The organism is Corynebacterium sp. HMSC06D04 (assembly GCF_001807315.1).
GTDB classification, from domain to species: Bacteria; Actinomycetota; Actinomycetes; order Mycobacteriales; family Mycobacteriaceae; genus Corynebacterium; species Corynebacterium simulans.
Window position 1 is genome coordinate 169,946 of record NZ_KV788547.1, and the last position, 57,671, is coordinate 227,616.

At 59.7% G+C, this 57,671-nt stretch carries 55 protein-coding genes (2 of these 55 running past the window's edge); 40 read left to right on the top strand and 15 right to left on the bottom strand.

What is annotated here, in order from left to right:
* A protein-coding gene (coaD, locus tag HMPREF3155_RS06625; RefSeq protein ID WP_061922236.1) for a pantetheine-phosphate adenylyltransferase crosses the window boundary here: on the top strand, positions 1–42 show its end. The gene continues 435 nt to the left of window position 1, outside the view; the window shows 42 of its 477 coding nt (coding positions 436–477); its start codon lies off the left edge, out of view; it ends in the stop codon at positions 40–42.
* Positions 39–782: a sulfite exporter TauE/SafE family protein gene (locus HMPREF3155_RS06630; RefSeq protein WP_061922239.1), complete on the top strand. Its 744-nt coding sequence runs from the start codon at positions 39–41 to the stop codon at positions 780–782. The genes coaD and HMPREF3155_RS06630 overlap by 4 nt, the downstream gene beginning before the upstream one ends.
* Positions 783–810: 28 nt before the next feature.
* Here the strand turns inward: HMPREF3155_RS06630 and HMPREF3155_RS06635 are convergent, their stop codons facing one another.
* The 5 genes from HMPREF3155_RS06635 to HMPREF3155_RS06655 form a co-directional block, all read right to left on the bottom strand.
* Positions 811–1,305 (bottom strand): hypothetical protein, encoded by a 495-nt coding sequence (locus HMPREF3155_RS06635; RefSeq protein ID WP_061922242.1) that lies wholly within the window; start codon positions 1,303–1,305, stop codon positions 811–813.
* Between the two features lie 2 nt (positions 1,306–1,307).
* Positions 1,308–1,847: a type III secretion system chaperone family protein gene (locus HMPREF3155_RS06640; protein ID WP_061922245.1), complete on the bottom strand. Its 540-nt coding sequence runs from the start codon at positions 1,845–1,847 to the stop codon at positions 1,308–1,310.
* A gap of 42 nt (positions 1,848–1,889) precedes the next feature.
* The gene (locus tag HMPREF3155_RS06645; protein WP_061922248.1) at positions 1,890–2,378 is read right to left on the bottom strand and encodes a YbjN domain-containing protein; all 489 of its coding nucleotides are present in this window, start codon (positions 2,376–2,378) and stop codon (positions 1,890–1,892) included.
* A complete protein-coding gene (locus HMPREF3155_RS06650) occupies positions 2,371–2,874 on the bottom strand; it encodes a YbjN domain-containing protein (protein WP_061922251.1) in 504 nt (167 codons plus the stop codon). Before HMPREF3155_RS06650 ends, HMPREF3155_RS06645 begins: the two co-directional genes overlap by 8 nt.
* A gap of 80 nt (positions 2,875–2,954) precedes the next feature.
* A complete protein-coding gene (locus HMPREF3155_RS06655; RefSeq protein WP_070432902.1) occupies positions 2,955–4,376 on the bottom strand; it encodes a TIGR01777 family oxidoreductase in 1,422 nt (473 codons plus the stop codon).
* 469 nt (positions 4,377–4,845) lie between these two features.
* Between HMPREF3155_RS06655 and pyrR the strand changes: the two genes are divergently transcribed.
* The 29 genes from pyrR (at position 4,846) to secG (ending at position 36,735) form a co-directional block, all read left to right on the top strand.
* Positions 4,846–5,424: a bifunctional pyr operon transcriptional regulator/uracil phosphoribosyltransferase PyrR gene (pyrR, locus tag HMPREF3155_RS06660; protein WP_061922257.1), complete on the top strand. Its 579-nt coding sequence runs from the start codon at positions 4,846–4,848 to the stop codon at positions 5,422–5,424.
* Position 5,425: 1 nt separating this feature from the next.
* A complete protein-coding gene (locus HMPREF3155_RS06665; protein WP_062035143.1) occupies positions 5,426–6,379 on the top strand; it encodes an aspartate carbamoyltransferase catalytic subunit in 954 nt (317 codons plus the stop codon).
* Between the two features lie 39 nt (positions 6,380–6,418).
* Positions 6,419–7,768 carry a dihydroorotase gene (locus tag HMPREF3155_RS06670; protein WP_070432903.1) on the top strand — a complete coding sequence of 450 codons (1,350 nt, stop codon included), beginning with the start codon at positions 6,419–6,421 and terminating at the stop codon, positions 7,766–7,768.
* 40 nt (positions 7,769–7,808) lie between these two features.
* Positions 7,809–8,981: a glutamine-hydrolyzing carbamoyl-phosphate synthase small subunit gene (gene carA / locus HMPREF3155_RS06675; protein ID WP_070432904.1), complete on the top strand. Its 1,173-nt coding sequence runs from the start codon at positions 7,809–7,811 to the stop codon at positions 8,979–8,981.
* A gap of 25 nt (positions 8,982–9,006) precedes the next feature.
* A complete protein-coding gene (carB, locus tag HMPREF3155_RS06680; RefSeq protein WP_070432905.1) occupies positions 9,007–12,348 on the top strand; it encodes a carbamoyl-phosphate synthase large subunit in 3,342 nt (1,113 codons plus the stop codon).
* The gene (gene pyrF, locus HMPREF3155_RS06685; protein ID WP_070432906.1) at positions 12,332–13,183 is read left to right on the top strand and encodes an orotidine-5'-phosphate decarboxylase; all 852 of its coding nucleotides are present in this window, start codon (positions 12,332–12,334) and stop codon (positions 13,181–13,183) included. Before carB ends, pyrF begins: the two co-directional genes overlap by 17 nt.
* Before the next feature lie 279 nt (positions 13,184–13,462).
* The gene (gene mihF, locus HMPREF3155_RS06690) at positions 13,463–13,783 is read left to right on the top strand and encodes an integration host factor, actinobacterial type (RefSeq protein ID WP_005531652.1); all 321 of its coding nucleotides are present in this window, start codon (positions 13,463–13,465) and stop codon (positions 13,781–13,783) included.
* Positions 13,784–13,791: 8 nt separating this feature from the next.
* Entirely contained in the window at positions 13,792–14,361 is a 570-nt protein-coding gene (gene gmk, locus HMPREF3155_RS06695) for a guanylate kinase (RefSeq protein ID WP_062040943.1), read from the top strand.
* Between the two features lie 40 nt (positions 14,362–14,401).
* Entirely contained in the window at positions 14,402–14,704 is a 303-nt protein-coding gene (gene rpoZ, locus HMPREF3155_RS06700; RefSeq protein ID WP_061922276.1) for a DNA-directed RNA polymerase subunit omega, read from the top strand.
* A gap of 198 nt (positions 14,705–14,902) precedes the next feature.
* Positions 14,903–16,120 (top strand): bifunctional phosphopantothenoylcysteine decarboxylase/phosphopantothenate--cysteine ligase CoaBC, encoded by a 1,218-nt coding sequence (coaBC, locus tag HMPREF3155_RS06705; protein ID WP_070432958.1) that lies wholly within the window; start codon positions 14,903–14,905, stop codon positions 16,118–16,120.
* A 134-nt stretch (positions 16,121–16,254) separates the two neighbouring features.
* Entirely contained in the window at positions 16,255–17,487 is a 1,233-nt protein-coding gene (gene metK, locus HMPREF3155_RS06710; protein ID WP_061922279.1) for a methionine adenosyltransferase, read from the top strand.
* Positions 17,488–17,498: 11 nt separating this feature from the next.
* Positions 17,499–19,535, top strand: coding sequence for a primosomal protein N' (locus tag HMPREF3155_RS06715; RefSeq protein WP_061922281.1), 2,037 nt, complete (start codon positions 17,499–17,501; stop codon positions 19,533–19,535).
* Positions 19,536–19,641: 106 nt separating this feature from the next.
* Positions 19,642–20,151, top strand: coding sequence for a peptide deformylase (gene def, locus HMPREF3155_RS06720; protein WP_061922284.1), 510 nt, complete (start codon positions 19,642–19,644; stop codon positions 20,149–20,151).
* A gap of 50 nt (positions 20,152–20,201) precedes the next feature.
* The gene (gene fmt / locus HMPREF3155_RS06725) at positions 20,202–21,164 is read left to right on the top strand and encodes a methionyl-tRNA formyltransferase (RefSeq protein WP_061922287.1); all 963 of its coding nucleotides are present in this window, start codon (positions 20,202–20,204) and stop codon (positions 21,162–21,164) included.
* On the top strand, positions 21,161–22,660 hold the full coding sequence (locus HMPREF3155_RS06730) for an RsmB/NOP family class I SAM-dependent RNA methyltransferase (protein WP_070432907.1): 1,500 nt from the start codon (positions 21,161–21,163) through the stop codon (positions 22,658–22,660). The genes fmt and HMPREF3155_RS06730 overlap by 4 nt, the downstream gene beginning before the upstream one ends.
* 54 nt (positions 22,661–22,714) lie before the next feature.
* Positions 22,715–23,380 (top strand): ribulose-phosphate 3-epimerase, encoded by a 666-nt coding sequence (gene rpe / locus HMPREF3155_RS06735; protein ID WP_070432908.1) that lies wholly within the window; start codon positions 22,715–22,717, stop codon positions 23,378–23,380.
* Between the two features lie 54 nt (positions 23,381–23,434).
* Positions 23,435–24,460: a bifunctional diaminohydroxyphosphoribosylaminopyrimidine deaminase/5-amino-6-(5-phosphoribosylamino)uracil reductase RibD gene (ribD, locus tag HMPREF3155_RS06740; protein WP_062040926.1), complete on the top strand. Its 1,026-nt coding sequence runs from the start codon at positions 23,435–23,437 to the stop codon at positions 24,458–24,460.
* A gap of 53 nt (positions 24,461–24,513) precedes the next feature.
* Positions 24,514–25,128, top strand: a complete 615-nt coding sequence (locus HMPREF3155_RS06745; protein ID WP_062040923.1) for a riboflavin synthase — start codon at positions 24,514–24,516, stop codon at positions 25,126–25,128.
* A gap of 11 nt (positions 25,129–25,139) precedes the next feature.
* A complete protein-coding gene (locus HMPREF3155_RS06750) occupies positions 25,140–26,444 on the top strand; it encodes a bifunctional 3,4-dihydroxy-2-butanone-4-phosphate synthase/GTP cyclohydrolase II (protein WP_061922301.1) in 1,305 nt (434 codons plus the stop codon).
* A gap of 19 nt (positions 26,445–26,463) precedes the next feature.
* The gene (gene ribH, locus HMPREF3155_RS06755) at positions 26,464–26,943 is read left to right on the top strand and encodes a 6,7-dimethyl-8-ribityllumazine synthase (protein WP_061922304.1); all 480 of its coding nucleotides are present in this window, start codon (positions 26,464–26,466) and stop codon (positions 26,941–26,943) included.
* Between the two features lie 30 nt (positions 26,944–26,973).
* On the top strand, positions 26,974–27,528 hold the full coding sequence (locus HMPREF3155_RS06760) for a PH domain-containing protein (protein ID WP_070432909.1): 555 nt from the start codon (positions 26,974–26,976) through the stop codon (positions 27,526–27,528).
* A gap of 3 nt (positions 27,529–27,531) precedes the next feature.
* Positions 27,532–29,583, top strand: coding sequence for an excinuclease ABC subunit UvrC (gene uvrC, locus HMPREF3155_RS06765; protein WP_061922310.1), 2,052 nt, complete (start codon positions 27,532–27,534; stop codon positions 29,581–29,583).
* Positions 29,584–29,628: 45 nt separating this feature from the next.
* Positions 29,629–30,501, top strand: coding sequence for an RNase adapter RapZ (rapZ, locus tag HMPREF3155_RS06770; protein WP_141744794.1), 873 nt, complete (start codon positions 29,629–29,631; stop codon positions 30,499–30,501).
* 49 nt (positions 30,502–30,550) lie between these two features.
* Positions 30,551–31,519: a gluconeogenesis factor YvcK family protein gene (gene yvcK, locus HMPREF3155_RS06775; RefSeq protein WP_061922313.1), complete on the top strand. Its 969-nt coding sequence runs from the start codon at positions 30,551–30,553 to the stop codon at positions 31,517–31,519.
* Between the two features lie 158 nt (positions 31,520–31,677).
* Positions 31,678–32,667: a DNA-binding protein WhiA gene (gene whiA, locus HMPREF3155_RS06780; RefSeq protein WP_061922316.1), complete on the top strand. Its 990-nt coding sequence runs from the start codon at positions 31,678–31,680 to the stop codon at positions 32,665–32,667.
* A 498-nt stretch (positions 32,668–33,165) separates the two neighbouring features.
* Positions 33,166–34,173: a type I glyceraldehyde-3-phosphate dehydrogenase gene (gene gap, locus HMPREF3155_RS06785; RefSeq protein ID WP_061922319.1), complete on the top strand. Its 1,008-nt coding sequence runs from the start codon at positions 33,166–33,168 to the stop codon at positions 34,171–34,173.
* 138 nt (positions 34,174–34,311) lie between these two features.
* A complete protein-coding gene (pgk, locus tag HMPREF3155_RS06790; protein ID WP_061922322.1) occupies positions 34,312–35,529 on the top strand; it encodes a phosphoglycerate kinase in 1,218 nt (405 codons plus the stop codon).
* A 53-nt stretch (positions 35,530–35,582) separates the two neighbouring features.
* Positions 35,583–36,362 (top strand): triose-phosphate isomerase, encoded by a 780-nt coding sequence (gene tpiA, locus HMPREF3155_RS06795; protein WP_061922325.1) that lies wholly within the window; start codon positions 35,583–35,585, stop codon positions 36,360–36,362.
* A gap of 136 nt (positions 36,363–36,498) precedes the next feature.
* Positions 36,499–36,735 carry a preprotein translocase subunit SecG gene (gene secG, locus HMPREF3155_RS06800; RefSeq protein WP_061922327.1) on the top strand — a complete coding sequence of 79 codons (237 nt, stop codon included), beginning with the start codon at positions 36,499–36,501 and terminating at the stop codon, positions 36,733–36,735.
* Between the two features lie 71 nt (positions 36,736–36,806).
* Here the strand turns inward: secG and pgl are convergent, their stop codons facing one another.
* The 5 genes from pgl to tkt all read right to left on the bottom strand — a co-directional run bounded on the left by pgl (position 36,807) and on the right by tkt (position 43,359).
* Complete coding sequence (gene pgl / locus HMPREF3155_RS06805; protein ID WP_061922330.1) at positions 36,807–37,574, bottom strand: 6-phosphogluconolactonase; 768 nt, start codon at positions 37,572–37,574, stop codon at positions 36,807–36,809.
* A gap of 44 nt (positions 37,575–37,618) precedes the next feature.
* Entirely contained in the window at positions 37,619–38,551 is a 933-nt protein-coding gene (locus HMPREF3155_RS06810) for a glucose-6-phosphate dehydrogenase assembly protein OpcA (protein WP_061922333.1), read from the bottom strand.
* A 13-nt stretch (positions 38,552–38,564) separates the two neighbouring features.
* Positions 38,565–40,097, bottom strand: coding sequence for a glucose-6-phosphate dehydrogenase (zwf, locus tag HMPREF3155_RS06815; protein WP_141748358.1), 1,533 nt, complete (start codon positions 40,095–40,097; stop codon positions 38,565–38,567).
* A gap of 102 nt (positions 40,098–40,199) precedes the next feature.
* Positions 40,200–41,282: a transaldolase gene (gene tal, locus HMPREF3155_RS06820; RefSeq protein WP_062040902.1), complete on the bottom strand. Its 1,083-nt coding sequence runs from the start codon at positions 41,280–41,282 to the stop codon at positions 40,200–40,202.
* Between the two features lie 7 nt (positions 41,283–41,289).
* Positions 41,290–43,359 (bottom strand): transketolase, encoded by a 2,070-nt coding sequence (gene tkt, locus HMPREF3155_RS06825; protein ID WP_179294377.1) that lies wholly within the window; start codon positions 43,357–43,359, stop codon positions 41,290–41,292.
* Positions 43,360–43,635: 276 nt separating this feature from the next.
* On the opposite strand from tkt, the gene HMPREF3155_RS06830 reads away from it, so the two are divergent.
* A complete protein-coding gene (locus HMPREF3155_RS06830) occupies positions 43,636–44,595 on the top strand; it encodes a heme o synthase (protein ID WP_275437049.1) in 960 nt (319 codons plus the stop codon).
* A gap of 59 nt (positions 44,596–44,654) precedes the next feature.
* On the opposite strand, the gene HMPREF3155_RS06835 is transcribed toward HMPREF3155_RS06830, so the two are convergent.
* The 5 genes from HMPREF3155_RS06835 to mptB all read right to left on the bottom strand — a co-directional run bounded on the left by HMPREF3155_RS06835 (position 44,655) and on the right by mptB (position 50,472).
* The gene (locus tag HMPREF3155_RS06835; protein ID WP_061922346.1) at positions 44,655–45,626 is read right to left on the bottom strand and encodes a quinone oxidoreductase family protein; all 972 of its coding nucleotides are present in this window, start codon (positions 45,624–45,626) and stop codon (positions 44,655–44,657) included.
* A gap of 135 nt (positions 45,627–45,761) precedes the next feature.
* Positions 45,762–46,766, bottom strand: coding sequence for a COX15/CtaA family protein (locus HMPREF3155_RS06840; protein WP_061922350.1), 1,005 nt, complete (start codon positions 46,764–46,766; stop codon positions 45,762–45,764).
* 271 nt (positions 46,767–47,037) lie between these two features.
* Positions 47,038–47,799, bottom strand: a complete 762-nt coding sequence (locus tag HMPREF3155_RS06845; RefSeq protein WP_061922353.1) for an ABC transporter permease — start codon at positions 47,797–47,799, stop codon at positions 47,038–47,040.
* A gap of 9 nt (positions 47,800–47,808) precedes the next feature.
* Entirely contained in the window at positions 47,809–48,738 is a 930-nt protein-coding gene (locus HMPREF3155_RS06850) for an ABC transporter ATP-binding protein (RefSeq protein WP_061922357.1), read from the bottom strand.
* A gap of 6 nt (positions 48,739–48,744) precedes the next feature.
* Complete coding sequence (gene mptB, locus HMPREF3155_RS06855) at positions 48,745–50,472, bottom strand: polyprenol phosphomannose-dependent alpha 1,6 mannosyltransferase MptB (protein ID WP_070432911.1); 1,728 nt, start codon at positions 50,470–50,472, stop codon at positions 48,745–48,747.
* A 148-nt stretch (positions 50,473–50,620) separates the two neighbouring features.
* Here mptB and HMPREF3155_RS06860 point away from each other — a divergent pair, with 148 nt between their 5' ends.
* The 8 genes from HMPREF3155_RS06860 to HMPREF3155_RS06895 form a co-directional block, all read left to right on the top strand.
* Entirely contained in the window at positions 50,621–51,304 is a 684-nt protein-coding gene (locus HMPREF3155_RS06860; protein ID WP_061922363.1) for a helix-turn-helix transcriptional regulator, read from the top strand.
* 16 nt (positions 51,305–51,320) lie between these two features.
* Positions 51,321–52,766: a Fe-S cluster assembly protein SufB gene (gene sufB / locus HMPREF3155_RS06865; RefSeq protein WP_061922366.1), complete on the top strand. Its 1,446-nt coding sequence runs from the start codon at positions 51,321–51,323 to the stop codon at positions 52,764–52,766.
* Positions 52,767–53,948: a Fe-S cluster assembly protein SufD gene (sufD, locus tag HMPREF3155_RS06870; protein WP_070432912.1), complete on the top strand. Its 1,182-nt coding sequence runs from the start codon at positions 52,767–52,769 to the stop codon at positions 53,946–53,948.
* A 29-nt stretch (positions 53,949–53,977) separates the two neighbouring features.
* On the top strand, positions 53,978–54,736 hold the full coding sequence (sufC, locus tag HMPREF3155_RS06875) for a Fe-S cluster assembly ATPase SufC (protein WP_061922373.1): 759 nt from the start codon (positions 53,978–53,980) through the stop codon (positions 54,734–54,736).
* Positions 54,737–54,744: 8 nt separating this feature from the next.
* On the top strand, positions 54,745–55,989 hold the full coding sequence (locus tag HMPREF3155_RS06880) for an aminotransferase class V-fold PLP-dependent enzyme (RefSeq protein ID WP_061922377.1): 1,245 nt from the start codon (positions 54,745–54,747) through the stop codon (positions 55,987–55,989).
* The gene (gene sufU, locus HMPREF3155_RS06885; protein WP_061922380.1) at positions 55,989–56,438 is read left to right on the top strand and encodes a Fe-S cluster assembly sulfur transfer protein SufU; all 450 of its coding nucleotides are present in this window, start codon (positions 55,989–55,991) and stop codon (positions 56,436–56,438) included. The genes HMPREF3155_RS06880 and sufU overlap by 1 nt, the downstream gene beginning before the upstream one ends.
* Positions 56,439–56,846 (top strand): metal-sulfur cluster assembly factor, encoded by a 408-nt coding sequence (locus HMPREF3155_RS06890; protein WP_061922383.1) that lies wholly within the window; start codon positions 56,439–56,441, stop codon positions 56,844–56,846.
* A gap of 122 nt (positions 56,847–56,968) precedes the next feature.
* A protein-coding gene (locus HMPREF3155_RS06895) for an ABC-F family ATP-binding cassette domain-containing protein (protein WP_061922386.1) crosses the window boundary here: on the top strand, positions 56,969–57,671 show its 5' portion. It continues 929 nt past the right edge of the window; 703 of the gene's 1,632 nt are visible here — the first part of the coding sequence; the start codon lies at positions 56,969–56,971; the stop codon falls past the right edge of the window.

Genomic DNA, 57,671 nt, shown 5'->3' on the forward strand with positions numbered 1-57,671 from the left:
GCGCACGTGGGCCGCGCAGTGGTGGAGAAGTACGCCCAATGATTGCAATCCCACTCGCGATCCTACTGACCGTGACGTTGGGCTCTTGCCTGCAACGAGTCTCCGGCATGGGGCTTGGACTCGTCGGCGGACCTACTTTGACGCTGCTTCTAGGCCCAGTCCAGGGCATCATGGTCATCAACGTGCTGGCGGTGGTCAACGCGATGCTGACCACGTATTCGATGCGTGCCAACGTGGACTGGGGCAAGTTCTTGCGTATTGCGCCGGTGATGGTGCTGGGCGCAATCCCGGCGGCCTTGCTGGTGGCTAATATCGACTCGGCCGCCTTGCTGGTCTTGGTGGGCGCGGCCCTGCTCATCGCACTGGGCGTGGTGACCTTTGGCAAGCGCTTCGTGCCGGAAATGCACGGCCTTGGCCCCTCCCTGTCAGCGGGTGTGCTCGGCGGTTTCACAAACACGCTAGCTGGTGTAGCCGGCCCCGTTATTACCGTTTATGCGCAGGCGGCGCGCTGGCCGCAGGCGGTCTACGCCGCTACGTTGCAGCCTTGTTTCATCGTGGGCGGTCTATTCTCAGTGAGCACCAAGTTGGCCGTGGGTGCGGGCGGATTCGGTGATGTGACGTGGCTAATTTGGCCAGCCGGCGTCATTGGCATGTTCCTCGGCATCGCCACGGGCACACGTATTGCGCGCCACGTGCCGCGCGAGAAGGCACGCATTCTTTCTTTGACCGTGGCTTCCCTGGGCGCAGTCAGCGCTTTGATTCGTGGCCTGATTAGTCTCTAAACGGGGACGGAGGCCTCTCAGTCTCCCCTTAGCTTTCTGATTCCTCGACCGCGTGAGCGAACTCGTTGAAGCGGTCCAGGGTGCTAAGAAGCGCGTCTTGGGCGGCGATGACCGCGAGGTTCAACGCGTGGAAAAGCTGCTCGTCGTTCATGCCCGCGGTGGTGACGAAGGTGGCGTCGCCACGCAGTTCCACGGTGTTTTCTTCGCTCCGGCCCACGAGTGCGCGGCCGTCGAAAGCAGAAGCGTTGTGCTCGTTGGCGATGACGTGGAAGACGGGGGAGACATCCTCGTAGGAAAGGGTGGTGGGCAGGAGGCACTCCAGCTTCACCAAATCTTCCGCCGCGCTGATGACCCACTTCAAGTTATTAAGGTGAGCACTCAAGGAATCCGGATAGTCCGGGTTATCCTCCGGAGACATGTTCATCTCTGGGGTGCTGAGTTGCTCGCGCACGCGCTTTAGCGTTACTGCAGGAAAATCAGGCTGGCTAAACAAATCAAAAGGCAATGCGTTCGGGGTAGACATTGTTAGCTGCGACCTTTCTTGTTTGCTGCCTTATTGTTCCACTTAGCTGCCTGCGGGAAAGCTTCGCCCACGGCGTCGAAAGCCATGGCGAAGCTGTCCAGGGCGCTTAAAACAAAGCTTCCCAACTGGTTTAGGCTAAGACCCATACCGATACCCATCGCGCGGTTGGCGCAGATGGCGATCTCTTCTTCCTCCTGCTTGGCGCCCGTGCCAGTGCCTTTCGGACGGAAGTCATAGCTTAAGGTTGGCGCGGACATGTTCCAATTGAATTCCGCAAGGAATGCGCCAACCTTTTCTTCCGCGCTTGCCGGGAGGCGACCTTCCCACACCGCGAAGGCACTTAAGGTGTCATCCTCGATGTCGAAGTGGATGGTGATGTGTGGCAAACCAGTCTGCAGTACCAAGCCTTCGCCGCCGTCAGCGGCAGCGTCCTCCCGGGCGGGGTCTTCGATTTTGTCGAGTAGGACGTAATCGGCCTCGAGCTGCTCGAAGAGCTCTGCGAGCCGGTGAATGTTGACTTCAGAGATGGACTGGTTGGTCACAACGCACGCTTTCTAGAGGTGTTTCGCGGAGTTAAAGGAGCGCTATTCGCTGGCGGGGCTGGCCTCGCCGGCCTGGGCTGCGGTTTCGGAACCGAGCTTGGCCATCTCCTCTGCGGAGGCAACCATTGCGTCTTGGGCACCAATGACACCGTCGACTGCGCCCTTTAAAGCAGCGGTCAACTGATCATCGGAGAGGCCAGCGGCGCAAGGAATATCGCGCTCGGTACGTACGACAAGCAGGTTCTCGTGCTCGGAGATAACGGCACGTGCGCCGAAGGCGACGGAGTTGATCTGGTTCGCGGCTAGGAACAGGCCAGCATCGGCCTGGGTGTAGACGGCGTCGGTTGGCACATCGCAGCGCACGATGGCGACGGAATCCAGAACTGCGAACAGGCAAGGCAGACCGTTCAAGTTAGCGGTAGCGGCATCGTCGCGGCCTTCGACCTTGGTCAACTCGATGTCGAAGGTCTGCATTGCGCTAATGATGCGGTCGAGCGTGACCTGCGGCTGAGCATAAGCTTGATTAGTCATTTTCGTGTTCCTCCCAGGTGACGAGTTGCGGGTACTGCTGCTCAATCCATGCGAAGGACTGCAGGATGGCGTCCAAGGTGGACATAACGAAAGCGCCCAGCTGGTTGCGGGAAGCGCCGTGGGTGGTGTCCAGCTCGCGCACGCCGGAGACCGCCAGGGTGTTTTCTGGGCCTTCGAAGAATCGGAAGGTCGGCGCAAAGTGGTTCTGGTTCCACTGGTTAATGTGCATCAGAAGGTTCGGGCCCTCAGATGCTGGAATGGTGCCGCGCCACACGGAATCAGCGGTGATGGCGTTTTCGCGCAGCTGGAATGCGATGGCTGCGTTCGAGAAACCAGTGCGCAGCATCTTGACGGTCTTTTCTTCAGAAACTGGCTGTTCTTCGATGCGGTACTCCAACTTCTCAGAGTCGAAGATTTCCGCAATGCGCTCGAGCGTCACTGGCTCGATAGGGGTATCGGGCAAGATGGTTGGTTGACCATCGGCTTGATCAGTCACTGAAAATAATCCTCACGTTGTTTACATGGTGAATAAATCGGAATCTTGATCAAGGCTACCGGAGCCGGGATGCGTGCCTGCTAGTTGGCCGCCCGCGTGGCGGGAGTCCACAACTCCTCGCCGCCTAGTTCGTGTGCAAGCGCGGCTGCGACTGTGGAGTAACGGAAAGTGTGTCCGAGCTCGTTCAGGCGGGCCGGGATGACCTTCTGGTTAGCCAGGGCGAGCTCGCTTGCGCCCTCCTTGCCCAAGAGCAGCGCCGGGCCGAAGGTTGGAATAGGCACGATCGCTGGGCGCTTGAGCTCCTCACCTAGTGCATGGACAAAATCCTTGTTAAGGACCGGGGTAGGCGAGGTGGCGTTGACTGGGCCATCAAGTTGCGAATCGATTGCTGCGCGGAAGTAGATATCAGTCAGGTCATCCATGGCGACCCAGCTGTACCAGAATTCGCCCTTGCCAAACGCGCCGCCGAGTCCTGTAGAAAACAGCGCGCGCAAAAGCGGCAGCAAGCCGGAGTTGCCGGAGAGGGCGATTCCGGTGCGAACATTGACCACACGCTTTCCGGCCTCGCGGGCAGGTGTGCAGGCGGCCTCCCAATCGCTGACCACGTCAGCCAGGAAGCCGTCACCGCGGCTGGACTCTTCAGTCAGCTCGGTATCGCCCCGGTCGGCGCCATAGATGCCGATTGCCGATGCACAGACCATTGCCTTGAGCTCAGGCGTTGCGGTGGCAACCTCAGCCAGTAGCTGTGTCGGGTTCACGCGGGACTCCCGTATGTCTGCCTTGTGGGCGGCGTTGAAGCGGCCGAAGATTGGTTCGCCGGCTAGATGGATAAGGACGTCGACGCCCTCCAAGAGATCCGGCGCCGGCAGGTTCGGGCGCCATTGACGCTGGCCCGGTTTGGGGCTATTGCGCACAAGCTGGATAACTTGATGTCCTGCGGTAGTCAGCTGCGCGGTGAGCTTTCGACCCACGCCACCGCGGGAACCACTGATGGCGAAAACCAACGGGCGAACGGTGCCCGAAGGGTCGACAGCCGGTGCCGTGGCGTGGGTGTCAAGGTCGCGCAGACGGTTCAAAAACTGGAAGTCCTCGATGAGCTGGTGTTGGCGATAGGCGAAGACGGAGTTAACAGCCCATGACGGAATGCGGGTGTCGACGGTGTCGGTGATTTGGGTAGCGCCAGCATCGTTATCGGAACCGGTAGTGGCATCGGCAAAGAGATGGTGATGGCGCCATGTGGCCCAGGAGCGCATGGGAGCGTTGAGGCAAACGTCGCTGAAGCTGACGTTGGTTTGGAAGCGTGAAAGGTCGTGGCGGGCAACCCACTTGAGGCCGCCCGGCAGGCCCAGGATCGAGGTGCCATCAGCCAAGGATTCTGTCTGCTTTAACGGGGTCATGAAAGTAAAAGGAGGAGTAAGGCGCGCTAGTGCGCCGCGACGGGTATGCCATTGCCATACCTGCTCGCGTGGGGCTGGAACTTCGTGTTTGGCCGAAAAGCTCACGTGGTTTTGGTCTTCCTCTCCTTATATCTATGCCGATCGCGCAGGATATTGATGCCGACTGTACGGGACAAGAATTCAGCGGATTTAGGTGCCAGTACGGCGGACTCATGGGGAGCCCAAATACTTTTTATTCCCTAAACATTAACAATTGGGCGAGAACCGCCGCAGTTCAACCGGAACTAGTGCGCAGGCTCACACCTGCGAGCGGGGTTGGGTAGGCTGCGCTGACCGCCGCGATACGTGAAAAGGTCGGCGAAATTGAGATCGTTGCTACTTGTGGGGGTAGTAGCTGAATGAAACGACTTCGAGGAACTATAGGTTGATGCTAAAATCATCGTTGTCCATGTGAGCAACCACGTTGCTCGGACGCTTGAGGCAATTTTCCGCCCACGGTGGGCGCAAAGTTACTTCATTCCCATTTACCGGCATCCTTTAAAGACCGCACTGTGAGGCGGGGAAGGAGGTCACGATGAGTGGAATTGACACCAACGCGGAGTCTAACGAGCTGTTGAGCTCTGATGACGTCGCGCGCACTGTCGCACGCATCGCGCACCAGATCATTGAAAAGACGGCGCTCGACTCTGAGAACGCAACTCGGGTCGTACTCCTTGGCATTCCCTCTGGTGGCGTGCCATTGGCTCAGCGTCTTGCACAAAAAATTGCGGAATTTTCCGGCGTAGAAATCCTATGGGGATCCCTAGACATCACGCTCTATCGCGACGATCTCCACAACAAGCCGCACCGCGCATTGCAGCCCACCAAAATTCCGAACGGTGGTATCAACGGCGCGACCGTCATCCTGGTCGATGACGTCCTATATTCCGGCCGCTCCATTCGCGCTGCACTTGATGCGCTGGCCGACGTTGGCCGTCCGGAAATCATTCAGCTCGCAGTCCTCGTGGACCGCGGCCATCGCCAGCTGCCGATTCGCGCAGACTACGTCGGCAAAAACATTCCAACGGCACGCGACGAAGATGTCATCGTCTACAACGCCGAAATTGATGGCCGGGACGCGGTAGTCCTGACCCGCAAGACCGCGGAGGCTTAGAATGAAGCACCTACTTTCCATTGCTGATCTCAACAAAGACGAAATCGTTGGTCTGCTCGATGAGGCAGACCGTTTCCACGAAGCGCTCGAGGGCCGGGAAGTGAAGAAGCTTCCGACCCTTCGCGGACGTACCGTCTTTACACTGTTCTATGAAAACTCCACTCGTACCCGCTCCTCTTTTGAGACGGCGGGTAAGTGGATGTCCGCAGACGTCATCAACCTGTCGACCTCGACGTCGTCAGTGAAAAAGGGCGAGTCCTTGAGGGACACCGGCCTCACGCTTAGCGCTGTCGGTGCGGATGCCATCATCATTCGCCATGCATCGTCTGGCGCGCCGCAGCAGTTGGCGGGTTGGGTAGCGCCTAACGGCGATGGCCCTTCCGTTATTAACGCCGGCGATGGTGCACATCAGCACCCAACGCAGGCGCTTCTCGACGCCGTGACCATGCGCCAGCGACTTGGCATCAAGGGCGGCAACTTCTCCGGGCTCAAGGTCAAGATTGTGGGTGACTGCCTGCACTCCCGCGTGGTTCGCTCGAACGTTGACCTTCTTAACACCCTCGGTGCGGAAGTCACCCTTGTGGCTCCGCCTACTCTTCTCCCATTCGGCGTCGATACCTGGCCGGTCAAGGTCTCCTATGACTTTGATTCCGAGCTGGCCGACGCAGACATCGTCATGATGCTGCGCGTTCAGGCAGAACGCATGAACGGCGGCTTCTTCCCATCGCACCGCGAGTACGCGAACCTTTATGGCCTGTCCAAGGCGCGCGCCGCAGCCATGAAGAAGGACGCAATCGTAATGCACCCGGGCCCAATGCTGCGCGGTATGGAAATCAACTATGCCGTTGCTGACTACGACAAGGCGGCAGTCTTGCAGCAGGTAAACAACGGTGTATACGCCCGCATGGCGGTGCTGTTCACGCTGTTGACCAACGGAGAACACGCCGGAATCTAATTCAGCCGGAATCAAGAAAAGGGAAGAGAGTAAGAGACCATGACTAACTATCCAGAAACCGGCCGTCTTTCTGCCGCTGCGGAAAAGCGATTGCTGATTAAGAACGTGCGCCCCTACGGCGAGGGAGAGCCAGTGCAGGTGCTCATCGCCGACGGTGTCATTGCGGATATGGGCGCTGACCTTGAGTCAAGCGCGCAGTTCGATGAGGCAATCGACGCCGAAGGCAACGTGCTGCTGCCGGGCTTGGTCGATATGCACGTGCACCTGCGCGAGCCAGGCCGCGAGGACACTGAGACCATCGAAACCGGTTCCCGCGCTGCTGCCAAGGGCGGCTTTACCGCCGTATTTACCATGGCCAACACCAACCCGGTGACCGATCAGCCGATTATCGCGGAGTCCGTTTGGGCTAAGGCACAGGCGCTCGGCCTGTGCGACGTTCACCCGGTGGGTTCTATTACCAAGGGTCTGGAGGGTAAGACCCTCACCGAGTTCGGCATGATGGCGCGCTCGGACGCGAAAGTGCGCATGTTCTCCGATGATGGCAAGTGCGTGCAGGACCCGCAGTTGATGCGCCGCGCGCTCGAATACGCCAAGGGCTTGGACGTCTTGCTCGCGCAGCACGCGGAAGACCACCGCATGACCGAGGGCGCATCTGCCCACGAGGGGGAGACGGCAGCCAAGCTGGGCCTGCGCGGCTGGCCGCGCGTGGCGGAAGAGTCCATCGTCGCCCGCGATGCACTGCTGGCGCGTGACTACGGCAACCGCATGCACATCTGCCATGCATCCACCGAGGGCACCGTCGAGCTGCTGAAGTGGGCAAAGGGCCAGGATATTCCACTGACTGCGGAGGTTACCCCGCATCACCTGCTGCTTACTGATGAAAAACTGGTGAGCTATGACGGCGTCTTTCGCGTGAATCCGCCGCTGCGCGAGGAGCGCGACACCTTGGTTCTGCGCCAGGCGCTGCTCGACGGCGTCATCGACGTCGTGGCAACCGACCACGCACCGCATGGTTCCGAAGACAAGTGCGTTGAGTTCGAAAACGCGAAGCCAGGCATGCTGGGCCTTGAGTCCTCGCTGGCGATTATCGCCAAGATTTTCGTGGCCTCCGGTCTCGCAGACTGGCGCTTCGTCGCCCGTGTGATGTCGGAGCGCCCGGCAGAGATCACCAAGCTGCCGGACCACGGCCGTCCGATCGCAGTGGGCGAGCCCGCCAACCTCACCATCGTGAACCCCGAGCACAAGTGGGTCTCCGATTCCGCCAAGCTGGCTTCGAAGTCTGAGAATAACCCTTATGAGGGCGAGGAGTTCAGCGCACGCGTCACCCACACTATTCTGCGCGGCACCGTGACCTACGAACTGGCCGCAGACGAAGCTGAAGGCAAGTAACCTTGCACCCTATAGACCCACCAAGCCACAGAAAGGCCACATTGTGACTGAGACTAAACCAGCAAGAATCCCGGCAATTCTCGTGCTGGCTGATGGCCGCACTTTCCGCGGATACGGCTTTGGCGCCACCGGCACCACCCTCGGTGAGGCAGTGTTCAGCACTGCAATGACTGGTTACCAGGAAACTTTGACTGACCCTTCCTACCACCGCCAGATCGTCGTTTCTGCAGCGCCGCACATTGGTAACACCGGCTGGAACGACGAAGACAACGAGTCTCATGGCAACCAGATTTGGGTTGCCGGCCTGGTTATTCGTGACCTCGCACAGCGCGTATCTAACTGGCGCGCGGAGCGTTCCCTTTCGGATGAGATGGAAGCCCAAGGCATCATCGGCATCCGCGGAATCGATACCCGCACCTTGGTTCGTCACCTGCGCAACTATGGCTCCATCGCCGCCGGTTTGTTCTCCGGTGAGGACGCGCAGCGCCCAGTAGAGGAGCTGCTTGAGGAGGTCAAGGGCCAGCCTTCGATGGAGGGCCTGGATCTATCTGAGCAGGTCGCTACCGAAAAGCCATATACCGTGGCGGCAGAAGGCGAAAAGAAGTTCACCGTCGTGGCCTACGACATGGGTGTTAAGACCGCTACGCCGGGCAACTTTGCCAAGCGCGGCATTGAGACCATCGTGGTACCGGCTAATACCCCTTATGCTGAGATTAAGCAGTACAACCCGGATGGCGTCTTTGTCTCGAATGGCCCTGGTGACCCAGCTACCGCCGACAAAATGGTGGCCATCGTCCGCGACATCCTGGATGCCCGCATTCCCTTCTTCGGAATCTGCTTTGGCAACCAGATTCTAGGCCGCGCGCTGGGCCTAGACACCTTCAAGATGAAGTTCGGGCACCGTGGCATCAACGTACCGGTACGCAACGTCTTGACCGGCAAGATCGACATCACCGCGCAAAACCATGGCTTTGCCATCGCCAGTCCGTCTGGCCAGGAGAACCCGGCTGGCGAGGAATTCGATACCGACTTCGGCCGCGGCATCGTCACCCATACCTGTCTCAACGACAACACGATTGAGGGCGTAGCGCTCAAGGACGGAATGGCTTTCTCCGTTCAGTATCACCCAGAGTCCGCTGCGGGCCCGCATGACGCAAACCCGCTGTTTGATCAGTTCGTTGAGCTGATGACCGAAAAGACCCCTAACAAGTAGGCACCAGGAAGAGGATTAGAAACTTATGCCAAAGCGTAACGATGTAAACCACGTCCTGGTTATCGGTTCTGGCCCAATTGTTATCGGCCAGGCCTGCGAGTTCGACTACTCCGGCACCCAGGCTTGCCGCGTGCTGAAGGAAGAAGGCCTGCGTGTCACGCTGGTCAACTCCAACCCGGCAACCATCATGACGGACCCAGAATTCGCAGACCACACCTACGTGGAGCCGATTGACCCTGAGTTCATCGAAAAGATCATTGTTAAGGAACAGCAAGAAGGCCACAAGATTGATGCGGTGCTTGCAACCCTGGGCGGACAAACCGCACTGAATGCTGCGGTGCAGTTGGACCGCGCAGGCATCTTGGACAAGTACGGCATCGAGCTCATCGGCGCCGACATTGAGGCGATTGAGCGTGGTGAGGACCGCCAGAAGTTCAAGGACATCGTCGAGTCCATCGGCGGCGAGTCCGCGCGTTCCCGCGTGTGCCACAACATGGACGAGGTGCACGAGACCGTCGCAGAGCTCGGCCTGCCGGTAGTCGTGCGTCCTTCTTTCACCATGGGCGGCTTGGGCTCTGGCCTGGCTTATAACCAGGAAGATCTCGACCGCATCGCAGGCGGCGGCCTAGCTGCTTCACCCGAGGCAAACGTGCTCATCGAGGAATCCATCCTCGGTTGGAAGGAATTCGAGCTGGAGCTCATGCGCGACGGCGACGATAACGTCGTGGTCATTGCCTCCATCGAAAACGTCGATGCCTTGGGCGTGCACACCGGTGATTCCGTCACCGTTGCTCCGGCTCTGACCTTGACCGACCGCGAGTACCAGAAGATGCGTGACCTCGGCATTGCGATTATTCGCGAGGTCGGCGTTGACACCGGCGGCTGCAACATCCAGTTCGCCGTCAACCCGGTTGATGGCCGCATCATCGTCATCGAGATGAACCCGCGCGTGTCTCGTTCCTCCGCGCTGGCTTCCAAGGCCACCGGCTTCCCAATCGCGAAGTTGGCCGCCAAGTTGGCAATCGGCTACACCCTTGACGAAGTACAAAACGACATCACCGGCGTTACCCCTGCGGCATTCGAGCCGACCTTGGACTACGTCATCGTCAAGGCACCACGCTTTGCCTTTGAGAAGTTCCCGGGCGCTGATGACACCCTGACCACCACGATGAAGTCCGTCGGCGAGGCCATGGGCATCGGCCGTAACTACATCGCCGGTCTCAACAAGGTCATGCGCTCCCTGGAGTCCAAGCAGCACGGCTTCTGGACCCGCCCGGATGAGTACTTCGCCGGCGATCGCGCGACGGACCTGGATGCAGTGCTCAAGGACCTAGAGCGTCCGACCGAGGGCCGCATGTACGACGTAGAACTGGCTTTCCGCCTCGGCGCTAGCGTCGAACAGCTCTACGAGCACTCCCAGATCGACCCATGGTTCCTTGCTGAGCTCAAGGCCTTGGTTGACTTCCGCGAGGAGCTGCTGCACGCGCCGGTCCTGGACGCGCAGCTATTGCGTGAGGCGAAGTTCTACGGGCTTTCCGACGCCCAGATTGCCGCCCTGCGTACCGAGTTCGCTGGCGAAGATGGCGTGCGATCCCTGCGCTGGTCGCTGGGCATTCGCCCGGTCTACAAGACGGTCGATACTTGTGCTGGCGAGTTCGAGGCGCAGACCCCGTACCATTACAGCTCCTACGAGCTGGACCCAGACGCAGAGTCCGAGGTCAAGCCGATGCCTGCCGATAAGTTGGGCAAGGTCATCATTTTGGGCTCTGGCCCGAACCGTATTGGCCAGGGCATCGAGTTCGACTACTCCTGCGTCCACGCAGCGTTGGAGCTGTCCGAGCGCGGCTACGAGACCGTCATGGTCAACTGCAACCCGGAGACGGTCTCAACTGACTATGACACCGCTGACCGCCTGTACTTCGAGCCGTTGACCTTCGAGGACGTTATGGAGGTCTACCACGCGGAGTTGCAGTCCGGCCCTGTTGCCGGCGTCATCGTTCAGCTCGGCGGCCAGACTCCGCTGGGCCTTGCAGAGCGCCTGACCGAGGCTGGTGTTCCAGTCGTCGGTACCTCCGCTGCGGCAATCGACTTGGCTGAGGACCGCGGCGAGTTCGGCAAGGTACTGGCAGAAGCAAAGCTTCCAGCGCCAGATTTCGGCACCGCAACCTCCTTCGAGGAGGCACGTTCTGTAGCCCGCGACATCGGCTACCCGGTCCTGGTTCGTCCTTCCTACGTGCTCGGCGGCCGTGGCATGGAGATTGTCTACGATGAGGACTCCCTGCGTGACTACATCGACCGCGCAACGGAAATCACCTCCGACCACCCTGTATTGGTGGACCGCTTCCTCGACAACGCAATCGAGATTGACGTGGATGCTCTCTGCGATGGCGAAGAGGTCTACTTGGCTGGCGTCATGGAGCATATCGAGGAGGCCGGCATTCACTCCGGTGACTCTTCCTGCGCGCTGCCACCGATGACCTTGGGACCTGAGGACATCGACAATGTTCGCCGCTCCACCCGCGCGCTAGCTAAGGGCATCGGTGTACAGGGCCTGATGAACGTGCAGTACGCGCTGAAGGATGACACGCTGTATGTCATCGAGGCGAACCCGCGCGCATCGCGCACCGTGCCGTTTGTCTCCAAGGCCACCGGCGTGCCGCTGGCTAAGGCCGCAGCTCGCGTCATGATGGGCGAGTCCATCGCTAATCTGCGTGCAGAAGGCATGCTGCCTACCGAGGTCGATGGTGGTTCCTTGCCGCTGGAGCACCCGATTGCGGTCAAGGAAGCTGTGCTGCCTTTCAACCGCTTCCGCCGCCCAGATGGTACGTTGCTTGATACTTTGCTCTCCCCAGAGATGAAGTCCACGGGCGAGGTCATGGGCCTAGCAAGTAACTTCGGCGCGGCTTTTGCCAAGGGCGAAATCGCTGCCTTCGGCCACTTGCCGACTGAGGGCACGGTCTTCGTCTCCGTGGCTAACCGCGACAAGCGCACCCTCATCTTCCCAATCCAGCGTCTGGCCTACATGGGCTACAACATCGTGGCTACCGCAGGCACCGCACAGATGCTGCGCCGCAACGGCGTGGAGTGCGAGGTAGCGGTCAAGGTCTCCGAGGCAGCAGACGGCCAGGAATCCATCGTTGACCAGATTCTTGCCGGCAAGGTCGACCTCATCCTCAACACCCCGGCTGGTTCAGACAACGCACGCCACGACGGCTACGACATCCGCGCGGCGGCTGTTTCCGTGGGCGTTCCGCTTGTTACCACCGTCCAGGGTGTTACCGCTGCGGTCCAGGGCATCGAGGCGCTGCGCATCGGCAACCTTGAGGTACGTGCACTGCAGGAGCTTGAGCATGACGCAAAGCACTAGCACCTTCGGCGAGCGGCTCGTCGCTGCCGGTGCCGAGCGCGGCAGGCTGTGCGTGGGCATCGACCCGCATGCGCATCTGCTGCGTGCTTGGGGCTTAAACGACGACGTCGATGGGCTACGGAGATTCGCGCGTACCTGCGTGGAGGCATTCGCCGAGACCGTCGCAATGGTTAAGCCGCAGGTGGCCTTCTTCGAGCGCTTTGGGTCTGCGGGCTTTGCGGTGTTGGAAGAGACCCTGCGGGACTTGCGTGAAGCAGGTTGCTTGACGCTTGCCGACGCCAAGCGTGGCGACATCGGCTCCACGATGGCCGGCTATGCTGCTGCATGGCTTAGCGATGATTCGCCGTTGTCCGCGGATGCAGTGACCGTCTCTCCATATCTAGGAGTCGGTTCGCTCCAGCCGGTGTTCGACCTGGCGGAAGAAAAGGGCAGGGGAGTCTTCGTTCTGGCTGCAACTTCCAACCCGGAGGCCGTGGCGTTTCAGTCCATCATGGACGAAGAAGGCGTGACGCTGGCGCAGGGCGTGGTCAACCAATGCGCCGCGCTCAATGCCGCGTACAAAGTCGCAGGACGTCCGGGCAACGTCGGCGTCGTAGTCGGCGCCACGCTTGCGCAGCCGCCTGTCCTAGACGAGCTGAACGGCCCGGTATTGCTGCCGGGCGTCGGTGCCCAAGGTGCTACTGCGCAGGACGTGAAAGTAATCACTGCGGCGGCCCCGCAGTTGGGTTTCGCCAACGTTTCCCGTTCGGTCCTTTCCGCTGGCCCGCAGGTTGTTGACCTGCGTGAAGCAGTGAAATCTTTCCTGGCAGAGGCCACCGAAGAGACCGCTTTTTAAGGTTATGGCGCGGCCGATTATAAGGCCCGCCATTTACCTGGTACTTTGAGAAACGCACCGCGATGACGTGCAGGAATTCCGTACAATACGGACCCAAATGATGTCATCGCGTAATCACCAGTGCTAGGATTGCCAGAAGTCGGTTCGCGCCGAGCCTGTGACTAGTGGTTTTAGTCGTTTTGCTCGGCACAGCGGGATTTTGATTCCCGTTTTCGCGACCGAATTCTGGTAAGACTTACTGGACGTAAATTATCAATCTAATGAAATCGGAGGAAACCCGTGGCCCTTCCAAAGTTGACTGATGAGCAGCGCAAGGAAGCTCTCGCAAAGGCCGCTGAGGCCCGCAAGGCTCGCGCCGAGCTCAAGGCTGCGCTGAAGCGCGGCGAAACCAACCTGAAGGACGTTCTGGACAAGGCTGAGACCGACGAGATCATCGGTAAGACCAAGGTCTCCGCTCTCCTCGAGGCTTTGCCGAAGGTTGGCAAGGTCAAGGCTAAGGAAATCATGGAAGATCTCGAGATTGCTCAGACCCGTCGTCTGCGCGGCCTCGGCGATCGTCAGCGCCGTGCCCTGCTCGAGCGCTTCGGCTACGGCGAATAAGATTCGCGATGTCTGACGCAACTGCACGCGGTAGCCTGGTCGTTCTGGCTGGGCCTTCCGCCGTGGGCAAGTCCACTGTGGTTTCGCGTCTGCGCGATGACGTCGACAAGCTGTACTTCAGCGTCTCAATGACGACGCGTCAACCCCGACCTGGTGAGCAGGACGGGGTTGACTATTTCTTCGTTACTCCTGAAGCTTTCCAGCAGCGCATTGACGCCGGTGAAATGCTCGAATGGGCGGATATTCATGGCGGGCTCCAGCGCTCCGGCACTCCTGCACAGCCTGTAAAGGAAGCAATGGAGGCAGGTCGCCCCGTACTCGTAGAGGTGGACCTGGAAGGCGCTCGCAACGTCAAGGCCGCACTGCCGGAAGCTAAGACCGTGTTCTTGGCGCCGCCGTCATGGGAGGTGCTCGTTGAGCGCCTGACCGGCCGTGGTACCGAGCCGCAGGACGTCATCGACCGTAGGCTTAAGACCGCACACGCTGAACTTGCCGCACAAGACGAGTTCGAGCACGTCGTTGTCAATGAGAATCTTGATGACGCCGTGGCAGCTATTAGTGCTATCCTGCAGGGATAGAACTAGATTTTGACCATTTCCAAGTGAAGTAAAGGTGCATGTGACTAACGTGACCACCCCTGCTAATGCTGAGGCCCCGAAGCCAGAGCCAGTGTTCGATCCGCCAGTGGGCATTACTGCTCCGCCGATCGACGAGCTCCTCGATAAGGTCTCGTCCAAGTACGCTCTGGTGATCTTCGCCGCTAAGCGCGCGCGTCAGATCAACAGCTACTACCAAGAGCAGGATGAGGGTGTCTTCGAGTTTGTCGGTCCTCTGGTAACCCCTGAGGCGGGCGAGAAGCCGCTTTCCATCGCTCTGCGTGAGATTGAAGCTGGTCTCCTCGATCACGAGGAAGGAAAGTAAAAGCTTTCAAATAAGCTTTGTCGGGCCCAGGTATCCTGCCGCCATCTTGGCGGGGGAGCCTGGGCCTTTTGGCGTCTTGCGGCCGAAAAGTTTCCGGGCTGTAGAATTGGCCGGGTGAATCAAGCGAACCTTCATTCTTCTGCATCTTCTTCCGCGCCTTCTACTGCATCAGAAGCATCCGCTCGGCCGCGCAATATCGTGGTGGGAGTAGCCGGTGGTATCGCCGCATACAAGGCTTGCCATTTAGTCCGCGACTTCAAAGAGCACGGAGATAGCGTCCGCGTTGTGCCAACTCAAGCGGCACTGCAGTTCGTGGGCGCGGCTACCTTTGAGGCGCTTTCAGGCAGCCCCGTGAGCACCTCGGTTTTCGATGATGTGGATTCAGTCCAGCACGTCAATATTGGTCAGCACGCAGACGCCGTTGTTGTAGCTCCCGCCACGGCCGATGTCATCGCCCGCATCGCCGCTGGCCGTGCCGATGACTTGCTGACGGCCACGGTGCTGGTGGCGACCTGCCCTGTCATCGTTGTCCCTGCAATGCACACCGAGATGTGGCAGAACCCGGCCACGGTGGATAACGTTGCCACCTTGCGGCGCCGAGGAATCACCGTGATGGAGCCAGCACATGGCCGCCTCACCGGCCGCGATTCGGGCCCGGGGCGTTTGCCCGAACCAGAGCAGATTGCCGAGCTCGTGCGCACCGAGTTGGCAGGCTACCGCATGGGCCAGGGGCTTGCAGGCAAAAAGATCGTCATTTCTGCAGGCGGTACGCAGGAGAACCTTGACCCGGTGCGTTACTTGGGTAACCGTTCCTCCGGCCGGCAAGGCTTCGCACTTGCCGAGATTGCCGCGCAACGGGGCGCGAACGTCACCCTCGTCGCCGGTAACACGGAGAAGCTGCCTGTTCCGTCTGGGGCAAAGGTTCGCAACGTTGTTTCGACGGCGGAGCTACAGGCGGCGATGGAGGAGGAAGCGCGCGATGCGGACGTGGTCATCATGGCCGCTGCCGTGGCCGATTACCGCCCGGCACACATTGCAGAGTCAAAGATGAAGAAAGGCCAGGCAGATGCCGAGCTTTCTAGCATTCAGCTAGTGGAGAACCCTGATGTGCTCAAAGGGATCGTCGCCAAGCGTGATGCAGGCGAGCTTAACCCCAATGCCGTCGTCGTGGGCTTTGCCGCGGAGACCGGCGATGCCACCCATTCCGCGCTCGATTTTGCCAAGGAAAAGTTTTTAAAGAAGGGCTGTGACCTCTTGATGGCCAACGAGGTTGGCGAGGGTAAGGTTTTTGGGCAGTCCGATAGCGAGGGCTGGATTTTAAGCCGCGGTGCGGCGCCACAAGTGGTTGCTCACGGCTCAAAGCATGTGGTCGCGTCCCAAATCCTCGACGCAGTACAAGAGATAATGAGCAACTAGGCCAAGGCCTGATTGATTTAATAGACCGCTTGGTCTATGCTGGCTAGTTGTTAAAGCTTGGGGCCAGAACCATGCATCGAACGCTAAAAGAGCTTTCGCTAGTTAAGCTTTTCTGTCTGCACTAAGGAATATCTGTGACTTTAAACCCTGCACCGGCTACCCGTTTGTTCACCAGCGAATCCGTGACTGAGGGCCACCCGGACAAGATCTGCGACGCTATCTCCGACACCATTTTGGATGCGCTGTTGGAAAAGGATCCGAAGGCGCGCGTGGCAGTGGAAACCCTCGTGACCACCGGCCAGGTTCACGTTGTCGGTGAGGTTCGCACCACCGGCTACGTAGAAATCCCGCAGTTGGTCCGCAAGACCTTGACGGACATCGGTTTTACTTCCTCCGACGTCGGATTCGACGGCCACACCTGTGGCGTTAACGTCGCCATCGGCGAGCAGTCCCAGGAAATTGGCGCTGGCGTCGATACCTCTACGGAGGCTCGTGACCGTTCCGATGACTACGACGAGGAAAATGATACCGCCGGTGCCGGTGACCAAGGCCTGATGTTCGGCTACGCCACCAACGAGACCGATGAGTTCATGCCGTTGCCTATCGCACTGGCACATCGCCTTTCGCGCCGCTTGACCGAGGTTCGCAAGCAGGGCATCGTCGATCACCTGCGCCCAGACGGCAAGACCCAGGTGACCTTCGCCTACACCGACGATAACCAACCTTCCCACCTGGACACCGTGGTTATCTCCACCCAGCACGATCCCGAGGTTTCCCAGGAGTGGCTCATGGAGCAACTGCGCGAGCACGTCGTGGAATGGGTTATCAAGGACGCCAAGCTCGAGCACTTCTACGGCGAGGACACCACGCTGCTGGTCAACCCTTCCGGCTCCTTCATCTTGGGTGGCCCGATGGGCGATGCTGGCCTTACCGGCCGCAAGATCATCGTCGATACCTACGGCGGCATGGCTCGCCACGGCGGTGGCGCGTTCTCCGGCAAGGACCCGAGCAAGGTGGACCGCTCTGCGGCCTACGCCATGCGCTGGGTAGCTAAGAACATCGTCGCTGCGGATTTGGCTGACAAGGCTGAGGTCCAGGTCGCCTACGCCATCGGCCGTGCGAAGCCGGTGGGCCTGTACGTCGAGACCTTTGGCACTGCGAAACACGGGCTTGACGACGCCACGATTCAGGCCGCCGTCAACAAGGTCTTCGATTTGCGCCCGGCCGCTATCATCCGCGATCTCGACTTGCTGCGTCCCATCTACCGCCAGACCGCAGCCTACGGCCACTTCGGCCGCACCGACATTGAGCTGCCATGGGAGTCCACCGACCGTGCCGTCGCACTGCGTGAGGCTGCCGGCCTGTAGTATCAGAGCCTATGCCAGCTAGAACACCCGCCGCCCATAAACCGGTCGCGCGGGTGTTGCCTTTATTGGGCGTCGCCCACCTAGACCGCGGCTTCGATTATCGCGTCGACGAATCGCAGTCGGCTGCTGCTAAGCCCGGCGTGCGCGTGCGCATCCGCTTCAATGGGCGGCTGACAGACGCCATCGTTTTGGAGCGCCGCAATGACAGCGAGTTCGACGGCCAGCTGCGTTACCTGGACCGCGTGATTTCGCCCTATGCGGTCTACTCAGCTGAGCTTGCCGAACTCATCGAGTCGCTCGCGGCCCGCTATGGGGCGGTGCGCTCAGACATTATTCGCTCCGCGATTCCGCCGCGGCATGCCAAGGCAGAAGAATCCGATCTCGCCACCCCGTGGGAGGAGATGGGCGAGGCACAAGAACCAGATCTTTCGGGGTGGTCGGCATATCAGCATGGTGAGTCCTTTGTGGACTCGGTATTGGCCGGTGGGCTGGCCCGCGCCGCATGGCAGATTGCGCCGGGCGATGACTGGGCGAGTGCCGTCGCGGCATTGGCCGCAAAAGTGGCACTCGACGGCGGCGGAGTCTTGCTCGTGGTGCCGGACCAACGCGGCGTCGACAAGCTGGAAAAGGCTTTGCGAAAAGTGGTCGCAGCCAAGCAGATCACCGTCTTGGGCAATGCCACGGGTCCGCAGGCACGCTACCGCCGATATCTTTCCGCTTTGGTGGGGCAGGCGCGCATTGTGTTGGGTACCCGCTCGGCGGCCTTTGCGCCGGTACAGAACCTACGCCTGGCGTTCATTTTTGATGATGGCAACGACAACCTCGTAGATAACCTAAAACCCTATGTCCACACCCGCGAGGTGCTGACCACGCGCTCAGCTAAGGAAGGCTGCAGTCTGATTCTGGCGGGGCATGCCCGCAGCGCAGAGACACAGCTGCTGGTCGAATCTGGGTGGGCGCATGACCTGCTCGCTAGTGAATCCACGTTGGAAACACGGCGTCCTGCAATGACTGCGGTAGGGGCGTTTGGCCTGCAGGTTGCGCGTGATCTGCAGGGCGGAACCACCTCGGTTACAGGGCCTGCCTTCCAAGCTGCGAAGCGTGCGCTGGACCGTGCGCAGCCGGTGCTCGTGCAGGTCCCGCGGAAGGGCTACGCACCAATTCTGGCTTGCGGCAATTGCCGAGCCCCCGCGCGCTGCCGCCACTGTAACGGCCCCTTGGGCCTTGCCGCCGATAGACGCGGGGGAGATACGCACCATGCCTCCTTGCCCACGTGTCGGTGGTGTGGCCGCATCGAGTCGAAATTCCGCTGTGTCGAATGCGGCTCGCCGCGGCTGCGGGCTATCGTACTGGGCTCTGAGCGCACGGCGGAAGAGTTGGGACGGGCGTTTCCGAGTACCCGCATCGTTGTCTCGGGCGGCAACAAGGTCGTAGACGAGGTCGCAGATGAGGCGGCACTGGTCATCGCAACGCCGGGCGCAGAACCGGCCGTCGCCCACGGCGGGCACTACGGCGCAGCTTTGCTGTTGGATGCAGGCACGCTGCTCAACCGCCAGGATCTGCGCGCCACGGAGGAAGCTCTCTCTAAGTGGGCGTCTGCAGCTACCTTGGTCTGTTCGCACAACAAGGGCGGTGAAGTGGTCATCGCCGCTGACGGTGAACTGCCGGTCATTCAGTCCTTGCTGAATTGGGACATGGTTGGTGCCGCACGCCGTGAGCTGGCGGGGCGTCGGGAAGTGCGTTTCCCGCCAGCAGTGCACATGGCTGCGGTCGATGGTGCCGATGCCAGCCTGGATCACTTCATGTCTATTGCGGAGCTACCGGAAAACGTGGAGGTTTTGGGACCCGTACCGTTGCCACCGGGGCTGAGCCTGCCCGGCGAATATGACGAGCAGCGATTTGGGCCGCCGCAACGCGTACTGATTAGGACCCCGTTGGGCCCGCGTGCCCAATTGGGCAACGCCTTGCGTAAGGCCAATGCCGCCCGCAGCGCGCGCAAGGACGAGCTTCCTTTGCGCATCCAAGTCGATCCCATCCACATCGGCTAGTCCTTCCATACCCCGTTAGGCGGTGCCGGGGGATTGTTCCACTATTGTCGAGGGCAGCAAATAAAAGAAGAATCAACGTGGATGAGGCGAGGAAGGCTCCTATTAAATGGCACTAAGAGCAATCCGCATGTACGGCGACCCAGTTCTCACCTCCCGTGCGGTGGAGATTGAGAAATTCGATGCTTCACTTGCAGCGCTAGCGGCTGACATGCTGGAGACTATGGACGAGGCAGGCGGAGTAGGACTTGCGGCGAATCAGATTGGCTTGACCAAGCGCATCTTTGTCTACGATTGCTCGCACGTGCAAACGGGTTTGCGTGGCGCAATCATCAATCCCGTGTGGGAGCCCATCGGACAGGCGAAGCAGGATGGCCCTGAGGGCTGTCTTTCCATCCCTGGGATTTCTGAAAATACGGAGCGTTACGAAACCGTGGTTTTAAGCGGCCGCGATATCCGTGGTAACGCCATTTCTATGGTCGCCTCCGGGCTCATGGCGCGCTGTATCCAACACGAGACCGATCATCTCGATGGCGTGTTGTTCCTGGACCGGTTGACTAAGGAAAAGCGCAAGCAGGCCATGCAGGTAATCCGCAATTCTGACTGGTTTAATTCTTAAAAAACTACCTAGTATTTTTCAAAGCATACTTATAAAGGAGACGCCACAGCATGAGAATCATCTTCGCTGGAACGCCGGAACCCGCGGTCGTGGCACTGGAAAAGCTGATTGCCTCTGAACACGAAGTCGTCGCCGTACTTACCCGGCCGGATGCTCGCAAGGGGCGTGGGCGCAGTCTGCATCCGAGCCCGGTGAAAGAGCTGGCGCAAAAGCACGGCATAGAGGTGTTAACTCCTACCTCGCTGAAGCCGGATACCGAGGATGGAAAGGCGCTGCGTGAGCGCCTGCATGAGCTCGAACCGGCTGCGATTCCGGTGGTGGCGTATGGCAATCTGATTACACCGGACCTGCTGGATGTACCCGAGCACGGTTGGGTAAACCTGCACTTTTCTTTGCTCCCGGCATGGCGAGGGGCGGCGCCGGTCCAGGCAGCGATTGCGGCAGGCGATGAGCGCACGGGCGCTACCACCTTCCGCATCGATGAAGGCCTCGATACCGGTGAGATTCTCGGAGTCGTGGAGTCAGATATCTCGGAGACCGACACTGCCGATGACTTGCTGACCCGCCTGGCTTTTAAGGGGGCAGATCTGCTGGTTGAGACAATGGACGGTTTGGCAGCCGGCAGCATCACACCGCGCCCGCAGGAGGGCGAGGCCACGTACGCCTCCAAGATTGCGGTGGAGGACGCGCAAGTGGACTGGACGGCACCGGCTACCGTGGTGGATCGCCACATCCGCGCGCATACTCCGGGGCCAGGCGCTTGGACGCTGCTGGATTCTCAGCGCGTGAAGCTTTCTCCGCTAAGCCTTGTCGAGGAAGCTGAGTCTGGCGCGGCGCTTGCCGACGTCGCGCTCGAACCAGGTCAGGCGCACATCACGAAGAAGGCCGTATACGTTGGAACGGGCGAGGGGATTGTCAAGCTTGATCGCCTGCAACCCCCAGGAAAGAAGATGATGAACGCTGCAGACTGGGCACGCGGTCTTGGCGGCGCTAAAGAAGTGAGGTTTTCATGAGCGGCGGATTCCGTTCTCGTTCCAAGTCTGGAGACAAGCCTAAGGAAACGTCCCAGAATAAGGGGCGCGGTCAGTCTGGCAAACCTAATAAAGGTAATAGGCGGCCGGTGCGCAACAATGCGCGCGGCAGGAAGGAGAACCCTTCCTTCGTGAAAGCAGCGCGCCGCGCGGGCATCGATGTCCCGCGCGCGGTTGCCTACGAGGTACTGCGCCGCGTGCACAGTGATGATGCTTTTGCGAATCTCACCCTGCCGAAGGCGCTGCGCGTACACAAGTTGGAGGCCCGGGACGCAGCTTTCTGCACCGAGCTGACCTACGGGGCGTTACGCAGTGAGGGCGTGCTCGATGCCGTCATCGAAAAGTGCTCTTCCCGTGGGCTCGATGCCACCGCACCAGAGGTGCTCGACGCATTGCGTCTGGGTACCTATCAGGTGCTTTTCACCCGCGTTGAGGCTCACGCTGCGGTTGATACCACCGTGCGCTTGGTGGAGGCCGCCGGCTTCGAGAAGGCGAAGGGCTTTGCCAATGGCATTATGCGTACGGTAACGCGCACGCCTTCCGAGAAGTGGCTGGACAAGCTCGCGCCGAGTGGTGAGGTAGCAGCGCTTGCCTTCAAGCATGCGCACCCGACCTGGATTGCGGAATCCTTCGCCCGCGTCGTCGGCTTGGGCGAGCTGGAGGCCGCCTTGGAGGGGGATTCGCAGCGCCCGATCGTGCACTTGGTGGCACGTCCTGGTGAGATCAGTGCGGAGGAGCTGGCCCTTATGACCGGCAACGAGGAGGGCAAGTACTCGCCTTATACGGTGTACATGTCTGCCGGTGATCCAGGCGATCTGGAGCCGGTCAAGCAAGGACTTGCCGCAGTGCAGGACGAGGGTTCGCAGCTTATCGCCCGCGCCGTTGCGGAGGCGCCGCTGGAAGGGGAGGATTCCGGACGCTGGCTGGATCTGTGCGCCGGCCCTGGCGGTAAGGCGGCGCTGATGGGTGCGCTGGCGCGTATTGAGCAGGCCACCGTTGATGCAGTCGAGGTCTCACCGCACCGTGCGGAGCTCATCAAAAAGACCGTGGCGGATCTCCCGGTGCGCGTGCACGTGGGGGATGGCCGCGAACCTGGCCTGGAGCCGGGCTTCGATCGCGTGCTGGTCGACGCCCCGTGCTCCGGCCTGGGTGCTTTGCGCCGCCGTCCGGAGGCTCGTTGGCGGAAGGCTGAAAGCGACATTGCTGACCTCAATGAGCTGCAATTTGAGCTGCTCGAATCCGCGCTGCGGCTCGTCCGTCCTGGCGGCGTGGGGGTTTATTCCACCTGTTCGCCAGACCTTAGGGAAACGCGCGATATTGTGGACCGCGCCGTCGCCAAGCTGGGCGCAGAGGAACTCGACGCGCATACGCTAATTCCAGACATGGGGGATGTGGGCCGCCACAAGTCGGTCCAGATGTGGCCGCACCGTCATGGCACGGATGCGATGTTCTTCGCAGCTTTGCGGCGCACGAACTAGGCGCCGAGCCGGTTTCGCGGCGAGGCGTCGCAGGTTAGGTCTAGACTATGGGGCATGTCCGCTCCGATTATTTCCCCATCCATCCTCGCCGCTGACTTCTCCCGCTTGGGCGAAGAAGTGCGCGCCGTATCCAACGCTGATTGGATCCACGTCGACATCATGGATGGTCACTTCGTCCCCAACCTTTCCTTTGGCCCAGACGTCACCAAGACCGTTGACGCAGTCACGGACCAGGTGCTTGATGTGCATTTGATGATTGAGGAGCCAGAAAAATGGGTGGAGACCTATGCTGCAGCCGGCGCCGATTGCATCATTTTCCACGCGGAAGCTGTTGCGGATGTGGCGGCCAGCCTCGCCTTGGCGGAAAAGATTCGGGGGCTGGGCGTGCGCGCAGGTATCTCGGTCAAGCCGGATACCGCAATCGAGCCGTGGTTGGACAAGCTCGCCAGCTTTGATTTGGTGCTCGTGATGTCCGTGGAGCCGGGTTTCGGCGGCCAGAAGTTTATGCCGGAGATGCTCGACAAGGTGCGTGCTTTGCGTGCAGTCATTGATGATGAAGGGCTTGCAACTCTCATCGAGATCGACGGTGGCATTTCGGCGGAGACCATCCGTGAATCAGCAATGGCTGGCTGCCATGCTTTCGTTGCCGGCTCTGCAATTTATAAGCAGGAGGATAAAGCTGGCGCAGTCGCGGAATTGCGCGAGCTGGCCACCCTGTAGAAGACCGTGAATAGAGCTTTGAATCGAAGCTCGCAAAAGCCTGAAAGAAATTTCATGAAGCTTGATTTAGAAGCGGCCCTGCTGCGTGCAATGGAGGCTGGCCAGTCTGTCCGCGGTACCACTAGCCCCAATCCGCCTGTGGGTGCCGTCATTTTAGATGCTCAGGGCGAATTGGTTGGTACTGGTGCCACCCAGCTGGCAGGAGGTGCGCACGCGGAAGTAATGGCTCTCAACGAAGCTGGGGAGGCTGCGCGCAATGGCACTGCGGTGGTCACCCTTGAACCGTGTAACCACACCGGGCGCACCGGTCCGTGCGCGCAGGCGCTTATTGATGCAGGGGTTTCGCGGGTCTTTTTCCTGCATGGCGATCCAAACCAGGAAGCAGCCGGGGGAGCGAGCACCCTGCAAGCAGCTGGGATTGAAGTTGCACAGGTTGCGGCACCCGTTGACAAGGATGTTCCCGACGCGCTTTTGCCGTGGTTGCGTGCCATCGAAATGGGCAGGCCACACGTCACCCTCAAATTTGCGCAGACCCTCGACGGGTTCACCGCCGCAGTAGACGGCACCAGCCAGTGGATTACTGGCGAGCATGCCCGCGCCTGGGTGCACGTTGACCGCTCACAACGCGACGCTATCTTGATCGGCACGGGCACGGCTTTGGCCGATAACCCGTCGCTTACCGCCCGCCGCCCAGACGGCAGCCTTTTTGAGCAGCAGCCGCGCCGCGTGGTGATTGGTCGCCGCAACTTGGAGGACGCGGGTGCGGCGGCCGGCAACTTGCGCGAGCTCGGCTACCTGCAGTTTGAGGACATCGACCAAGCCTTGTGCGAGCTTTATGCGGATGGCGCACGCGATATCTTGGTGGAAGGCGGGGCAGGTCTTGCTAGCTCTTTTCTAAACGCAGGCTACGTCGATGCCGTGCAGGCTTATATTGCCCCTGTTCTTTTGGGTGAAGGCCGTGGCGTATTGGCGCATCCGGTGGCCCAGACCTTGAGCGACGCTAAGCGTTTCCGCCGCAGTGTCACCAAGGTCTTGGGCGATGATGTCCTAATTGAGTACGTGCTCAATTCGCCGAGTTAGACGCACAGAGTTAGACACACAGAGTCAACAAATCATAAATAGAAGGAATTTACTTGTTTACAGGACTCGTAGAGGAACTAGCCACTGTCTGCTCCATTGAGGAGCAGGGCGATGCAATTCGGCTGGGGATTAGGGCGCCTCACGTGCTTAGCGACGCCGCGCTCGGTGACTCGATTGCGGTCAACGGAGTCTGTCTTACGGTGGCAGCGCTGGATGGCGATGCTTTCGTCGCCGACGTCATGGCCGAGTCGTTGCGACGCTCGGCGCTGGGGCAGTTGCGCGAGGGCTCCGTCGTCAACGTGGAGCGGGCGCTTTTGCCCACCACGCGTTTGGGCGGACACATCATGCAAGGCCACGTGGACGGCACCGCAGAACTTTTATCGCGTACCCCTTCGCAGAATTGGGAAGTGTTGCGCTTTAGCCTTCCCCAAGACCTTGCACGATACGTCGTCGAGAAGGGCTCAATCGCAGTTAGCGGCACCTCGTTGACCGTAAGCGCAATTGGAGCGGACTGGTTTGAGGTGTCGCTGATTCCAACCACCCTGCGCGACACAATCTTTGGCACGATGGAGGTCGGCGCTGCCGTAAACCTAGAAGTAGATGTGTTGGCCAAGTACGTTGAGAAGATGTACGGGCCTAACGCGCAGGACGCAAACCACAGGGGCTAAAGTAAATCCTTATGACCGCAGCAGAATCTTCCGTCAAACTCGACACTGTTGAACAGGCCATTGCTGATATTGCGGCCGGCAAAGCGGTGGTTGTGGTTGACAACGAAGACCGAGAAAACGAAGGCGACCTCATTTTCGCCGCGGAGCTGGCAACCCCAGAACTCGTGGCCTTCATGGTCCGCTACACCTCCGGCTATATTTGTGCGCCGCTGTTGCCAGAAGATTGCGCGCGACTGAACCTGCCGCCGATGATGGCGCTTAACGAGGACGTGCGCGCCACCGCTTACACGGTGACAGTAGATGCAGCGACCGGCACCACGGGAATCTCCGCGGGCTCCCGAGCAGAGACCATCCGGCGCTTGGCTGATCCGACCACCACGGTCTCTGACTTCACCCGTCCGGGTCACGTGGTTCCTTTGAGCGCACGCCCAAGCGGCGTTCTGGAGCGTGATGGACACACGGAAGCTGCGGTAGATCTCGCGCGCTTGGCGGGGCTGCGGCCGGCCGGCGTTTTGTGCGAGATCGTCTCCGAGGAAGACCCCACCGATATGGCGCGTTCGCCGGAACTGCGACGCTTTGCCGATACCCATGGGCTGACCATGATCTCCATCGAGCAGCTCATTGATTGGCGCCGCCACAAGGAAACCCAGATTCGCCGCTCGGTGGCATCGCGCCTGCCCACCGATCACGGCCTGTTCAATGTGCTGGGATACACCCATGACATCGACGGCAACGAGCACATCGCGCTGGTTGCAGGCGACGTCGAGGAGCTTCGCGGCGCGGAAGACGTGCTGGTGCGCGTGCACTCTGAGTGCCTCACGGGTGACGTGTTTGGATCCCGTCGCTGTGATTGTGGCCCTCAGCTCAACGCTTCGCTCAAGGCGGTTCAGGAAGCCGGACGTGGCGTGGTGATTTATCTGCGTGGCCAAGAAGGCCGCGGCATTGGCTTGGTGAACAAGCTGAAAGCCTATCGTTTGCAAGACAAAGGCCTTGACACCGTCGATGCCAATCTCGAGCAGGGCCTGCCCGAAGACGCGCGCGAGTATTCCGTGGCGGGTCAGATTCTGCGGGACCTTGGCATTGCTTCCGTTGTCCTCATGACTAATAATCCGCACAAGGGTGAGGGTTTGGCCGGCTTTGGTGTCGATGCTTCTCAGCACACTACGCTTGCTGTGGAAGCAAACGAGGACAACATCACCTACCTGCGCACCAAGCGTGACCGCATGGGCCATGACCTGCCGCAGGTTGAACACTGGGATATGCAGCATCCAGCAGGTGGTGCCCACGACGCGAATGATGAAGACCACCGCAACTAAGCACTAAGAAAGGTTTCCGATGGCTAAAGAAGGCTTGCCTGAAATTGAATTGGTCCCCGCTGAGGGGATCCGCGTGGCTGTCGTAACCGCGACGTGGAACGCCGAAATCTGCGACCAGCTGCACAAGCGCGCTGTAGAGACTGCTCGTGCATGTGGCGCGCAGGTGACCGAGACTCGCGTGGTTGGGGCACTCGAACTTCCCGTCGTGGTGCAGGCGGCGGCCCGGACCCACGATGCCGTGGTTGCGCTGGGCTGCGTGGTAAAGGGCGGCACCCCGCACTTCGATTACGTGTGTGACTCCGTAACGCAGGGCCTAACCCGCATCGCTCTAGACGAGTCCACTCCGGTGGGCAACGGCGTGCTCACCGTGAACGAGTATTCACAGGCAGTCGATCGCGCAGGCTTTGCCACCTCAGATGAAGACAAGGGCGCGGAGTCGATGGTGGCGGCTTTAGACACGGTATTGAAATTGCGTACACTAGATGGGCTGGCAGGCTAGGCCAGCCTGTAAACCACGAAGAAGGAACTAATGACTGACGCACAAGAATCTGGGGCCCGCGAGACGTCGACACGCACGCAGCTTACCGACGCCGAGGTTCTGGCCTACACCAGTGCGGATCCGTTCGCGCAGACGTCGACGAAGCCGTGGATTTATGAGGCTAAGTCGCAATTTTTGCGCAAGGTGGCCATCGGTTGGGTCATCCTCGTCATGGCTATCCATATTTTCATGGGCCTTACCTTGGATATCTCCTTCACCGGTGCTGCCGTCACCACTATCGATAAGTTCGCTTTCCCCGGCGTGGGCCTGCTTATCTCGGTTCTGTCTTGGCTGGCCCTGACGCGCCCGCGCTTGCGTGCGAATGAAGACGGCGTCGAGGTGCGTAACATCGTAGGTACCCGTTTTTATCCTTGGCAGGTCGTCTACGGACTATCCTTCCCAGAGGGCGAGCGGATGGCGCGCATCGAGTTGCCCGACTTCGAGTATGTGCCGGTTTGGGCACTGCAGGCTGGCGATAAGGCCGCCGTTATTCCGAAGGTTCGCGCTTTCCGCGACCTTGAAGCTAAGTACATGCCGCAGGATTAAAAAGTGGCAGATCCCGCTACCTACCGACCAGCGCCAGGCACTATTCCCACAGAGCCTGGCGTTTATAAGTTTCGTGATGAAAACCGCCGGGTAATTTACGTAGGCAAGGCCAAGAACCTGCGCGCACGTTTGTCCAACTATTTCCAGGACATCACGCAGCTGCATCCGCGCACGCGCCAGATGGTGCTTACCGCTGCGTCGGTGGAATGGACCGTGGTTGCCAGCGAGGTGGAAGCGCTGCAGCTGGAATATACCTGGATTAAGCGCTTCGACCCGCGGTTTAATGTCATGTACCGCGACGATAAGACCTATCCGATGCTTGCGGTATCGGTAGGAGAGATCGTCCCACGCGCCTTCTTTTACCGTGGCCCGCGGCGGAAGGGCGTGCGTTATTTTGGTCCGTATTCCCATGCTTGGGCGGTGCGCGAAACCTTGGACCTGCTCACGCGCGTGTTCCCCATGCGCACCTGTTCCAAGGGCGTCTACAACCGGCACGAGCGCTTGGGCCGTCCGTGTCTATTGGGATATATCGGCAAATGTTCGGCACCGTGTACCGGTGCGGTATCGAAGGCAGATCATAGGGAGACCGTAAATTCGCTGGTTTCCTTTATGAACGGCAATACCTCCGCCGTGACCCGTGAACTAACCCAGCGCATGGAGCAAGCCGCGGAAAACCTCGAGTTTGAGCTTGCTGCACGCCTGCGCGATGACTTAGGCGCAATCAACAAGATTATGGAGCAGCAGGCCGTCGTGTTCAATGACGGAACTGATGCGGATCTCATTGCCTTTAGCTCTGATGAGCTGGAGGCCGCTGTGCAGATCTTCCATGTGCGTGACGGCCGCATCCGTGGCCAGCGCGGCTGGGTCGTAGAACGCTCAGGCGACCAAGCCCCGACGGGGCCGTGGGAAGAAGGCGAAAGCGATCCGGCTTTGCCGGCGTTGATGCAAAACTTCCTGATCCAGTTCTATTCGGATGCGGCAGACCGCGAGCAGCAAGAGATGGAGGAAGACGCTGCTCTTAGCAGGCGCGGTGTGGACCAGGAATCGCATACGGAAACCCGCCGCGGCAACGTGATTCCGCGGGAGATCTTGGTGCAGGCCATGCCGGACGAGTCGGCTGAAGTCATCTCCCTGCTCGAGGATCTGCGTGGGGCGCAGGTGAATATGCGAGTACCGCAGCGCGGCGATAAGCACTCCCTGATGGAGACCGTCGAGCGCAACGCTAAGGAGCAGCTGCGCCAGCACAAGCTCAAGCGCGTCGGTGATCTCACCGCGCGTTCGGCGGCCCTGCAGGACATCCAGGAAGCCTTGGGGATGGACCAGGCGCCGCTGCGCATCGAGTGCACCGATATCTCCCATATTCAAGGCACCGATGTGGTTGCTTCCCTCGTGGTCTTTGAGGACGGTCTGCCACGCAAGGCTGATTACAGGCGTTACCGCATCAAGGAGGCGGCTGGTGAGGGTCGCTCTGATGACGTCGGCTCCATCGCCGAGGTAACTCGCCGCCGTTTCAAGCGCCACAACGAGGACAAGCTCGCCAACCCAGACGAGGAAGTCGAGGAGTCCACCTTCGACGACGAGAATGTGCAGGAAGAATCCGCAGAAGCGGGACGTCGTTTTGCCTACCCGCCGCAGCTATTCATCGTGGACGGTGGCGCTCCGCAGGTTGCGGCAGCGCAAGAGGTATTTGATGAGCTCGGTATCGTGGACGTGACCCTCGTTGGCCTTGCAAAGCGCTTGGAGGAAATCTGGGTCCCGGGTGATGATGAACCGGTTATTCTCCCGCGTAACTCGCAGGCGCTGTACTTGCTACAGCAGATCCGCGACGAGGCACACCGCTTTGCTATTACTTATCACCGCCAGCAGCGTTCCAAGCGCATGCGTTCTTCGGTACTGGATTCGGTGCCGGGCTTGGGGCCGCAGCGCCGCACCGATTTGGTCAAGCATTTTGGCTCGGTGAAAAAGCTCAAGGAAGCCTCGGCGGAGGAGATCGCAGCGGTCAAGGGCTTTGGCCCGAAACTTGCCGGTGTGGTCTATGAACATCTGCATGGTTAAAGAAATTCAGTGTTCTATAAGTCTTCGCGGGCTAAGATGGGCTGCATGACGCACTTAGAATCCCCGCCCATCTTCATCACCGGTATGTCGGGTGGTGGCTTGACCTCCGCAGCCAAAGTCTTGGAGGACAAAGGCTACTACGTTGCCCACAACATCCCGCCGAAGGCCATCATTGATCTTCTCAAGCTGTGCGCGATGGAGGAGACCAAGGTTAAGAAGGTCGCAGCGGTAACTGACGTGCGTTCCCGTATGTTTCTAGGTTCGCTGCTGGAGACCATCGATGAAGTTACCGAACTCGGCATGAAGCCAACGGTACTGTTTCTCGATGCACGCGATGACGTTTTGATTCGCCGTTTCGATTCCGTGCGCCGTACCCACCCCCTACAGGGTGGAGACACGCTGAAGGCAGGCATTCAGAGGGAGCGAAAAGCCATCGCGCATGCCCGCGAGCGTGCGGACATCATCATCGATACCACCAATCTCTCCATCCATGATCTGCGGCGTGCGATGGAGGCCGCCTTCGGTGATATGCGCAAAGACGTCCAGCACGTCACCGTCGAGTCCTTTGGCTTTAAAAATGGCTCGCCTCGCGATGCAGACCTTGTGCTTGACGTGCGATTCTTGCCCAATCCTTATTGGGTTCCGGAGCTGCGCGGCTACCGTGGCACCGATGAGCCGGTCTCGGATTATGTCTTGGCCCATCCTGCCGCCGAGAAGTTCATTGAGCACTTTCTGGATATGTTCGGCACCATGCTCAAGGGCTATCGTCACGAGGGCAAGAACTTCATCACAGTTGGCGTCGGCTGTACGGGCGGCCACCACCGTTCCGTTGCCGTTGCCGAGGAATTGACCCGGCGCCTGCGTCAGCGCGGAGACCTCGAGGTAAACGCTCTGCACCGCGATATTCAACGCGGCTAGTTTTTCTATTTCCTTGCACAATTGACCCGGAAAGCTTATAAATCCACCAATGACTCGACAAACCCACATGGCTTGCCTCGGTGGCGGCCATGGTCTTTATCAAACCCTTCTTGCTGCCCAGATGACGGGCGTGGAGCGGATCTCAGCCATAGTTACCGTCGCCGATGACGGTGGCTCTTCAGGGCGTCTGCGCCGTGAGCTGGACATCATTCCACCCGGTGATCTGCGCATGGCGCTGGCCGCGCTTTCCGATGACACGGAAACTGGCCAAATGTGGGCAGAGACGTTGCAACATCGTTTCCGGGGCAACGGTGCGATGGCAGGGCACGCCGTGGGTAATTTGCTTATTGCTGGCCTGACTGAGGTTCTCGGCGATTATCAGGCGGCCCTGGATAAGGTAGCCCAGCTGACCAATTCCCGCGGCCGCGTGCTGCCGGTGGTCAATCAGCCGCTGGACATCGAGGCGGAGGTCGCCGGACTTGACGAGGATCCCCGCATCATGCGGGCCGTACGCGGCCAAGTGGCGGTGGCTTCCACTCCGGGTCAGGTACGTCGCGTACGCATCCTTCCGGCGCATCCACAGGCCAATCCGAACGCTTTGGCCGCGCTTTCCGACGCCGACCTCATCACCATCGGCCCCGGCTCTTGGTTTAGCTCGGTGCTACCGCACGTGCTGGTGCCGGAAATCGTGAACACTGTGAAGAACTCTTCCGCGATGCGCGTGGTTGTGCTGAACCTTTCGGCAGAGCCGGGCGAGACTCAGGGCTTTTCTGCGGAGCGGCATCTCCACGTGTTGGCGCAGCATGCGCCGGAACTGCGCATCGACCGCGTCTTGGTGGATTCCAACGCTATCCCTAGTGAGAGTGAGCGCAGCTATCTGCAGCGCGCAGCCAACGTACTGGGCGCCCAAGCGGTATTCGCTGACGTTAGCCTGCGTGATGAAAACGGCGTGCGTCTAAACAAGCATGATCCACACAAGCTTTCTGCTGCGTTGAAAGGATTGCTCGAGCAAAGCTAGCCTAGTGCGGCCAAGGATTTATCGTGCAGGCTAGACTAGTGTTTCTCTATGTCTGTATAAGGCATTCCGTGCCTGATAGGGCATACCGCGTCTGCGCAGACCTGGTTGGATGATGCTCGGTCTGTACAGCAAGAATCATTGAGAAAGGGGCAAGGACTTTGTCTGCTTCATTGACCGAACAGGTCAAGGATGAACTCACAGCAGTCTCCGTTCCACGCCAGTCCGCTCGTGCCGCGGAAATTTCCGCCATGTTGCGCTTTGCCGGCGAGCTGACCGTAAGCGGGGACCAGATGGCCTACGAAATCGAAGTGGACAATCTGCGCATTGCCGAGCGGCTCATCGAAGCCCTCGATGACCTCTACAGCGTGAAGGCAACCTCGCATGTTGTGGGGCCGGCCGGTTCGCAGAAGAAGTCTCGCGTTCAGCTGCGCGTTGCCTCCGGCGCAAAGGAGCTAACGCGTCGCCTAGGGTTGGTCACTCGTTCGGGCCATCCGGTGGTGGGACTGCCGCCGCAGGTAATCTCGGGCTCTATCGCCGACAACGAGGCCGCATGGAGGGGCGCATTCCTTGCCCAAGGGACGCTGACCGAGCCGGGCCGTTCTTCTACCCTCGAGGTGCTATGCCCTTGCCAAGAGGCCGCGCTGGCTTTGGTGGGCTGTGCACGCCGCCTGGGAATCTCTGCAAAAACCAAGGAAACCCGTGGCGCCGATCGCGTCGTTGTGCGCGATGGCGATGCTATTGGCGCCTTGTTGACCCGCATGGGCGCTCAGGAAACCCGCTTGACGTGGGAGAAGAAGCGCGTCAAGCGCGAGGCGCACGATACCTCGAAGCGCCTGGATAACTTCGATGATGCTAATTTGCGCCGTTCCGCGCGTGCTGCGGTAGCTGCCGCCGCCCGTGTAGAGCGCGCGATGGAAATATTGGGCGACGACGTGCCCGAGCACCTCGCAGATGCGGGCCGCCTGCGCGTCCAGCACCGCGAGGCCTCCTTGGAGGAACTGGGACGCCTGGCTGATCCTCCAATGACTAAGGATGCTGTTGCCGGACGCATCCGGCGCTTGCTTTCCATGGCAGATAAGCGCGCCGAGGAGCTTGATATTCCGGACACCAACGAATCGATCACTGATGATCTTTTTGACGAGTCGTAGACTTTACTAGGTTAAAAAGTTTCTGATTTTCAAGGTTTCGATCAAAGCCTTAGCCGCCAGCCGCCTTGTCCGATCGGACGGGGCGGTTTTGTTCGGGCAAAACAGGCACATTCGGGAGTAGGCGGATACTTTACGCCCAGCATTGCTGCGTCTGGTACCTGCTGGATATGTTTGCTAATCAGGGCTGAGCTGGGGGAGTGATATATCCCACCCCAGGCAACATAAACCAACACATACGGACAAACTCGGGGGTAGTGCAGGGGGTTTTCGGTGCGGATTAGTCATGTGAGCCAAAAATTGTACGCCTGTTTTTGCCTTTCGTCATTACCTGGTTCTAGAAAGCCTCGGGTGGCCCTTTGACCGCTGCATGCTTGGTGTTTGCTCGGTAGTATCGGCCGTGTTGGGAAAACTCACCGAGGTTCTTCGCACCAAAGACGAACTAGAGGAGATGCCTCGGAGCCCACATAACTTTTACTCGATTTATAGAGGAGAAAAACAGTGACCATCCGCGTAGGCATCAATGGCTTTGGCCGCATCGGCCGCAACTTCTTCCGTGCAGTTGCCCAGGGCGACTCCGACCTCGAGGTAGTTGCAGTCAACGACCTCACCGACAACGGCAGCCTGGCAAATCTTCTCAAGTACGATTCCGTTCTCGGCCGCTTCGACGGCGAGATCACTCATGATGACGAGTCCATCACCGTCAACGGCCACCGCATCGCAGTTTCTGCTGAGCGCGATCCAAAGAACTTGAACTGGTCCGAACACAACGTTGACATCGTTATCGAGTCCACCGGCTTCTTTACCGATGGTGAGGCAGCAAAGGCTCACATCGAGGCTGGCGCCAAGAAGGTCATCATTTCTGCACCGGGCAAGAACGTTGACGGCACCTTCGTCTACGGCGTCAACTCCGACGAATACGACGCTGCGAAGCACAACGTTATTTCCGCAGCTTCCTGCACAACCAACTGCCTGGCACCGATGGCAAAGGTCCTCAATGACAAGTTCGGCATCGAGAAGGGCCTGATGACCACCGTTCACTCCTACACCGGTGACCAGCGCATCCAGGATGCACCACACAAGGACCCACGCCGTGCACGCGCTGCAGCGGTCAACATGGTTCCGACCTCCACCGGCGCTGCAAAGGCAGTTGCACTGGTTCTTCCGGAGCTTGAAGGCAAGCTGGACGGCTACGCAATGCGCGTTCCGACCATCACCGGTTCCGCAACCGACCTGACTTTCACCGCTTCCCGCGACGTCACCGTTGAGGAAATCAACGCTGCAATCAAGGAAGCCTCTGTTGGCGAGTTCGGCGAGACCCTCGCATACACCGAAGACCCAATCGTTTCCACCGACATCATCACCGACCCACACGGTTGCATCTTCGACGCCGGCATGACCAAGGTCTCCAACGGCAACCTCGTCAAGGTCCTTGGCTGGTACGACAACGAGTGGGGCTACACCAACCAGCTCGTGCGCACCACCTCCTTGGTCGCTTCCAAGCTTTAAGCTCGGCGCTTGCAAGTCTTAACTAGAGGCTTGGCTTAGATGTTCTACCGGCTCACGCAATTTCCCGCCCAAGGGTCATGCGTGGGCCGGTAGTCTTGTATAGAACGCTTTTTAAAGATTTCAATGAAGGAGAATCCAATGGCTTTCAAGACCCTTGATGACCTCATCGCAGAGGGTGTGGAGTCCCGCCACGTCCTCGTACGATCCGACTTCAATGTGCCGCTCGACGAGGAAGGCAACATTACTGACTCCGGACGTATCACCGCATCCCTGCCAACCATCAAGGCACTCGTTGAAGGTGGCGCCAAGGTCATCCTTTCCGCACACCTGGGCCGTCCAAAGGGCGAGGTAAACGAGAAGTACTCCCTGGCACCGGTAGCAGAGGCTCTTTCTGAGGCACTGGGTCAATACGTAGCGCTTGCTGGCGACGTAACCGGTGAGGACGCACACGAGCGCGCAAACGGTCTTAACGACGGTGACGTCATGCTGATCGAGAACGTGCGTTTCGATGCTCGCGAGACCTCCAAGGATGAGGCTGAGCGCGGCGCTTTCGCTGATGAGCTCGCTGCCTTGGCTGCGGATAACGGCGCCTTCGTCTCCGACGGTTTTGGCGTTGTCCACCGCGCGCAGGCTTCCGTATACGACGTCGCTAAGCGCCTGCCGGCGTTTGCAGGCAAACTCGTGCAGAAGGAAGTCGAGACTCTCGCAGCTGTCGCTGAAAAGCCAGAACACCCATACGTGGTTGTCCTCGGCGGCGCGAAGGTCTCTGACAAGCTCGGCGTCATCGAAGCGCTGGCAGATAAGGCTGACAAGGTCATCATTGGTGGAGGCATGTGCTACACCCTGCTCGCGGCAAAGGGCTACAACGTTCAGAACTCTCTGCTGCAGGAAGACCAGATCGACAACTGCAAGGACCTGCTCGAGCGCTTCGGTGACAAGCTTGTTCTGCCGGTAGACCTCATTGCTGCTACCGAGTTCAACGCTGATGCGGAAAACAAGGTTGTCGCCCTCGACGGCATCCCAGAGGGCTGGATGTCCCTGGACATTGGACCTGAGTCCGTTAAGGCATTCGACGAGGTTATTGCATCCTCTAAGACCGTATTCTGGAATGGTCCGATGGGCGTATTCGAGATGGAGGCATTCTCCAAGGGCACCGAAGGCGTGGCTAAGTCCATCATCTCTGCCACCGAAAACAACGGCTCCTTCACCGTCGTCGGCGGTGGCGACTCCGCCGCTTCGGTTCGCCTGCTTGGCCTGAATGAAGAGGGCTTTTCCCACATCTCCACCGGCGGCGGCGCATCCCTCGAGTTCCTCGAGGGTAAGGAACTGCCGGGCGTATCTGTTCTGCAGGCATAAGCGCCGCAGTTACACAGGCCTACGCACAATAAAACCTGAAAGGAAAATTTTCCATGGCACGTAAACCACTGATTGCCGGTAACTGGAAGATGAACCTGGACCACAAGGAAGCAATCGCCTCCATCCAGAAGTTCGACTTCTCTCTGCCGAAGGACTACTACGACAAGGTCGACGTCGCCTTCATGGTGCCGTTTACTGATCTGCGCACCATGCAGACCCTCTCCGAGGGCGACAAGCTGCTTCTGACCTACGGCGCACAGGACATCTCCAAGCACGATTCTGGCGCCTACACCGGTGAGGTCTCAGGCAAGATGCTTGCATCCTTGGGCTGCAAGTGGGCCGTAGTTGGCCACTCTGAGCGCCGCGAGTACCACGGCGAGACCGACGAGCTCGTATCGGAAAAGGCTGCTGCAGCACTCAAGCACGGCCTGAGCCCGATCGTGTGCGTCGGCGAGCCGCTCGACGTTCGCGAGTCCGGCACCCACGTTGACTACGTGGTCAACCAGACCCGCAATTCCCTCGCAGGCCTGTCCGCTGAGGACTTGTCTAAGACCGTCGTTGCCTATGAGCCTGTCTGGGCCATCGGCACCGGCAAGGTTGCCTCCGCTGACGACGCCCAGGAGGTTTGCGCTGCAATCCGTGCTCTTGTACGCGAACTTGCGGGCGAAGAGGTGGCGGAAGGCATTCGTATTCTCTACGGCGGTTCCGTCAAGGTTGACTCCGTCGCCGAGATCGTGGGCAAGCCCGACGTCGATGGCGGGCTAGTCGGCGGAGCTTCCTTGGTAGGCGACGAATTTGCCAAGCTCGCTGCAAACGCATCCACCGTTGCCTAAGCACCGAGTCAAGGAGTAGGTAAGGAATAGGTACTGGATAACCAGCGCTACGCACGTGGGTCGAAGTATTCTTCGGCCCACGTCGTGGTGTAGAGTAGTCCGGAGTTAATTAATAAATTCTGAGAGGAACGATCCTATGATCTTGGCACTGGAAATCATCCTGGTGATTGCCGCGATCCTCATGTCCATCTTTGTGTTGCTGCACAAGGGCAAGGGCGGCGGACTTTCCAGCCTCTTCGGCGGCGGCGTCCAGTCCAACCTTTCTGGCTCCACCGTCGTGGAGAAGAACTTGGACCGCTACACCATCGTGATGGTTATCATCTGGTTGGCCTGCATCGTAGCGCTCAACCTGATCCAGGCATACGCCGTTTAAAGCCTAAGCAGGCTTAAAGAAAGGCCGCGCTTCCTTTACTTTTAAGGAAGCGCGGCCTTTTAATTTTTTGCTTATTCTTCGATTACCGTCGCGGCATCGTCGCTTAAGAAAAGAATGGTTTCGCTAGTGCCATGCGCACCGGCTGCAGGCCATTCGATGGCGGGGGAGCCAGCCACGATGTGGGAGGCTGCCTCAGCCTTTTCCTCACCGGAGACCAAGAACCACACACGCTCGGAGCGGTTAACCGCAGGCAGCGTCAGCGTGACTCGCTCTGCTGGTGGCTTGGGAGAGTCGGGGACTGCTACAACGAGGTCTTCTTGTTCCATTACTGCCTCAGAATGCGGGAACATGGAGTTGATGTGGCCCTCGCCGCCCATGCCGAGCAGGTGTAGGTCGAAGCCGTTAGGTGCGAATTCAGAAATCTCGCCCGCATAGGCCTTCGCCGCATGCTCCATGGCGATAGCACCCAAGTCGAGACCGTGAATGTGTTCTTCCGGAACGCCCGCTGCGTGCAGGAGTGCTGCACGGGCCTGGCCCTCATTGGAATCAGGATCGGAGACTGGAACATTGCGCTCATCACCAAAGAAGACGTGCACGCGGGTCCAATCGATGGCCAAGGCTGGGTAATCTTCACTCTGCTGCTTCGCAGCGGCATCGAGGCGAGCCAGCTCGCGCAGGGTTCCGATGCCGGCACCACCGCCGGTGAGAACAACGCGCGCCACGCCGTCGTTGTGAAGGCCGCCGCCCGGGGCCTGGACCGACGTGACTACGTCGATGAATTTGCGGGCGGCAGAGGATATGAGTTCGTCTACATCGCTTACGCGGTGAAGAGTGACCATGTGTGTTTGATCCTTAAAAGGGGTGTAAAAATAAAGATGTACGACTAACTGTAGTCCACGCGCGACAGTGCGCGAAGCGAGTGCGCATATGTCTTGTCAGAGTCGAGGTGGCGCAGGTCCTCAGAGAGGATTTCTGCCTGCGAACGCACGCTCAACGAGACCAGGGAATCCGGGGAACCCGGAACCTGTACACGGACGGTGCTAACGTCGACGACGTCGACTGTTACGTGTGAGGATACGCGGTTAAAGCGCAGGGAGTGGATAGGAAACGCCCCCGGCTCCGGAGCAGCCGTTGTTTTCCTGGTTACCGGAACACCCAGGGCGTCGACAAGCCAGCCCGCAGCAAAGTCAGCGGCCGGGCTTTCTGCCGCTCCGCAGATCTCCACGGACTCGACCGGCTCATGTGGGTGGCGGTCAAGCGCCGATGCTACGATGCCGCGCCACAGGGTAATGGCTGCCCAAGACATATCCGAGTCCCCCGGGGTATAGCCGCGGGAGAGCTGCATGAGCTCCTCATGGCTCGCCCCATCCCCGTAGGCCACGTTGGTGATCCGGCGCTGCGCCAGCTTGCCGATTGGGCTCTGCGCTGGATTAGCTGGGCACTTGGTGGGCCACCAAGCAACCAGTGGCGTATCCGGAAGCAGCAGCGGGATAACCACGGACTCGGACTGCTCAGCTAGGTCGCCGTGCAGGTGCATGACGACAATCTCCGAGGCACCAGCCTCACCGCCGACGCGCAGCTCGGCATCGAGGTGGGTTTCCTTGTCGCCGGAGCCGGCGATGACGACGAGCACGCGGGAGGGGTGCTCGTGCGAAGCGTCGCGAACGGAGGCTAGGATTCCCTCGATATCGTCGCCCTCGTTAGCGGCAACAATAAGTGTGAGCACGCGGCCAGTGGTCAGCGTGTAGTGCTCCTGCGCCTCAACGAGCTTCTTGGAGATCTTGCGGGTCGTGGTATCAGGCAATGGGATAATCATCGCTGTAGCCTCCTTAAGGGCGACGCCAGGTATGGCCCCGGCGGCGCAGCATCGTGTTGGCGGATTCAGGGCCCCAAGTGCCCGCTGGGTATTCTTCTGGCTGCCCGGCCTTGGCCCAATAGTCAAGAATTGGGTCGAGGATGGACCAGGAGAGCTCGACTTCCTCGTTGGTCGGGAAAAGCGAGGACTCGTCGAGCAAAGCATCGAGGATGAGGCGCTCATAAGCCTCAGGAGATTCCTCGGTGAAGGCCTCTGCGTAGGCGAAGTCCATGTTGACATCGCGGACTTCCATGGTGGAACCCGGCACCTTTGAACCGAAGCGCATTGTTACGCCCTCGTCTGGTTGGACGCGAATGACCACGGCATTCTGGCCGAGAGACTCTGCCTGACCGTTGTTGAACGGCTGGTGCGGGGCGGTCTTGAATACCAGTGCGATCTCGGTGACGCGGCGGCCGAGGCGTTTGCCGGTGCGCAGGTAGAAAGGCACACCGGCCCAGCGACGGGAGTTGACCTCAAGGGTGCAAGCTGCATAGGTCTCAGTGGTAGAAGCAGGATCGAATCCGTCCTCCTCACGCAGGCCCCGCACGTACTCGGAGCCCTGCCAACCTGCAGAATACTGGCCGCGGGCAGTGGTCTTGTTCAACGGGTGAACCGGCTGGGTCGCGCGCAAGACCTTGGTCTTTTCCGCCTGCAGTGCCTCCGGTTCAAAGGAAGAAGGCTCTTCCATAGCTACGAGGGCGAGCAGCTGCAACAGGTGGTTCTGGATGACGTCGCGGGCGGCGCCGATGCCGTCATAGTAACCGGCGCGGCCTCCCAAGCCGATGTCCTCTGCCATAGTGATCTGCACATGGTCGATGTAGTGCGCATTCCACATCGGCTCGAAGATCTGGTTGGCAAAGCGCAGCGCCATAATGTTCTGGACGGTTTCCTTGCCAAGGTAGTGGTCAATGCGGAAGACGGAAGACTCCGGAAAGACCGCGTTGACAATCTCATTGAGTTCACGAGCAGATGCTTGGTCGTGGCCGAAAGGCTTTTCAATGATGACGCGGCGCCAAGAATCGTCAGCGCTGTTGGCCATGCCAACGCGCTCAAGCTGGTGGCAGATGCTGGAGAAGAACTCCGGTGGAACAGAAAGATAATAAGCCCAGTTGCCGCCGGTACCGCGGGAGGAATCTAGCTCCGCCAAGCGTGCGGACAGGGCGTCGAAGCCGGCGTCATCAAAAGCTCCGTGCACGAACTCGATGCCCTGCGCCAGGTGCTGCCAGACGTGCTCGTTGAACTTGGTACGGGCGCCTGCCTTGACTGCGCCCATCACGTAGTCGCAGAACTCTTGTTTGTTCCAGTCACGGCGGCCATAGCCCACCAAGGTGAAACCAGCGGGCAGGAGGCCGCGGTGTGCAAGGTCGTAAATGGCGGGTAGCAGTTTCTTATAAGCGAGGTCACCGGTTACACCGAAAATCACCATGCCCGAGGGACCGGCGATGCGCGGTAGGCGCTTGTCCTTCGCGTTGCGCAGTGGATTTACCCAGGCGCTCGTTTCCGTCACAGGGGGTTCCTTTCCCAATTTAATTCTCCAGCGACACATTCTAGCGACAAGCGCCCCGCCGAGGTTAGTCAGCGGGGCGCGCGGCCAAAGAGGCGGCCGCAGCTACAGGCGAGCGGCCATCGATTCCAGAAGTTCTTCCCAAGCGGCGACGAACTTATCGACGCCCTCTTTTTCCAGGACTGCGAAGACATCGTCGAAGTCGATACCGAGTTCTGCCAGCTCGGTGAAGACGGCTTCTGCCTGCTCGGTGGAATCGCTTAGGGTATCACCGTGCAAGTTGCCTTCTGCTAGCACTGCGTCGATAGTTTTTTCCGGCATGGTGTTGACCGTGTGCGGGCCAGCCAACTCGGAAACGTACAAGGTAGCGGGGTAGTCGGCGTTTTTAACGCCCGTCGACGCCCACAGCGGGCGCTGCACATTCGCGCCTGCGGGAAGATCGTCTGCCTCCAGCAGCTCCTTCTTGAACAGGGCGTAGGCGCGCTGGGCATTGGCGACGCCCGCCTTGCCGCGCGCTGCCAAGGCAGCATCGCTTCCGATTGCCTCGAGGCGCTTGTCGACTTCGCTGTCCAAACGGGAGACGAAGAAGGAAGCCACGGAGTGAATCTTGGAAACGTCGTGGCCGGCCTTCTCGGCGCGGCGCAGGCCCTTCTTGAAGGTGTCGATGACTTCACCGTAGCGCTCGACGGAGAAGATCAAGGTGACGTTGACGGAGATGCCGTCGGCAAGCGCGTCAGCGATGGCCGGAAGGGAACCCTCGGTGGCCGGAATCTTGATCATCAGGTTCGGACGGTTAACGCGCGCCCATAGCTCGCGTGCCTGCTGGATGGTGGCCTCGGCATTGGCGGAAATGCGGGGATCGACCTCGATGGAAACGCGCCCGTCGCGACCTAAAGATGCCTCGTAGATTCCTGCGAACATATCGCATGCGCGGGCGACATCCTCGATGGCAAGGGCATAGACGGCGTCGTCAGCCTTTGCTCCCTCTTCCTTAAGCTGCGCAATCGCGGCATCGTAAGCGGTGCCCTTGGACATCGCAGCGGCGAAGATGGCCGGGTTTGTGGTGACACCCACGATGGACTTGGAGGAGATGATCTCCTCGAGTTTGCCGGAGTCTAGGCGCTCGCGGGAAAGATCGTCCAACCAGGTAGAGGTACCGAGTTGAGCGAGTTCATCAATATGCGACATGTTTTCCTTACTTGCTAGCGGTGATGGATTCGTGGGCGGCGTTGACTACGGCTTCGGTGGTGATGCCAAACTTCTCGAAGAGCTCGCCGGCTGGGGCAGAAGCGCCGAAGTGCTCGAGGGAGACATTGCGGCCGAAGGTGCCGGTGTACTTGTACCAAGGCATTGCGAGAGCAGCCTCGACGGAGACGCGGGCGCGGACTGCGGAAGGCAGCACGGACTCGCGGTAGGCATCGTCCTGCTCGTCGAACCATTCCAGGCATGGCGCAGAGACAACGCGGGTGGCGGTGCCTTCTGCTTCGAGCTGCTTTGCAGCCTCGACGGCCAGCTGCACCTCGGAGCCGGTGGCCAGCAGGATGACGTCTGGGGCCTGTTTGGATGCTTCTACCAGGACGTAGGCGCCACGACGTACGCCCTCGGCTGCCTTTTCCTTGGTGCCGGCAAGCACTGGCAGGTTCTGGCGGGAAAGCGCAAGGCCCTTTGGAGCTGCCTTGTACTCGAAGGCGGCGGCCCAAGCCTGAGCAGTCTCGTTGGCGTCGGCTGGGCGGATGACCGAGAGATTCGGGATAGCGCGCAGGGCGGCCAAGGTCTCGACCGGCTGGTGGGTTGGGCCATCCTCGCCCAAGCCAATGGAGTCGTGGGTCCAGACGTAGTAGGTATCGGTGGACATCAAGGCACCGAGACGGACGGCCGGATACTGATACTCGGAGAAGATCAGGAAGGTGCCGCCGTAAACGCGGGTGTTGCCGTGCAGCGCGATGCCGTTCATGATTGCGGACATCGCGTGCTCGCGGATACCGAAGTGGAGGTTGCGGCCGTAAGGCTTAGCATCCCAAGCGCCGGTGGTGATGGACTCAGGGCCGAAGGAGTGGGCGCCCTTGATGACGGTGTTGTTGGAACCAGCCAGGTCGGCGGAACCGCCCCACATCTCCGGAACTGCAGCAGCCAGTGCCTGGATGGTGGCCTCAGAGGCCTTTCGGGTAGCGATGGAATCGCCCTCATCCCATTCCGGTAATTCTGCTGCGAAGTTCTCCGGCAGCTTACGTGCCTGCATGCGGTCAAAGAGCGCCTTGCCCTCTGGGTTTGCGGCAGCCCAAGCGTCGAACTTTTCCTGCCACTTAGCGTGCGCCTCGGCGCCGCGCTCACGCAGCTTGCGGGTGTGGGCTATTACCTCGTCGGAGACCTCGAAAGTCTTTTCTGGATCGAAGCCCAGAACTTCCTTGGTGGCGGTAACCTCTTCATCACCCAGCGCAGCGCCGTGCACGCCGCCGGTGTTCATTTTGTTTGGTGCCGGGTAACCGATGACGGTCTTCACGCGGATGAAAGATGGGCGCTCGGTTTCCTCGCGGGCGGCCTGTGCAGCGGCCTCGAGCGCCTCGACGTCTTCACCGGACTCGACGGTCTGGACGTGCCAGCCGTAGGCCTCGTAGCGCGCGACGACGTCCTCGTTGAAGGCGATGTTCGTATCGTCCTCGATGGAGATGCGGTTGTCATCCCAGAAGACGATGAGGTTGCCCAGCTTCTGGGTGCCCGCCAGCGAGGAAGCCTCGGCGGTAACGCCTTCTTGCAGGTCGCCATCAGAGGAGATGACGTAAACGAAGTGATCGAACGGGGACTCGCCGGCCGGGGCTGCGGCGTCGAAAAGCCCGCGTTCCTTGCGGGCCGCCATGGCCATGCCGACTGCGGAAGCCAAACCCTGGCCGAGCGGGCCGGTGGTAATCTCCACGCCGTCGGTGTGGTTGACCTCCGGGTGGCCTGGCGTCAGCGAACCCCAGGTACGTAGAGATTTGAGGTCGTCCAGCTCCAAGCCGAAGCCGCCCAAGTAAAGCTGGATGTACTGCGTCAGCGAGGAGTGACCAACAGAAAGAACGAAACGGTCGCGGCCGGCCCACTTCACATCGTTCGGGTCATGATTGATGACGCGCTGGTACAGGGTATAAGCCAGCGGTGCCAGGGACATCGCGGTGCCTGGGTGCCCAGACCCGCACTTTTGGACAGCATCTGCTGCGAGAACGCGGACGGTGTCGACCGCGCGAGTATCCACATCAGTCCAGTCAGCCGGATAACGGCGCTCGACCATGGCTTGCAACTCTGGGGTCAGCTTTTCTTGCGACACTGGGGACGCCCCTTACTTTGTGGATCGGTTGATTATTGACCCCTCAAGTCTAGATGTTTTGATTAACGGGTGGTGGATTGTCACGGATTGTGGTGGATTATCTAAAACGGTCCAAGAAACTGTAGGCTGGCATGGTTAAGAAGCCTTGGTTAAAGGCGGGGGAACTTTCTAACCCCCGAAGCCGACAACTAATTTGCGGCCATAACCAGGCGGCCACAAAAAGTTACCCCGCGCCAGATACTGGAGGAATATTCCTTGGAGACGTTAAAGGCCTATTTTGCGCTGACGAAGCCGAGGATCATTGAGCTTTTGCTAGTCGCTGCAATTCCGGCGATGCTCCAAGCGCAGCGTGGTGTTGAATCCGTCACGGATAACTTCTGGCTAATCCTTTCCACCATCTTCGGCGGCTGGATGGGCGCTGCGGCTGCCCACACCTTCAACAATGTGGTGGACTATGAGATTGACCAGAAAATGCAGCGCACCCGCGCCAGGCCGCTCGTGCGTGCGAGTATCTCGCGCCGCAATGCTGCCATCTTTGCGTGGGTGATGTTGGCGCTTTCGGTCTTCTGGCTGGGCGTTCTGGCGCACTCCTGGCTGGCAGCGTTCTTCGTCATCCTGACTAACTTCTTCTATGTCTTCGTCTATACGAAGTTTTTGAAGATGCGCAATTCCCAAAACATCGTCTGGGGCGGCCTCGCTGGCTGTATGCCGGCGATGGTGGGTTGGGCAGTAATCCGTGACAATGCCCCTGCTGGTGAGCCCGATAAGTGGTGGCAGGCCATCGTGCTGTTCCTTATTATCTTCTTTTGGACACCGCCACATACGTGGGCACTGGCAATGAAGTACAAGGAGGACTACCGCAAGGCAGGCGTTCCGATGCTTCCGGTAGTCGCCCCTGAGGTCGAGGTAACCCGCCAGATTGTCTGGTACACAGTCGGTACGCTCATCGTGACCTTCCTGATCATCCCTGCTGCCTCGTGGATCTACTTGGTGGCTGCAGTTGGTTCCGGCGCCGTCTTCTTGTGGATTGCCATTGCACTCCACCGCGGCGTCAAGCAGGGCGAAAAGGTCAAGCCCATGCGCTTGTTCATCTACTCCAACAACTACCTGTCGGTCTTGTTCATCGGCCTATCTATCGACGCCGTGCTGGGCTGGGAATCCATCGGCAGCATGCTTGGCTGGTCGACGGCCTGGTTCTAACACAATCAGCCAACTTGGTGGGCCAGAAGGTGAACTAGAACAAGCGGCAATAAACTAGCCTAGTTATCCTCGCGCACTCTTAAGACGATAGAACCGGTGGTCTTGCGCTCTTGGAGATCGCGATGGGCCTGTGCTGCTTCTGCAAGTGGGTAGGACGCTGAGACGTTGAAGACTACGTCGCCGTCGGTTACCGCCTGAACGACTGCTTGGGCGCGCATTTGGAACTCGCCTTCTTGGGAGGTCCATGCACCCAGAGAAGGCCGAGTCAAAAAGATCGAGCCGTGCTTGTTGAGCAGCTGTGGATCCATCGGAGGAACCGGACCGGAGGCCGCGCCAAAAAGTGCCACGGTGCCGCGTGGGCGCACCACTTCGAGCGACTCCATGAAGGTATCCTTGCCGACGCCGTCGTAGACAACGTCCACACCGAAACCACCGTTGAAGCGGCGAACCTGCTCAGCAAGACCTTCGCCGTAGCGGAACACTTGGTCAGCGCCAGCCTCGTATGACAAGGCTTCCTTTTCATCGGTCGAGACCACCGTGTAAACCGTGGCACCGGCTGCCTTAGCCATTTGGGTGAGGATAAGCCCCACGCCTCCTGCGCCTGCGGTGATAAGGCAGGAGGCGCCCTCGCCGAGCTGGTACACGCCATTCGCCAGGTAATGAGCGGTCATTCCCTGCAGGAGCATGGAACCGGCTACCTCAGGCGGGAAGTCATCGGGGACCGCAACGATGCGGTCGCGCGGCACGCATACTTGCTCCGCATAGGAGCCGAAAGCGTGGTCCCAAGCCACCATGGTGCCCTCGGCGATTTCGCCCTTTGGATCGTGGACCACGCGACCAGTGCCCTCGAGGCCGAGGATGAAAGGAGGCGTGGCGCTGTAGATGCCTTCGCGGTAATAGGTGTCGATGTAGTTGACACCGGCCACGATTACGTCGACAAGCAGCTGATCCTCGGTAGGCGTGGGTGCCGAAGTCTCTACATACTCGAGGACCTCTGGGCCACCTTTGTGGTTGACCTGAATTGCGTACATGCTTCAAGGCTATCGCAGCTACTCGCATACATGCAGGAAAACCGCTCCACCGAACGGCACCAAGGCCAGTTCGAAGAGGTGGAGCGGTTCCGCGGAAGACTGTGAGGGCTCGGGAGTCTATATCCTTTTTGAGCTTTACTTAGCTAGTGCTGCCTGCCGCGCAGCGAATTTTTCTTCGGCTGCTGGGGAGCCAGTTTTTAGGCCCGCTGTGCCGTTGACGCGGCGAACACCATGCGCCCATAGGAGAGCGGTGAATGCGGTGACTACGGAAGACATGCCGATGTGGATTGGCACCGTCCAGCGCGGGATGTGCATGTAGAACTGGGCGACGCCGATACCCCATTGGATGAGAATGCAGGCGATGAGCATCCACGCGGCCTTCTTGACCAAAGCTGGTGCTTGAACGCGGTAAAGCATGAAGACCACAATGACGGTGAGGATCAGGTAGGCGTACATGCAAATCGCATGAGCCACGGCCATCATCTCGGTATCGACGTTGAGGCGCCCTTCCATGCCGACGCCATCGTCGCCAGAGTGGACACCAGAGCCGGTGACCATGGTGCCGGTGGTGAGAACCACGGCGAGGGCAATGGATGCCATCGCGGCCAACACGCGGATGGCCTGCGGGAAGATCTGGGTACGCACGCCGTCGTCAGGCTCAAGGATGCGGGAGTAAAGCATTGCAGCCAACCAGACGAGAACCATCGATGGCAGGAAGTGCAGCGCCACGGCCCACCAGTTGAGCTTCAATAAAACGGAGATGGCGCCGATGATTGCCTGAACCACGATGCCGGCCAAGTTCAACCACGCGTAAACCTTCAACTCAGTGCGGCGGCGCGCCATATGCATCGCCATGATGGCAGCCACTGCGGCGGCCGTGACGACGAAGGTAAGTAGGCGGTTACCGAACTCGATGAGTTGGTGGATCCACGGTGCTGCGCCGGAGAGAGGAACAAGCGAGCCCGGGTGGCACTCGGGCCAGGTGATGCAGCCAAGGCCGGAACCAGTAACGCGCACAATGGCGCCGGATACGGTAATGCCGCCTTGGCAGACAAGCAGAATCATCGCGATGAAACGCTGCGCCTTGATGGCGGGCGTCGCCTCGCGGAAAAACGTAGATACTTTGTTACCGGAATTCACGTTAAAAAGACTACCGCTCGGACAGGCTCGGAACGAAACCCCGAATGCCTGCGGGAGCGAAAAAGATAAAAGTCACATTTGCTGCCAGAAATGGAACTTTTTCGCGGTTGCATTTCGCAGTTTCCAAATGGTGAGGTCGACTTGGTGAGGTGAGGCTACACCAGTCTCAGCGCAATACTCGGGTCACAGCTGTTACGGGGTGACCTCACCATTTGCAGATGTGGGCCCTCACCAAACGGTTCAAGCCCGCGTGGTGCAGTCAGGTGCGCGATTAGCCCTCGAAGCGGAACCAGCGCACCGCTGCGAAGGAGGCGGCGCCGGCCCAGGCGAGGAGCACGAGTAGTTCCTGCCAGGGGAGGGTGTGGTTGAGGGCGTCGGCAAGCGCGCTTGCCATCGCGACCGTGGGCACCACGGTAAGGATGCCGTCATTGCTCAAGCCTTGGGTGTACATGGCCCAGCCCACGACTCCCATCAGAATGAACCAGATGAGGTTCGCAACCGCGAGGACTACCTCGGAACTTAAAGTACCGCCGAGGAGCAGGCCGAGCGCGGTGAAGGCGCACACGCCCAGGATGAGGGTGATAAGCCCCAGCAAGATGCCGCCAAGGCTAGCCCGAAGGCCAAGCAGGAAGGCAACGCCGCCGAGGACGAGGACTTGGACCGCGACCATTGAGAAGACAGCGGCAATCTTGCCCACGATGATGGTCCAGGCCGGGACGCCGGAGGCGCCAGTTCGCTTCAGTGCGCCGTAGCGGCGGTCAAAGGCCAGCGCAATGGCTTGGCCGGTAAAGCCGGAGCTTGTGGCCGCCACCGCCAAGACCATAGGGAATATTTCCTTCAGGCCGTGGCCGGTAATGTGCTCCATCCGTGCCGCGCCAATCAAAATGGCTAGGGGAATGACGATGCTGAGCAGTTGCTGCTCACCGTGGCGCAGCATGAGTTTGGACTCGATTAGGCCCTGAGCTCGTGCCATGGTCCAGACGCTGGCACGCTGCGGGTGAGGCTGAAAGGTTCCCGGTTCGAAACGCGTCATGATTACTCCTTAGCTGCGCAGCTCGCGGCCGGTGATGTCGAGGAAGACGTCCTCAAGGTTGCGGTGGGTGGTGTCCAGGTTGCGTAAGGTAACGCCTTGCTGGGCAAGCTCCTGGGCCAGGCGGGCGATGACGTCTGGGGTAGCCGGGGTTTCCACGCGGTAATGCAGTGGGCGGGTGGCCTCAGTGGGCAGCCCTGCCGCGTTGAGCGCGTTAAGGTCCACCTCGGTGGCTGTCTCGAAAGTGATGAGCGGTGAGCCCGTGGATTCCATGAGCTCTGCCGTTGTACCCTGCGCCACCATGTGCCCGTGGTCCACGATGACAACGTGGTCAGCCAAAGCCTCGGCCTCGTCCATCAGGTGGGTGGTCAGAACGGTGGTTACTCCGTCATTGCGGAGCGCGCGGATGAGATCCCACACGGCCAAGCGGGATTGGGCGTCGAGTCCTGCAGTTGGTTCATCGAGGAAGACCAACTCCGGGCGGCCGATGATTGCCAGCGCTAGGGACAGGCGCTGTTGCTGGCCACCGGAGAGGCGCCGATAAGTGTTTTTCTCCACTCCTTTAAGCCCCAGCTGTTCAATCAGCCAGTCGGGATCGAGCGGGTTTGCACTGTACTTGGCGCTGAGCTGTAGCATCTCGCGTACGCGGATGCCAGAGTAGGAACCGCCGCCCTGGAGCATGATGCCGATGCGCTCGCGCACGGCGTCGGGATCGGTGCTGGGATTAAGGCCCAAGACGCGGATGCTTCCCGACGTCGGCTTCTTAAAGCCCTCACACATCTCGATGGTGGTGGTTTTGCCGGCGCCGTTAGGTCCAAGCAGGCACAGCATCTCGCCGCGTTCTACGCGGAAGCTGAGCCCGTCGACGGCCCGTTTATCGCCGTAGGACTTGACCACGTTGCTGAGCTCTAGCGCTGGTGCTCCATCGAAAGTTGCATTCACGAGTGCCTAGTTTAGGACACTGATTCGCGAACGGCGTAATAGCACCATCCACAGTCCCATGACCACGAGATAAGTCACGATAGCTGCGGTATAAATGACCACGATTGTGCCGGGCGGTAGGCCAAGGCCGCGAGGGAGCACGAAGAAACTCATCGCCGCAGAATATATAACCACCGTGATCCGGAAGATGAGACGGTTGGCCCACGCCGCCAAGGGCAGCACGGCCCACAGGATGTACCACGGGTGGACCACTGGGAAGAAGATGACCAGCACCAAGGTGGCGATGCCGAGGCCGCCTACCGGGTGGATGCTGCCACGATATGTGGCTAGCAACATACGCAGCATGAAACCGGCTGCGATGATAACACCGATGGTACGGGTGAAAGTGAGGATGGCGTCGGTGTGATCGCCCAAACCTAAGAGCATTCCGAGGAAGCCAGCACTGACGCCGACTGCAGTACTAGAGGACAACCACGAGCGGATGGATGCTGCGCCGCCTTGCCCGGTTATCCAGCCAAGCCCGATTCCGGAAGTCAGCGTGACAAGGGCAATTGCGGCCAACAGGATGAAAAACTGCAGGGCGACGGCGCTACCGATGGCGCGTGGGGTGGAGTATCCGCGGCGGATGAATAGCACGCGGGCGAGCGCCATTCCAACGAATCCCAGCCCGATGAAGCCCGTAACCTTGACCATTCCGGCGCATGAAATGAGCAATCCCGAGCATAAAAAGTACAGCCACGCCGGAGCGCCGCCTAGGCAGTCGACGCCGCGCAGGCCGAGCTCGACGCCGACCAAGGCCAATCCCAACATGACCGATTCATTGTGGATGCCGCCTACCAGGTGCAACGTGGTCAGCGGGTTGAGGATGCCCAACCACAGTGCGGACTCGGGCGAGACTCGACAACGGATAGCCAACTGCGAGATGGCCCAGCCGGCGGCGATTATGCCGGCTAGCGAAAGCAGCCGGTGTGCGATAACCCCCAAGATGATTGAATTGCCGGTGAGCAGGCTGACTATCCCGGCCAACCCGAGTGCGACGGGGCCATAAGGTGAGGGCGAGTTAGCCCAGATGAAGGGGACCGAGCGAGCCAAAGGATCGGCTGAACCGAGGAGCTCCACCGGGCCCCCAGAGTATGGGTCGAGGCCCTGGGTGACGATGGAGCCGTTGGCCAGATAGGAATAAATGTCCTGGGTAAAAAGGGGCGCAGTGAAAACAAGTGGGATAACCCAACCAGCCCAGGTACGCCAGAGCTGGCTTTCAGTAACCAACCGGCGCGGCCGCGAATGCTCGCCATTGCTTTCGGTGTTGCGGAGAGGCGTTCCAACAAACGGGGCCATGAGCACCCATGCGGTGACCATCAGGCCTACGCCGCAGAAGACGAGGGCAGAAGCCGATTGCAACATGCGCGACATCAATGAGCCGAAGGGCACGTTGTCATAGGGGTTGCCTACTACGGGCAGTGCGCCGGCCCCAAGGCCGCCGACGGCGATGAGGATGGCACCCAGCGTGCCCATCCATCGCAGCACAAAGAAGGCACGCAGCTGGGCGATGGTGGTACGCGGGCGAGCGGCGTCTTCATCTGGCAGAAGGTCGTAGAGTGCGCCGGGCAGGGAGCCGGGTGCATCTTCGCTATTTCCATCGGCATGCAGCTGCGCGGAACGCGATCCCGCACTGCCAAGACGCGGGAGATCCTGGCGGATACCCGTGAGGAAAGCAGTGAGGCGTTGTTTCATAAATGTTTACTCTAGCGGGCCGCCAATTGGCTTGGGGGTGAGGGCTCGCCACGCCGGGTACCTGCGTTGGTGGAAATTGGGAATGAATTAGGGAACACTAGTGTTGTCTAAAAATAGTCGTTCGCTTTCAAGACGGGAGGTGTAGCAGATGGTCCCAGAAAAGGAGACCAGGACCACTGAAGGCGATACCCGCCGCCAGGTCATGCTTCTCCTCCTTAAGGATGGGCCGGTTACGGCCTCGTATCTTGGCGAGCGCCTAGGTCTTTCGGCCGCCGGTATCCGCCGGCACTTAGACATTCTGGTGGAAGAAGAGCTCACGGAGGTGGTCCAGCGTAAGTCGCTCGCGGCTGGCCGCGGCCGCCCCGCCAAGCATTTCCGCCTCACAGACCGCGGGCGTGCACAATTCGGGCATGCCTACGACGCGCTGGCTTCCGATGCCCTGAACGCCCTAAGGGCGGCAGGTGGAGCCGAGGCCGTGCGCAGTTTTGCAAAGGCCCGCTTTGAAAAGCTCCTTGAGGACGTGCACCCGCTTATCGGGGAAGATGAGTCCGTAGAGGAAGTGGCCCAAAAGTTGGCTGCTGTCTTGGACGAACATGGCTATGCCGCGACCGTCAACAGTGCCGGTTTTGGTGTGCAGATTTGCCAGCACCATTGCCCAGTCGCCCATGTGGCTGCAGAGCATCCGGAACTATGTGAGGCTGAACAGGAAGTCTTTTCTGCCCTGTTAGGTAAACACGTGCAGCCCTTGGCTTCTATTGCAGATGGCCATGGAATCTGCACCACAAACATCCCCTTGACACCGGTTAACCAAGACCGGGAAACAAAGCATTAGACGAAAGGAGCGGGTTATGACTCAGGCACAACCGGCGCCAGGCCTCGAGACCAAGATGAGTGATGACGAGATCATCTCTTCCATCGGTGGTTACGAGTACGGCTGGCACGATTCCGACGAAGCGGGCCAGGCAGCTCACCGAGGACTCAGCGAGGACGTCGTCCGCGATATTTCTGAGAAGAAGAACGAGCCGGAGTGGATGCTGGAATCCCGTCTGAAGGCGCTGCGCATCTTTAACAAGAAGCCGGTTCCAACGTGGGGCCCGGATCTCTCCGCTATTGACTTCGACAACATCAAGTACTTCGTGCGCTCCACTGAGAAGCAGGCGCAGACCTGGGACGATCTTCCTTCTGATATCAAGGAGACCTACGACAAGCTGGGTATCCCGGATGCAGAAAAGAAGCGCCTGGTCTCCGGCGTTGCTGCGCAGTACGAGTCTGAGGTTGTCTACCACAAGATTCGCGAGGACCTGGAGGCCCAAGGCGTTATCTTCGTCGATACCGATACCGCAGTGCGCGAGTACCCGGAAATTCTCCAGGAGTACTTCGGCACCGTCATTCCGGCTGGCGATAATAAATTCTCCGCGCTGAACAATGCCTGCTGGTCCGGCGGCTCCTTTGTCTATGTTCCAAAGGGCGTGCACGTGGATATTCCGCTGCAGGCATACTTCCGCATCAACACCGAGAACATGGGCCAGTTCGAGCGCACCCTCATCGTCGTTGAGGAGGACGCTTATGTTCACTACATCGAGGGTTGTACCGCTCCTATCTACAACTCCGATTCTTTGCACACCGGCGTTATCGAGATCGTCGTGAAGAAAGGCGGCCGTTGCCGCTACACCACGATCCAGAACTGGTCCACCAACGTCTACAACCTGGTTACCCAGCGCGCAAAGGTGGAAGAGGGCGGCACCATGGAATGGGTCGATGGCAACATCGGTTCCAAGGTCACCATGAAGTACCCGTCTTGTTGGCTGACCGGCGAGCATGCCAAGGGCGAAGTTCTCTCTCTGGCTTTCGCTGGCGAGGATCAGGTCCAGGACACCGGTTCCAAGATGCTGCACATGGCTCCGCGTACCTCCTCCAACATCGTGTCTAAATCCGTCGCCCGCAACGGTGGCCGCGCGGCTTACCGCGGCCTGGTGCAGGTCAACGCGAACGCATCCAACTCCACCGCGAACGTCGAGTGCGACGCATTGCTCGTGGACAACAATTCGCGTTCCGATACATACCCGTATAACGACATCCGTAATGACCACGTGACCTTGGGCCACGAGGCAACGGTGTCCCAGGTTTCCGAAGAGCAGCTGTTCTACCTCATGTCCCGCGGCATCGCGGAAGAGGAGGCAATGGCGATGATCGTGCGCGGCTTCGTGGAGCCAATCGCGAAGGAGCTTCCGATGGAGTACGCCCTCGAGCTCAACCGCCTTATTGAACTGCAGATGGAAGGATCGGTGGGCTAAGTGGTCGCATCTAACGAATTCAATCCGGCTGACGTCACCAAGGGCGATCAGTTCACGTCTTTCAATGTGGAGGACTTCCCAGTACCGCACGGTCGCGACGAGGTTTGGCGTTTTATCGCCCTGCGTAACCTGCGTGGCTTGCACAACGGCGAGTTCGCTCCGGCGGTAGCGCAGAAGATTGCTGTCAGCGCACCGGAAGGCGTTAGCTCCGAGACCGTCGTTGCCGACGATTCCCGCCTAGGCAAGGCAGGTGCTCCTGCAGACCGCGTTGCAGCCCAGGCATGGTCTTCCATGCCAGAAGCGCAGTTGGTCACCATCGATGCTGAGGCTCAGCTGGATAAGCCAGTGGAAATCACCATCACTGGCGCGGGTGAGGGCGTGACCTCCTTCGGTGCAACCTCCATCCAGGTGGGCCACCATGCAGAGGCCACCGTCGTGCTCAAGTATGTCGGTTCCGGCACCCACGCTGACAACGTTGAGTTCATCGTCGGCGACGGCGCCAACGTCACCGTTGTTGTCGACGCTGACTGGGAAGACAACGCGGTACACCTGGGCCACCAGGTTGCCTCCATGGGTCGAGATTCTGTTCTGCGCCACAACACCGCCATCTTCGGCGGCGAAATCGTGCGAATCGTTCCACGCGTTGCCTTTACCGCTCCAGGCGGCGACGCAGAGATGCTCGGCGTCTACTTCGCCGATGCAGGCCAGTACTTCGAGAACCGCCTGCTCGTTGACCACTCGGTACCGAACTGCCGCTCCCGCGTGTTCTACAAGGGTGCGCTGCAGGGTGAAACCCATGCTGACGGTTCCGCCGAGTCTGGCCGTGCTGAGGCGCGCACCTGCTGGGTTGGCGACGTACTGATCCGCAAGGATGCCACCAACACCGATACCTATGAGACCAACAACAACCTCATCCTGACTGAGGGTGCTCGCGCCGATGCGATCCCGAACCTGGAGATCCAGACCGGCGAAATCGTGGGGGCTGGCCACGCCGCAACCGTTGGCCGCTTCGACGACCTCGAGCTGTTCTACCTGATGTCCCGCGGTATCCCGGCTGCAGAGGCACGCCGCCTTATCATCCGCGGCTTCTTCTCCGAGGTCATCTCCCGCATTCCAGTTGAGTCCTTGCGCGAGGATCTAGAAACCCGCGTCATTGACGAGCTCGAAAAAATCAACGCCTAGAAACAATCCCCGAAAGCAGGTCTAACTCAATGTCTACCCTGGAAATCAAGAATCTCCACGCGCAGGTCCTCCCGAACGAGGAGGACGGTGAGGCCAAGGAAATCCTCAAGGGCGTCAACCTGACCATCAAGTCCGGTGAGACCCACGCCGTCATGGGCCCGAATGGCTCCGGCAAGTCCACCTTGTCCTACGTCATCGCTGGCCACCCGAAGTACGAAGTAACCGAGGGCGAGATCCTGCTCGATGGCGAAAACGTCCTTGAGATGGAAGTTGACGAGCGCGCACGTGCTGGCCTCTTCCTGGCCATGCAGTACCCAACCGAGGTTCCGGGCGTGAAGATGGCGCAGTTCATGCGCTCTGCCGTCACTGCTGTGCGCGGCGAGGCTCCGAAGCTGCGCGAATGGAACAAGGAGCTTAGCGAGGCACGTGAGAAGCTTTCCATCGATAAGTCCTTCGCACACCGTGCCGTCAACGAGGGCTTCTCTGGTGGCGAGAAGAAGCGCCACGAGGTTATGCAGCTCGATCTGCTCAAGCCAAAGTTCGCAATCATGGATGAGACCGACTCCGGCCTGGACGTCGATGCTCTGCGCGTTGTTTCCGAGGGCATCAACCGCTTCCAAGAGGAGACCAACGGCGGCATCTTGATGATTACCCACTACAAGCGCATCCTCAATTACGTGAAGCCGGACTTCGTCCACGTCTTCGCCAACGGCCAGGTCATCAAGACCGGCGGCGCTGAGCTGGCTGACCAGCTTGAAGAGTCCGGTTACGACCAATTCGTTAAGTAAGAAGGACAATGTCTAACTTCGACGTTTCTGCCATCAGGGAGCAATTCCCGATCCTGAGCCGCACCGTGCGCGACGATAAGCCGCTGGTGTACCTCGATTCGGGAGCTACGTCCCAGCGTCCGCTGCCAGTGTGGAAGGCGGAGGAGGAGTTCGTACTGGGCACGAATGCTCCGGTCCACCGCGGTTCCTATCAGCTGGCGGAGGAGGCGGACGACGCTTACGAGTCTGCTCGCCAAGCCATCGCGGCTTTCGTGGGCGCTGATCGTGATGAGATTGCTTTCACCAAGAACGCAACTGAGGCTCTCAACGAGGTTGCCTACGTGCTTTCCGACGAACGCGCAGGCGATCTGTACGTAGGCGAGGGCGACACCGTGGTCATTACCGAGCTGGAGCACCATGCCAATCTCGTGCCATGGCAGGAACTGTGTCAGCGCACCGGTGCGCAGCTGAAGTGGTATTCCATGACCGAAGACGGGCGCATCGATCTCGACTCCCTCGAGCTCGATGATTCCGTCAAGGTAGTGGCTTTCACCCATCAGTCCAACGTCACCGGCGCGGTGGCCGACGTCGACGAGCTGGTGCGCCGCGCCCGTGAGGTCGGCGCGTTGGTCGTCCTCGACGCCTGCCAGTCCGTGCCACACATGGCAGTGGATTTTCACGCGCTCGACGTCGACTTCGCTGCGTTCTCAGGCCACAAGATGTGTGGTCCGACCGGCATCGGTGCCCTGTACGGAAAGGCTGAGCTACTGGAAAAGCTCCCGCCTTTCCTAACGGGTGGCTCGATGATCGAAATCGTGAAGATGGATGAGACCACCTTCGCCGCGCCGCCGACTCGCTTTGAGGCGGGCACTCAGATGACCAGCCAAGTAGTTGGTCTTGGTGCGGCGGTGAAGTTCTTGTCTGAAATCGGCATGGACAATATCCATGCGCATGAGCAAAAACTCACCGCCCGCGCTCTGGACGGCCTGCAGCAGATCCCTGGCCTGCACATCGTGGGTCCGAAGGATACCGAAAGCCGCGGTGGTGCGGTCTCGTTCGTCGTCGATGGTGTGCACCCGCACGATCTGGGCCAGGTCCTAGATTCCCACGGCGTCGCGATCCGCACCGGCCATCACTGCGCGTGGCCGCTGCACCGTGCAGGCAACGTCAATTCGACTGCGCGCGCCAGCTTCTACCTCTACAACACGGAGGAAGAAGTAGATAAGCTCATCGAGGCCGTCAAGGCAGCACGCGAATTCTTTGGAGTGGAGTAATGAATCTAGATTCGATGTATCAGGACGTCATCCTGGACCACTATAAGAACCCGAAATTCGCGGGCTTGCGTGAAGGACAGGCCGAGGTTCACCACGTCAACCCATCCTGCGGTGACGAGATCACCTTGCGCGTGAAGCTTTCGGAGGACGGCAAGACCGTAAAGGATGTTTCCTACGACGCCGAGGGCTGCTCCATCTCGCAGGCCTCCACCTCCGTCATGGCGGAGGAGATCGTGGGCAAGTCCTTGGATGAAGCGCGCGCGAAGCTCGACGAGTTCGAAAAGATGGTCACCTCCCGCGGAGAAATCGAGGGCGACGATGAGATCATTGGAGACGGTGTTGCTTTCGGCGGCGTCGCCAAGTTTCCCGCCCGCGTCAAATGCGCTTTGCTCGGATGGAAGGCCTTTCAGGCCGCATCCATGGAAGCACTCAATGAACTGGAGAAATAAATGTCTGAACCAGTAGATCCATATCAGGATTCCAACGCCAATTTTTCCGGCAGCGGCGAGCGTCCACCGCAGACCGAGGAGCAGATTGCCAAGGCGTTTGATATCACCGAGTACATGCGCGACGTGATTGACCCAGAGCTGGGCATCAACGTCGTGGACTTGGGCTTGGTCTATGATGTCTGGCTCGAGGACGTCGACGGCAAGGAGACCGCCAAGATCAACATGACGCTGACCTCGCCGGCGTGCCCGCTGACCGATGTCATCGGCGAGCAGGTCGAGGCGGCTGTTGTGGGCAATAAGCTTGCCGACGCCGTCCAGATCAACTGGGTCTGGATGCCGCCATGGGGCCCGAACATGATCACCGAGGAAGGCCGCGAAATGTTGCAGGCCCTAGGCTTCGCAGTCTAGGCGAGCAATTTAAACTTCCACATCTTGATAAGTCCCGCTGCCGAATGGCCGCGGGACTTATCTTGTTTTCTGGTTTTGGCTCAGCTATGACCTGTTAGCGCCGGTTGATAGACTGATTCCTCGTGATTGTGACCAATGATTTCGAGGTGCGCGTGGGCGCACGTACGCTTCTCGACGCCCCTGGCCAGCACCTGCGTGTGCAGCCGGGCGACCGCATCGGGCTGGTCGGACGCAACGGTGCGGGCAAGACGACCACCATGCGCATCCTGGCAGGGGAGACCGAGCCCTATGGCGGGTCTGTCACGCGTTCCGGCCCCATTGGTTACCTGCCACAGGACTCCCGCGAAGGCAATATCGAGATCACCGCCCGTGAGCGCGTTCTCTCCGCCCGCGGTTTGGACGAGATCAAGCGCCGTATGGCAAAGCAGCAGGAGCTGATGGAGACTGCCACGGATGAGAAGTTCCGTGACAAAGCCATCCGCAAATACTCCCGCTTGGAGGAGGAGTACCACTCGTTGGGTGGCTACGAAGCAGACTCCGAGTGCGCGCAGATTTGCGATAACTTGGGCCTGCCGCAGCGCATCCTCGACCAGAAGTTGAAGACCCTGTCTGGCGGTCAGCGCAGGCGTGTGGAGCTGGCGCAGATATTGTTCGCGGCTTCGGCAGGCTCTGGTAAGTCCCAAACCACCTTGCTGCTGGATGAGCCAACCAACCACTTGGATGCTGACTCCATTACGTGGCTGCGCGGATTCTTGTCCAAGCACGAGGGCGGCCTCATCATGATTTCGCACGATGTGGATCTGCTTGAGGCAGTCTGCAACAAGG

Excerpts from the sequence above, each read along its gene's own strand:
- HMPREF3155_RS06630 (WP_061922239.1), top strand. The coding sequence starts at position 39 with ATGATTGCAATCCCACTCGCGATCCTACTGACCGTGACGTTGGGCTCT.
- HMPREF3155_RS06635 (WP_061922242.1), bottom strand. The coding sequence starts at position 1,305 with ATGTCTACCCCGAACGCATTGCCTTTTGATTTGTTTAGCCAGCCTGAT.
- HMPREF3155_RS06645 (WP_061922248.1), bottom strand. The coding sequence starts at position 2,378 with ATGACTAATCAAGCTTATGCTCAGCCGCAGGTCACGCTCGACCGCATC.
- pyrR (WP_061922257.1), top strand. The coding sequence starts at position 4,846 with ATGAGTGGAATTGACACCAACGCGGAGTCTAACGAGCTGTTGAGCTCT.
- HMPREF3155_RS06665 (WP_062035143.1), top strand. The coding sequence starts at position 5,426 with ATGAAGCACCTACTTTCCATTGCTGATCTCAACAAAGACGAAATCGTT.
- HMPREF3155_RS06670 (WP_070432903.1), top strand. The coding sequence starts at position 6,419 with ATGACTAACTATCCAGAAACCGGCCGTCTTTCTGCCGCTGCGGAAAAG.
- carB (WP_070432905.1), top strand. The coding sequence starts at position 9,007 with ATGCCAAAGCGTAACGATGTAAACCACGTCCTGGTTATCGGTTCTGGC.
- pyrF (WP_070432906.1), top strand. The coding sequence starts at position 12,332 with ATGACGCAAAGCACTAGCACCTTCGGCGAGCGGCTCGTCGCTGCCGGT.
- gmk (WP_062040943.1), top strand. The coding sequence starts at position 13,792 with ATGTCTGACGCAACTGCACGCGGTAGCCTGGTCGTTCTGGCTGGGCCT.
- HMPREF3155_RS06715 (WP_061922281.1), top strand. The coding sequence starts at position 17,499 with ATGCCAGCTAGAACACCCGCCGCCCATAAACCGGTCGCGCGGGTGTTG.
- def (WP_061922284.1), top strand. The coding sequence starts at position 19,642 with ATGGCACTAAGAGCAATCCGCATGTACGGCGACCCAGTTCTCACCTCC.
- fmt (WP_061922287.1), top strand. The coding sequence starts at position 20,202 with ATGAGAATCATCTTCGCTGGAACGCCGGAACCCGCGGTCGTGGCACTG.
- HMPREF3155_RS06730 (WP_070432907.1), top strand. The coding sequence starts at position 21,161 with ATGAGCGGCGGATTCCGTTCTCGTTCCAAGTCTGGAGACAAGCCTAAG.
- rpe (WP_070432908.1), top strand. The coding sequence starts at position 22,715 with ATGTCCGCTCCGATTATTTCCCCATCCATCCTCGCCGCTGACTTCTCC.
- ribD (WP_062040926.1), top strand. The coding sequence starts at position 23,435 with ATGAAGCTTGATTTAGAAGCGGCCCTGCTGCGTGCAATGGAGGCTGGC.
- HMPREF3155_RS06750 (WP_061922301.1), top strand. The coding sequence starts at position 25,140 with ATGACCGCAGCAGAATCTTCCGTCAAACTCGACACTGTTGAACAGGCC.
- ribH (WP_061922304.1), top strand. The coding sequence starts at position 26,464 with ATGGCTAAAGAAGGCTTGCCTGAAATTGAATTGGTCCCCGCTGAGGGG.
- HMPREF3155_RS06760 (WP_070432909.1), top strand. The coding sequence starts at position 26,974 with ATGACTGACGCACAAGAATCTGGGGCCCGCGAGACGTCGACACGCACG.
- rapZ (WP_141744794.1), top strand. The coding sequence starts at position 29,629 with ATGACGCACTTAGAATCCCCGCCCATCTTCATCACCGGTATGTCGGGT.
- yvcK (WP_061922313.1), top strand. The coding sequence starts at position 30,551 with ATGACTCGACAAACCCACATGGCTTGCCTCGGTGGCGGCCATGGTCTT.
- pgk (WP_061922322.1), top strand. The coding sequence starts at position 34,312 with ATGGCTTTCAAGACCCTTGATGACCTCATCGCAGAGGGTGTGGAGTCC.
- tpiA (WP_061922325.1), top strand. The coding sequence starts at position 35,583 with ATGGCACGTAAACCACTGATTGCCGGTAACTGGAAGATGAACCTGGAC.
- secG (WP_061922327.1), top strand. The coding sequence starts at position 36,499 with ATGATCTTGGCACTGGAAATCATCCTGGTGATTGCCGCGATCCTCATG.
- pgl (WP_061922330.1), bottom strand. The coding sequence starts at position 37,574 with ATGGTCACTCTTCACCGCGTAAGCGATGTAGACGAACTCATATCCTCT.
- HMPREF3155_RS06810 (WP_061922333.1), bottom strand. The coding sequence starts at position 38,551 with ATGATTATCCCATTGCCTGATACCACGACCCGCAAGATCTCCAAGAAG.
- tal (WP_062040902.1), bottom strand. The coding sequence starts at position 41,282 with ATGTCGCATATTGATGAACTCGCTCAACTCGGTACCTCTACCTGGTTG.
- tkt (WP_179294377.1), bottom strand. The coding sequence starts at position 43,359 with ATGGTCGAGCGCCGTTATCCGGCTGACTGGACTGATGTGGATACTCGC.
- HMPREF3155_RS06835 (WP_061922346.1), bottom strand. The coding sequence starts at position 45,626 with ATGTACGCAATTCAGGTCAACCACAAAGGTGGCCCAGAGGTCCTCGAG.
- HMPREF3155_RS06845 (WP_061922353.1), bottom strand. The coding sequence starts at position 47,799 with ATGACGCGTTTCGAACCGGGAACCTTTCAGCCTCACCCGCAGCGTGCC.
- mptB (WP_070432911.1), bottom strand. The coding sequence starts at position 50,472 with ATGAAACAACGCCTCACTGCTTTCCTCACGGGTATCCGCCAGGATCTC.
- HMPREF3155_RS06860 (WP_061922363.1), top strand. The coding sequence starts at position 50,621 with ATGGTCCCAGAAAAGGAGACCAGGACCACTGAAGGCGATACCCGCCGC.
- sufB (WP_061922366.1), top strand. The coding sequence starts at position 51,321 with ATGACTCAGGCACAACCGGCGCCAGGCCTCGAGACCAAGATGAGTGAT.
- sufC (WP_061922373.1), top strand. The coding sequence starts at position 53,978 with ATGTCTACCCTGGAAATCAAGAATCTCCACGCGCAGGTCCTCCCGAAC.
- HMPREF3155_RS06880 (WP_061922377.1), top strand. The coding sequence starts at position 54,745 with ATGTCTAACTTCGACGTTTCTGCCATCAGGGAGCAATTCCCGATCCTG.
- sufU (WP_061922380.1), top strand. The coding sequence starts at position 55,989 with ATGAATCTAGATTCGATGTATCAGGACGTCATCCTGGACCACTATAAG.
- HMPREF3155_RS06890 (WP_061922383.1), top strand. The coding sequence starts at position 56,439 with ATGTCTGAACCAGTAGATCCATATCAGGATTCCAACGCCAATTTTTCC.